This window comes from Acinetobacter sp. WCHAc010034 (assembly GCF_001696615.3).
Classification (GTDB): domain Bacteria; phylum Pseudomonadota; class Gammaproteobacteria; order Pseudomonadales; family Moraxellaceae; genus Acinetobacter.
Genome location: NZ_CP032279.1, coordinates 3,264,324 through 3,321,326 on the forward strand (window position 1 = coordinate 3,264,324; position 57,003 = coordinate 3,321,326).

The window sequence follows — 57,003 nt, forward strand, 5'->3', positions numbered from 1 at the left end:
TAAAAATTCACGTTCAGCTAAATTGCCTGTAGAGAAGTCATTTATGCCAAGCTCACTGATGAAGTCCTTATACTGCACTTCACCTTCGATATTGGCATTAATCACCGCAAGGCTGATTTCAGCATAATTACCGGGTTCTAAAAAAGCGGCGATGCTCTGATCTGTGCGCTCAAGGCCTGCTGCATACAGCGTGTGCAATGGGCAAATGATACAAGCTGCCGTATAGATGAATTTCGTTCTCATGTTGCCCTGGCTGGTGTACGGAAAGCTGTAATTGATTCGGTTTTTATTGTTATGCAGGAGCTAGTGTAGAGAATAAGTGCGGATAAATGAAATATTAAAACAATAAAAAATTTCAAATAAAAAACGGGCGCATTCAAGCACCCGTTTTTAATGGATTATTTTATTAATCTTCCGGGTAGGCGACCCGCTTCAGCGCCTTAATATCTGCATTTGGCGAGCACAGTGAAATAAACTCATAGCCGTAGCCGCGCAGCAGATGGCCTTTGCGCACCGCAATCCAGGTGGTGTTGACGCCAAAAATATCGGTCTTGATCTGCTTTAAGCGGTAATCGCGCTCCGGATCATAGGCCACATCGTTGACAATGCCCACACCCATGTTGAGTTCCACATAGGTTTTAATTACGTCGGCATCCAGAGCGGACATCACAATATCCACATCAAAGCCCGCATCTTCAAAGGCTTTGTCAATTTTGGAACGGCCGGTGAAGCCGCCGTGATAGGTGATGATCGGGTAGTGCGCCAGATCTTCAATGCTGATGTCATTCTTGGCCGCCAGCGGGTGATTCTGCGGGGTGATAATGCTGTGCTGCCAGTTGTAGAATGGCACGCTGGCGAGGTTGTCTTCCGCAGTCAATGATTCGGTGGCGATGCCGATATCCGCTTCGCCCTGCAGCAGCATTTCAGTGATTTCCACCGGGCTGGCCTGCTGCAGAATCAGGTGTACTTTGGGAAATTCTTTCTTGAACTGATTGACAATCGGCGGCAGCACATAGCGCGCCTGAGTATGCGTTGTGGCAATGGTCAGCGTGCCTTCATCGACTTTGTTGAAGTCATCCGCCAGGCGCTTGATGTTGTCGGCATCGACCAGCATGCGCTCCACAATGCCCAGCAAAGCCTGACCCGGCTCAGTCAGGCCGAGCAGGCGCTTGCCTTTGCGGATAAACAGCTGCACGCCTAATTCATCCTCTAAATCCTTAATATGCTTGCTCACGCCCGATTGCGAGGTGTAAAGCGCAGCGGAAGCTTCAGTTAAATTAAAGTTCTGTCTAACGGTTTCTCTAATAATTCTTAGCTGCTGGAAATTCATGGTTCTGCGTACCTCAAAATTGATGGGGCTTTCTGGCCCCATCATAAAGCCTTAAGCGACTTGGTTTTCAAATAAATGCAAAGCGGAAGCGCTGAGCCATACGGTCTGGTTTGGACGGAACTGATGCAGCTTGGCTTCGTCCGGCGTCAATGAGATTTCAATCAGGTTGCCTTGGCGGTCATTCAGCTCCGCCAGGACTTTGCCGGCAATCCAGACTTCGCGCAGGAAGGTGGCCTGAATGGCGTTTTCCTGCGGCTGCGCATGAATGCGCAGTTCATCCGGGCGGGCAAAGGCGATTACAGCGCCTTGCGGCGCATTCGGCGCTTGCGGCAGCTGGATGCGGTCTTCGCCGATCTGAATCACGCCGTTGCTGTTCTGGCCTTCAAAACGGTTGGCCTGGCCCAGGAAGTCAAAGACAAAGGGCGTAGCCGGCTTTTCATAGACTTCGCGCGGCGAGCCGATTTGCTCGACATTGCCTTTATTCATCACAATGATCTGATCCGCAACTTCCAGCGCTTCTTCCTGATCGTGGGTGACAAAAATAGAGGTAATGTGCAGTTCATCATGCAGCGTGCGCAGCCAGCGGCGCAGTTCTTTGCGCACTTTGGCATCCAAAGCGCCGAAGGGTTCATCCAGCAGCAGCACGCGCGGCTCAACCGCCAGCGCGCGCGCCAAGGCAATGCGCTGGCGCTGCCCGCCGGAAAGCTGCGCCGGATAGCGGTCAGCTAAAAAGCCCAGCTGCACCAAGTCCAGCAGGCGGGTTACGCGCTTTTTGATTTCCGCTTCATTCGGGCGCGTAGCGCGCGGGCGCACGCGCAGGCCAAAGGCAATATTTTCAAATACGGTCATGTGGCGGAACAGCGCATAATGCTGGAATACAAAGCCGACTTCACGTTCGCGCACGTGCACTTTGGTCGCATCTTCGCCTTCAAGAATCACTTGGCCGCCGTCTGCAGATTCTAAGCCGGCAATAATCCGCAGCAGCGTGGTTTTGCCGCAGCCGGAAGGGCCAAGCAGGGCCACCAGCTGGCCCTCCGGAAAATCTAAAGAGATATTTTTCAGCGCATGGAATGCACCAAAGTGTTTTTCAATATTTTTAACTTGAATACTCATGAGGTCATTCCTTAGGAAACTGTTGAATCATCATTGCGCTTGTCTTGCCGTTCTTGGCGGACTTCCACCCAGGTTTTCAGTATCAGGGTCACAATGGCAAGCAAGGCCAAAAGTGATGACACGGCAAAGGCTGCGCTGAAGGTATATTCGTTATAAAGGATTTCGACGTGCAGCGGCAGGGTATTGGTTTCGCCGCGGATATGGCCGGAAACCACCGATACTGCGCCGAACTCGCCCATTGCGCGGGCGTTGCACAGAATTACGCCGTAAATTAGGCCCCATTTGATGTTCGGAAGGGTCACTTTCCAGAAAGTTTGCCAGCCATTGGCGCCCAGCACAATCGCGGCTTCCTCTTCTTCTGTGCCTTGCGCTTCCATCAATGGAATCAGTTCGCGGGCAACGAAAGGCACGGTAATGAAGATGGTTGCCAGCACAATGGCGGGAACGGCATACAGGACTTTAATGTCATGATCCATCAGCCAGCCGCCGAACCAGCCCTGCGTGCCGAAAATCAGCACCAGCATTAAGCCGGCAATGACTGGAGAAACCGAAAACGGCATGTCAATAATGGTGGTCAGAATGGACTTGCCGCGGAAGTTGAATTTAGCCACCGACCATGCCGCCGCCACGCCAAACACCACGTTCAGCGGCACGGCAATAACCGCCGTCAGCAAAGTCAGCTTTACCGCAGATAAGGTATCCGGATGCACCAGCGCCTGGAAATACACGCCAACGCCCTGCTTGAAGGCTTCGACAAAAACCAGAATCAGCGGCAGCATCAGGCAGCTTAAGAAGAAGATCAGCGCAATGGTCAAGAGCAGATAGCGCACCCAAAGCGGCTCGCGGGTTGCATCGCGCGACTGCAGCTTTTTGGCTAAAGCGTTGCTGTTGGTATGTGAACTCATTGTGCAGTTCTCCCGGTGCGGCGGCTGGCCCATGCCTGAATCAAGTTAATTACAAACAGAATGGCAAATGAAATCACCAGCATTACCACCGCAATAGTGGTTGCGCCTGCATAATCATATTCTTCCAGGCGCGAAATAATCATCAGCGGGGCAATTTCAGTTTCAAAAGGCTGGTTGCCGGCAATGAAAATCACCGAGCCGTATTCGCCGACACCGCGGGCAAAAGCCAAGGCAAAGCCGGTAATGAGGGCTGGGAATAAAATCGGCAGGATGACTTTGCTGACAATCTGCAGGCGGTTGGCGCCCAGCGCCGAGGCGGCTTCTTCCAGTTCAGTTTCCAGATCGCTCAGCACCGGCTGCACCGTGCGCACCACAAAGGGAATGCCAATGAAAATCAGCGCCAAGGTAATGCCGATGGGCGTATAGGCGACTTTAATGCCGATCGGCTCCAGGTACTGGCCAATCCAGCCCGTCGGCGCATACAGCGAAGTCAAGGCGATGCCGGCAACTGCGGTGGGCAGGGCAAAAGGCAAATCCACCAGCGCATCAATAATGCGCTTGCCCGGAAAGCTGTAGCGCACGAGGCACCATGCCAGCAGCAGGCCAAAGACCACATTCACTAAGGCGGCGATAATGGCAGCGCTGAAGCTCAGCTGCAGAGAAGCCAGAATGCGTTCGGAACTTAAAATTTCCCATAAGCCGTCCCAGCCGATGCCCAGCGATTTAATAAAGACCGCAGATAAGGGGATCAGCACGATTAATGACAAATACGCTAGGGTGAAGCCTAGGGAAAGGCCGAATCCTGGCAGCACTCGGGATCGCTGCGACATGATTGCTCCTCAAAGAGAGAAAGCTGGCTGAAAGCAGCCAGCGGAAGGTGAAAATAAAATTCCGGCTCCAGCATAGTTTGCAGAAGCTAAATTGCAAATTTAAATAAGTACTTGCGCTCATCAGCAGCGCTGATATGCTGCGGTTTTTTTTCCGGCATCAGATAGTCAAAAATTTCAGGAAAAGGGCCGTAGCCGGAAGCGGTATTGATATGGCCGGCCAAGCCTAAATTGACCGGCTGCAGCTGCCACGACTGCGCCAGGCGCTGCGCGTCATCAAAAGCCAGCCAAGGGTCATTTTCACTGATGATCATGGCGGCGGGCGCATTGATTTTTAACTGGTGAAAATAAGCCGCGTAGTCATTCCGGCTACTGCGGGCAAAGCCGGCATTGCCGAAACGGGCCGGGTTGGCCGGCGCCACCAACAGCAGATTCCTGACTCTGCTGCTGAGCTGCGGATGCCGCGCCAGCGCCGCCGCTGCGGTAAGGCAGCCGAAGCTGTGCGCCACAATCTGAAGGTCATCCTGAATCGGCGCGGCTGTTTTGACAAACTGCGCAATCCAGTCTTCCAGAACCGGCTGGTTCCAGTCTGCCTGCTGCACGCGGGAGCACGACATCAGCTGGCGCTGCAGCCAAGACTGCCAGTGAGCGCTCTCACTGCCGCCGACACCCGGAACGATTAAGGTATGGGTCATGTCTGTACTCCTTTAAGGCAGGTTAAGCGGGGACTTACTTCCCGCTGTTGGCTTTCACGATTTGGTCAAATATGCCGTCATTTTCAAAGTGGGTTTTCTGCACTTTGTCCCAGCCGCCGAATTCCTTATCAATAGTGACCAGTTTCAGCGGCTTGAATGCGCTTTTATACTGCGCCAGCACTTTTTCATTGCGCGGGCGGTAAAAGTTTTCCGCGGCAATCTGCTGGCCGCGCGGCGAGTAAAGGAAGTTCAGATAGCCTTGGGTGAGGTATCTGCTGCCGTTTTTCTCGGCATTTTTTTCGACAATGGCGACAGGAGGCTCAGCCAGAATTGACAGCGACGGCGTCACAATTTCAAATTTCCCCGGCTGCTCGCGGATGGCCAAATGCGCTTCATTTTCCCAAGCCAGCAGCACGTCGCCTATGCCGCGCTCGGCAAAGGTCGTGGTTGCGCCGCGCGCTCCAGAGTCCAGCACCTTGGTGTTTTTATAGATTTTGCGGACAAATTCCTGCGCTTTCGCGTCATTGCCGCCGGCCTGATGCTTGGCCCAGGCCCAAGCCGCCAAATAGTTCCAGCGCGCGCCGCCGGAGGTTTTCGGGTTCGGGGTAATGATGCCCACGCCCGGCTTGACTAAGTCGCCCCAGTCTTTAATGCCTTTGGGATTGCCTTTGCGCACTAAAAATACGATGGTGGAGGTGTAGGGCGTAGAGTTATGAGGCAGCTTCTTTTGCCAGTCCGCAGGCAGCAGCCGGGTTTTTTGCGCAATGACGTCAATATCGGCAGCCAATGCCAAAGTCACGACATCCGCATCCAGCCCGTCAATGACGGCGCGCGCCTGCTTGCCTGAACCGCCATGCGACTGCTTGAAGTTGATTTGCTGGCCGGTGCGGCTCTGCCAGTACTTGCCGAACTCTTTATTGACATCTTCATACAGCTCACGGGTTGGGTCGTATGAAACATTTAAAAAGTCTTTGGCGGCGGCGCTGAAGGACACAGCGGAAACTACTGCAGCCAAAACCCCAAGTTTTAATTTCGCTGAAATGCTCATGCGGGCCTCAATTTTTTCAATAATTTATTGCATGGGGCAAGAATAGCTTGAGTGTTTATGCATAAAAAATAATAAAAAATGAATTTTATATGAATAAAAAAGCAATAAAGCTGATCTTGCGCCCTGAGCGCCGGAGCAGTGAACAATGCCGGCGCTTTTATAGCTAAATTCTGTATTACATATAATTTCTTATAAAATATGATTTCATTAGGTTTTTGGCGTATTAACCATTTAGGAAATTAACGGATGGCGCTTGCACTGCCTCATTTTTCTTTTAGAAGTTTAAATGCCTTTGCGCAGGCAAGATCCTCCTTTGGAAAGACCCAAAGATACCGTCTCAGAGGTCAAGAGGATTATTGAGAATTGGCGCAATAATTCTCCTGATACGGCCGCTGGTGCTTGAGTACGCCATAACACAGATGAATCAGCTTCCTCATCGCAGCGCCAACCGCCATCATCTTGGTTTTGCCATTGGCCAGCAGCCTGTCATTCATCCCTTTTATGTGGGGATTATGCCGGGTTGCGACAATCGCCGCCATATATAAGCCGGCCCGTATTTTCGACGGGCCGGCTTTGGATAGGCGGCTCCTGCCGTGAATGGAGCTGCCCGACTGCCTTTGAATGGGCACCAGGCCGGCAAAGGCCGCCGCCTGGCTCGCCCTTTCAAAAGCATGGCTGCGCAAGAAGCTGAGCATTAATAAACTGGTCCGGTCTGCAATGGCCGGAATGCTGCTGAGCAGCGCCTTGTCATTTTTTAAATCAGGATGCTGATCAATGTGGTCATCAATCTGCCGGTCGAGATCCTGAATATGCCTGCTTAACTGCTTAATATTCTTATGGATCGACTGAAGTACCGGTTCTATCGTGAAGGTAGACTCCGCTTTTTCCAAACGGTTTTCTTCACGCTGCAGATCTTCACCAAGCACAGCCCTTCGATCCAGCAAAGCGTTCAGCAGTTGAATATGTCCGGGCAGAGGCTGCCAAAAATGCAGATCCGCAGTCATCGCAAACCGGGCCAGAACTTCACTGTCAGCCTTGTCTGTCTTATTCAGCCTGGACATGCTCTGAGCAAAATACCGGGCTCTGGCGGGATTCGCCACACAGACTTGAAAGCCTGCATCAAATAAATGTCTAGCTAGGCGTTCATGATAGACAGAAGTGGCTTCCATTAAGGCAATGGCCTGCGCAGGGCCTGCAGCATGATGATTCAGCCAGGCCTGAAGCTGCTCAAAGCCTTTGGGCGTATTCGGAAAGGTTTTGGTTTTCTTTTTGCCTGCAGAATCTTCTAAAATCAAACAGCAGTCAATTTTAGCTTTGGCGACATCAATACCGAGATAAAACATAATCTTACCTGCCTTATTTATTCAATTATTTTTTTTCAGCATAACCGCCGTCTTTTCTTGCGAATCCAGCATCGAGGTGCTTAGTTACTGTCCAGAGTTGTGCAGGCGGTCAGGGCAAGCAGCAGGTTTTATCTTTGGGCCAAACTCTAAGTTTTAGGAGCAACCAAACTCTGCTGTTTGCGTATAGTGAGAGCTAATCACTATGTGAGTTAAGATACAAGGAAGCAAAAGTCTTTCGTTGCCCATACACGGCATCCCTGCCGTGATGGGCAACGTGCGGCATCCATGCCGCACTCGCGTATCCGAAATTGACTTTACTCAGAGTTAGAATGCCAAAGATGATTTTCACGGGCAGTTTAAGCAAACTTAGCTATAAATGATCGTGCTGATGTTTAATCAATACTCGATTTCTTGAATATATATGGCTAAATTCTGAAACTATCTAGGTAATTGGTCATATAGGATTGAGTTTGGCTATTTGACGCTGTTGGCTTTCACGATTTGGTCAAATACGCCGCCGTTCTCAAAATGCCGCTTTTGAACTTTAGCCCATCCGCCGAATTCTTTATCAATAGTGACCAGCTTCAGCGGCTTAAAGACGGATTTATGCTTGGCCAGCACCGCTGTATTGCGCGGACGGTAGAAGTTATTGGCGGCAATGTTTTGGCCAGTCGGTGAATACAGGTAGTTCAGGTAGGCTTTCGCCAGATTTTCATTGCCGTCTTTTTTGGCGTTCTTTTCTATAATCGCGACAGGAGGCTCGGCCAAAATTGACAGCGATGGCGTCACAATTTCAAATTTTCCCGGCTGCTCGCGGATGGCCAGATGCGCTTCATTTTCCCAAGCCAGCAGCACATCGCCTATGCCGCGTTCGGCAAAGGTGGTGGTTGCGCCGCGCGCTCCGGAATCCAGCACTTTAGTCTGTTTGTAAATTTGACGGACAAAGGCCTGCGCTTTCGCGTCATTGCCGCCGGCCTGATGCTTGGCCCATGCCCAGGCTGCTAAATAGTTCCAGCGCGCGCCGCCGGAGGTTTTCGGGTTCGGGGTAATGATTTCTACGCCCGGCTTGACTAGGTCGCCCCAGTCTTTAATGCTTTTCGGGTTGCCTTTGCGCACTAAAAATACGATGGTGGAAGTATAGGGCGTAGAATTGTTCGGAAACTTTTTCTGCCAGTCTTTCGGCAGCAGATTTGAATTTTCCGCTATGGCGTCAATATCGGCGGCCAGCGCCAGAGTCACGACATCCGCATCCAAGCCGTCAATAACGGAGCGCGCCTGCTTGCCTGAGCCGCCATGCGACTGCTTGAAGTTAATGTCTTGGCCGGTGGTTTTCTTCCAGTAGGCGCCAAATTCCTTATTGAAGTTTTCGTACAGTTCGCGGGTAGGGTCGTAGGAAACGTTGAGAAAGTCTTTTGCAAGCGCACTGAACGATGCTGCTGAAACAAGTGCTGCTAAAACCCCGATTTTTAATGAGCGCATTTGGCTCTCCTTTAAATTTGAATTATTGATTTCTGCTGACATGGCGAAGAATAGCGCTGTCTTTAATGTTGAAAAAATAATAAGAAACGAATTTTATATCAGTAAAAAAGCTATCAAACCGGCGGCGCTGTTCTTAAACTAGCTGATTATTTGCAGGATGTTTTGATATGCCATGTTTTAAGAATGCACAGGCAGTCAATGAAGTTTCAGTGTGGGACCGCGCTTTTCATTATGGCGATGGATGCTTTACGACAGCGCGCTTGCGCGGTGGCGCCATTGAACTGCATGACCGGCATTTGGCGCGCCTGCATAACGCCAATGAGCGTCTTTACCTGCATGCAGACTTAAGCCTGATTCAGCAGACGCTTGAGTTGATTCAGCAGCATCCGGACGCATCAGGAACGCTGAAAATCATCATCAGCCGCGGCGAAGGCCAGCGCGGCTACAGCCTGCCGGAGCATCCGGCTGATGTATGGGCATTTTATTACCCTAAACCGGCGGAAGATTTCAGTTATGAGCTGATTCAGTGTGGGGTGCTGCAGCAGGCGATTGGCCTCAGCATGCCGGATTTAACCGGCTTGAAATCGCTGAACCGCCTGGAGCAGGTCATGCTGAAGCGTGAAGCCGATCTGAACGGCTGGCCGGAAGCCTTGGCTGCTGATGTGCAGGGCGCGGTTGCGGAAGGCGTAAGCAGCAACTGCTTTATTCGCATAAACAATGCATGGATTACGCCGGAACTTCGCTATAATGGCGTGCATGGCGTAATGCGCGCTGAGATTTTATCCCGCATGCAGGCGCAGGGCATTGCCTGTACGCAGCGCCGTGTAGATCTGAATGAAATTGCAGATTTCCAGAGCCTGTTTTTCTGCAATGCGCTCAGCCCGATGAAAATTGCGTCCAGTTTAAATGGCGCGCCTTTAGCTGTTCAGCCTTGTACTGAACTTTTCCATCTTCTTCAATTGAATCAGATCCGCTAATATGTCTTCTGCCCCGCAAAAATCGAAAAAGAACAAGCCCAAAGCCATTCTGCTGGCCGCTGCCGGCCTGGCTGTCCTGCTGTGCACTGTTTTATGGTCAAGCTTATTCAAGCCCTATCCTGTAGAAGGCAAGAAGCAGATGCTGGCGATTGGCGCAGGAGACACCTATTCCGGCTTTATTGACCGCTTGGCCAAGGAAGATAAAGTCAGCTTTCCGGTTATTTTAAAGCTGTATCAGAAGCTGATGATTCACGACACCTTAAAGGCCGGCGTGTATGAAGTGCGCCAAGGCATGAGCGTGCGGGAAGTGATGCAGATGATTTCCAATGCCGACAACGCGCAGATGAACCGTATTTTAGTGATTGAAGGCACAACCTTTAAGCAGCTGATAGACGCCCTGAAAAAAGATGATCTGGTCACGCATGAGGTCAGCAATCTGCCTTATGCGCAGATTTTGGCTGCGCTGGAAATTCCTTATGAGCATCCTGAAGGCTTGTTTGCGCCGGACACTTACTTTTTCGCCAAGGGCGAATCAGACAAAAAAATTCTGAAAGATCTGTATCTGCGCCAAATGAAAGCGCTGGATCAGGCCTGGGCAAACCGCGCGCCGGATTTGCCGTATAAGGATAAATATGAAGCGCTGATTATGGCGTCGATTGTGGAAAAAGAAACCAGCCTGGACAGCGAGCTGGAGCAGGTGTCCGGGGTATTTGCGCGCCGTCTGAAGCTGGGCATGCGCCTGCAGACCGACCCGACCGTCATTTACGGCATGGGCGATAAATATGCAGGCAATATTACCCGGCAGGATTTGCGGACGCCAACGCCTTATAATACCTATACCATCAGCGGCCTGCCGCCGACGCCTATTGCATTGCCAAGCAAAAAAGCCATTGAGGCGGCCATGCATCCGGATCAGTCCAGCAATATCTACTTTGTTGCCACGGGCAACGGCGGCCACAAATTCACTGCGACTTTGCAGGATCATAACCGCGCCGTGCAGGAATATCTTGCTGTCATGCGTTCAAAAAATTAAGGAGTGAGCATGTTTATCAGTTTTGAAGGCACCGAAGGGGTTGGCAAAACCACGCTCATCCGCAAAATTTATGACCGCTTGATCAGTCAGGGCCAGGACGTGGTGCTGACCCGCGAGCCGGGCGGCACGCCGATGGCGGAGCAGATCCGCGCGCTGCTGCTGTCGGTGAATCACGATGAGAAAATGTGCAGCGATACCGAGCTGCTGCTGATGTACGCGGCCCGCGCGCAGCATGTTGATCAGGTGATCCTGCCGGCATTGAATGCAGGCAAGACCGTGCTGTGCGACCGCTTTACGGACGCCAGCTTCGCCTATCAATGCGCGGGACGCGGCCTCAGCGAAGCCAAGCTGCAGCTGCTGAATGACAGCTTTGTCAGCCGCATGCCGGATTTGACTTTTTGGCTGGATGCGCCGATTGAGCTGGGCATGAACCGCGCCCGCGCGCGCGGCGCGCTGGACCGTTTTGAGCAGGAAAAAGCCGCGTTCTTTGAGAAAGTCAGGGCCGGCTATCAGACCTTGTCTGAGCGCCATCCGGAACGGGTCAAGCGCTTGGATGCCGCACAGACGCCTGAACAGGTTTTTGCGCAGGCGCTGCAGTATTTTTAATCGGTCTAAAATGCCATAGCTTTCCTGCGCAGACTGATTTAAAAGATCATGCATAAATGAAAATTATGGATGATCTTTTTTATGAAAAGTACAAAACAGGAAATTATTCAGTTTTTAGCGCAGGCTTTTCCCCCGAGCTTGGCCAATTGTGAAATTGAAGCCGTGAGCGAAAAGGGCGCTTCACTTTTATGGCGGGTCAGTGAAAATGATTTGCGGCCGGGCAACACTATTTCCGGCCCAACCATGATGACCTTGGCTGATTTCGCCATGTATGTGGCGATTTTAGGGGAAATCGGCATTGTCGGGCTGGCGGTAACCACCAGCATGAATATCAACTTTTTGCGCAAGCCGTCCGGCGGTCAAAACCTGCGCGGCGTATGCAAGCTGATGAAAGTCGGCAAAGCGCTGATAGTCGCCGAAGTCTGGATTTATTCGGTTGATTCAGATGGCCCGGTGGCGCATGTGACAGGCACCTATTCCATTCCGCCGCAAAAGAATGCGGCGTAATTCCGGATTTATCAGCCAATCATTAAAAACTTTAAGGCGGCCGTCAGAATTTACTGTGCTTTATTTGGAATATTCAGCAGGAATTGATAAGCTTGCTGCATATTTTCCTGAAGCTGCTGAATGTGTCAAATCGCCAAAATGTTAAAAAAAACTATAATGAAAACAGGTGTTCAAGCAGGAAAAAGCATGGATGCAGAGCATGAAGTAGTTCAGCTGTTCCGCGGCCAGGCTCAGCCCTTATCAGGCAAATTGACCGAAATGCTGAACGAGCATTATTCACATCAAACTGAGCGCCGCGGCTGCGGCTATACGCAAGCCACGCGGGTTCTAGCGGAATACATCAACGCTGAACGCAAGGCGGATGATTTTCAGGATTTAAAGCTCTTTGACGCTGCAGACGGCAAGCGCCTGCTTCAGATTTTAGCGCAGCAGAAGCTGTATGGCCTGCAGATTGCGGACTGGCGCAATCTGGATATGAACAGCCAAATTCAGGATTTTCTAAGGCATGCGCCGGCCAGCGGGTATCAGCAGCTGCTGAACAGTGAAGTGCGCCGGCAGCAGCAGCTGAGAGGCCTTGGCCAGCAGGCGGCGCTGGAGGAAAGCCGGCTGCTGTGCGGCTTAATTGAAGATATCCTGCTGCCTAAAAATCAGCAGCAGACCGGCCTGACCGAACTGCACAGCCTGCAGGAGCGTCCGAAAGTCGGCTCATGCCCAATGGCGGAAAATTTCTTTCTGAAAATTGCGCACCGGCGCGTGCTGCGCAGCGGTGAAATCAATATTTTTGTCGATGAGCACAGCCAGCCGCTGCTGCTGGAAAAGCTGAATATGGGCGATAACCATTCCTGCATCAGCTTAAAGCCGGTATTGATGAATGGCGTGCGCCTGCCTGCAGGCTCGCTGTTTTCCGCCGACTATGCGCCTGAAGCGGTTGCGGAAAAGCAGGCCAATAAAGAATTCAAAGGCTTCATTATGCCGTATACGGCCGTCAGCGGCTTTTGGTTCCTGCGCCTGACCACTTTGGCGGTTTCGCCGGAAAACCGCAGGCGCGCATTCAGTACGCATTTTGAGCAGCAGGTTGCGAATGGCTTGTACAGCCCGGAAAGCACCCAAATTCAGCAGCTGCTGGATGTCGCGCTGGCGCAGTTTAGGTAATTGTTTATGCTGGATGTCTGCTATTCGCCTCACTACGTTTCCGCAACGCATACCAACAGCATGGAAAAGCTCAAGGCTGTGGCGGATGCGCTCAGCGCGTCGGGCGCTGTGCAATTTCATGCGCCTGAAATTCTGGATATTCAGGTTTTAAAGCAGCTGCATGATCCGGCGTATGTGGATGCCTTCAATACAGGAACGCCGCAAAAGCTGGCGGTGTTTTCCGGATTTAAGCCGTGGACGGAGCAGCTGCGCGATGCTGTGCTGCATATTAACGCTGGGCAGCTGCTGGCCGCCGAACTGGCGATGCAGAAAGGCATTGCAGCCAATATGGCGCAAGGCTTTCATCATGCCGTATATGAATACGGCGGTTCGTTCTGCACTTTTAATGGCCTGGCGCTGGTGGCGCAGCAGTTCCCGCAGAAGAAAATTTTTGTGCTGGATTGCGATCAGCATGGCGGCAACGGCACGGCGGAGTTTACCCGCCGGCTGGATAACCTGTTTAATTTCAGCATTTATGGCCTGCCGTTTGGCTGCCCGACTTATGCGCGCGCGCAAACGCGGCATATCCATAAAGACCGGGGAAATTTTGCGCAGTATACGCTGGCTGTGCATGAAGGCCTGCAGCAGGCGCGGGACTGGGGCGCGGATTTAGTAATCTATCAGGCGGGTATGGACTGCCATCAGGCTGACCCATTCGGTTCCAGCTGGTTTACCGCCGAGCTGCTTCAAAAGCGTGAAGAAATGGTGTTCAGCTTAGCCAAGCGCCATCAGCTGCCGCTCATGTTTGTGCTGGCGGGCGGCTATCAGCCGCTGGATGATCTGGTCAAGCTGCACCTGCTGACTTTTCAGGCTGCGCTCAAAACTTATTTCTAGCGCCTGCAGGCGCAGGCGGGGAGGACAAAAAAGCCGAATCTCAGCAGATTCGGCTTTTCGCTTCAAGCAGCGTGCAGCTAGGCATTGACTAAGGGCTGCTCGACCTGAAAATCCGGCGGCGTCAGCACGGTTTTGCGCAGTTCCGGCCCCAGCTCCGGATAGTCCAGAGTGAAATGCAGGCCGCGGGATTCCTTGCGCTGCATGGCGCAGCGCACAATCATTTCCGAAACTAAAACCAGATTGCGCAGTTCAATCAGGTTTTTGCTGACTTGATAATCCTGATAATACTCAGTGATTTCACGCTTCAGCATTTCAATGCGGTGCAGCGCGCGCTGCAGGCGCTTGGTGGTGCGCACAATGCCGACATAGTTCCACATGGTTTGGCGCAGCTCATCCCAGTTCTGCAGAATCACCACGTCTTCATCCGGGTTCATCACTTGCGAATCATCCCATGCCGGCACCTGCGGCGGCTGGTAGTCCGGCTGCAGCCCGGCTTCAATATGCTTGGCGGCCGCCATGCCGTAAACAAAGCATTCCAGCAGTGAATTGCTGGCCATCCGGTTGGCGCCATGCAGGCCGGTATAAGAAGTTTCGCCAATGGCGTACAGGCCGGCAATATCGGTTTCGCTGTTTTCATCCACCACTACGCCGCCGCAGGTGTAATGCGCGGCCGGAACTACCGGAATCATCTCTTTGGTGATGTCGATGCCCAGCTCAAGCAAGCGCGCATGCAGGGTCGGGAAGTGCTCTTTGACAAACTCCGCCGGCTTGTGCGTAATGTCCAGCCAGACATGGCGGATACCCAGGCGCTTAATTTCATAGTCAATCGCGCGCGCGACAATATCCCGCGGCGCAAGTTCAGCGCGCTCATCAAAGCGCAGCATAAAGCGCTCGCCGTCCGGCAGGCGCAGATAGGCGCCTTCGCCGCGCATGGCTTCGGTAATCAGAAACGAGCGCGCCTGCGGGTGATACAGGCAGGTTGGATGGAACTGGTTGAATTCCATATTGGCGACGCGGCAGCCGGCGCGGTAGGCCATGGCAATGCCGTCACCGGTGGCAATATCCGGGTTGGAGGTATACAGATAAGCTTTCATCGCGCCGCCGCAGGCCAGCGCGGTAAACGGCGCAAGGAAGGTATGCACTTTTTCAGTTTTTTCATCCAACGCATACAGGCCCAAGGCGCGGTTTGCGCCGTCCAGGCCGAGCTTCTGAGAAGTAATTAAGTCAATCGCAATATAGTTTTCAAAAATTTCAATATTAGATTTTTCCTGCGCGCGCTGCACCAGCGTGGTTGAAATCGCCCGGCCGGTTGCGTCGGCTGCATGGATAATCCGGCGCTGCGAATGGCCGCCCTCGCGGGTCAGGTGCAGCTGCTCCTGCTCATCCAGAGTAAACTGCACGCCGTGCTCTAAGAGGAAATCGACCGATGGCTTGCCGCCTTCAACGGTCTGCTTGACGGCATCCAGCTCGCATAAATGCGCGCCTGCAATCATGGTGTCATCAATATGCTGTTCAATGGAGTCGGTTTCGTCCAAAACCGCAGCCACGCCGCCTTGAGCATAGTAGGTGCTTGCATCCGTCAGGCCCGACTTGGCTAAAACCGCAATGCTGAAATGATCCGGCAGCGATAAAGCTAAACTCAAGCCCGCGCCGCCGCTTCCCACAATGATCACATCAAAATGATGCGTTGTTTCTAAATTAGGCATATCCATCAGCTAATTTGAAAAAAAGTCCGGTAATAACACCGCTTTTTTCAGCAAAAGGCAAGAGCATAAATGCTTCAGCATGATGAATAATATTAATAATGATGCAAATTTTAAGGAATGATTAAGCTGCTGTTTATAAAAATATAATCCAACATATTATTACGAAGCAGTTACATGCTTTATGATAAAACCAGTCATATTCCAAAACATCAATAATTTGAGTGAATGCCTGATATGAAAAATCAATACATGCAAAAGGGTTTATACGCAGCTGTTTTTACCGCGGCGGCTGTGCAGGCGCAGGCTGCGGCGCCGGTCGATTTTTCCAATTTGGTTGAGCAGGTCAGCCCGGCAGTCGTGAGCGTGAATGTGGTGAAGAAGCTCAGTCAGGAAGAGCTTCTGCAGCAGCAGGTGCCGGAAATTCTGAAGCGCTTCTTCGGCAATCAGGTGATTATTCCGCAGCAGCAGATCCCGCAAGAAAAGACCGGCTACGGCAGCGCGTTTTTCATCAGCAAGGACGGCTACCTGCTGACCAACCACCATGTGGTGGAAGACGCCTCTAAAGTCACCATTGTATTGAATGACCGCCGGGAAATTGACGCGAAGGTCGTCGGCAGCGATGAACGCACCGACGTTGCCTTGCTGAAAGTGGCCGGTTCGGGCTTTCCGGAGCTGCGCACCGGCAATGTCGGTCAGCTGAAAGTCGGCGAGCCGGTTTTGGCCATCGGTTCTCCCTTCGGCTTTGACTATTCCGCATCCGCCGGCATTGTCAGCGCCAAAATGCGCAATATGATGGGCGAAACTTCAGTGCCGTTCATTCAAACCGATGTGGCTTTGAACCCCGGCAACTCCGGCGGGCCGCTGTTCAATCAGCGCGGTGAAGTGGTTGGGGTGAACTCGCGGATCTTCAGCGGCACCGGCGGCTATATGGGCCTGTCATTCTCCATTCCAATTGATGTGGCGATGGATGTGGCCGATCAGCTGAAAAAGCACGGCAAAGTCACCCGTGCGTATTTGGGCGTCAGCCTGCAGGACATCGATCGCAATCTGGCGGAAGCCTATAAGCTGTCTAAGCCGGAAGGCTCCTTGATTACGCAGGTTGCGCCGAATTCCCCGGCGGCCAAAGCCGGCTTTAAAGCCGGTGATGTGATTCTGAAATTCAACGGTACGCCGATTTCCAGAACATCTGAGCTGCTGAACTATTTGAACCGGGCTGCGCCGAATCAAAGCATCCAGCTGGAAGTGCTGCGCGATGACAGCCGGCGCAATATTTCAGCAATGCTGTCCACGGCGCCGGATGATACGCCGGCCAAAGCCGATGCCGCGCAGCAGCCAAGCAAAGGCCCGGTTTTGGGCATCAGCATCCGGGACTTGAACGCCAGCGAGCTGAATCAGCTGGGCACCAAAGGCGGGATTTTAATTCAGGATGTGCGCCGCGGCGGCGTTGCAGCTCAGGCGCGCTTAATGCCGGGCGATGTGGTGACGCAGATCAACAACAAAGCCATCAGCAATACCCGGGATTTTGTAGCGGCGGTTGCAGATTTGAAAAAGAACAGCGTAGCGCGGGTCGCGATTATCCGCGAAAGCCAGCGGGTAATTGTCGGCATGCGCATTGAATAACCAGCGCTGAATGCAGGCCGCTCATTTTGAGCGGTTTGCTTTTTTTGCAGTTTACCGGATGGAGATTTCGCGTAGACTGCTGGGCGTGGATAGAACTAAAGGCAAAAGGGCGGGAATTCATGAGCACTGTATTTGATTTGAAAATCACCGTGCAGCCGGAGCATATTGATGTGCTGGGCCATGTCAATAACGTGGTTTATCTGAGCTGGATGCAGGATGCGGCCACTGCGCATATTGAAGCGCTGGGCCTGGGCCTTAAGGAATATCTGGAGCTGAAGCACGCCATGGTGGCGGTAGAGCATCATGTGCAGTACCGCAAAGCTGCGCTGCAGGGCGAGGAGATTATTCTGCGCACATGGCTGAACGACATTAATGCGCTGTATTCTTTCCGCCAGTATGCCTTTTACCGGCCGAGCGACAGAGCCGTGCTGTTTATGGGCAATACCCAGTGGGCTTGCATTGAAATTGCGACCGGGCGGCCAAAGCGCATGTCGCCGACATTCATGCAGGCTTACCAGCCGCTTTCCGAGGCGGAGAACCCGATGGACTTCAGCATCTACAATGCCTGAATTGCAGCTTCTGTTTTGCATTTTAGTAAGCAAAGGCTTGAACACCGGCGTTTAAAGCGCAAAAGGAGTTCATTAATATGGATACATTGAAAAATCCATCTGCTATAATCCTCCGCAATTTCCATTCGGTTTTTGCTGTGCATTTTCAATTGCGTGCATAGCGCGTTTTCTTTCAAGGTAACCCATGGCGCAAGCTAAAAAATCTGTTGATATTAAAAACATTCGTAACTTTTCGATTATTGCGCATATCGATCATGGCAAATCGACGCTTGCGGACCGCTTCATTCAGATGTGCGGCGGCTTGCAGGCCCGTGAAATGCAGGCGCAAGTGCTTGACTCTATGGAGCTTGAGCGTGAGCGCGGCATCACCATTAAAGCCGCCTCTGTTACCTTGTACTATACGCATCCCAATGGTCAGGAATACCAGCTGAACTTCATTGACACCCCGGGGCACGTGGACTTTTCCTATGAAGTTTCGCGCTCGCTGGCTGCCTGTGAAGGCGCTTTGCTGGTTGTAGACGCGGCGCAGGGCGTAGAGGCGCAGTCGGTTGCCAACTGCTATACCGCCATTGAGCAGGGTCTGGAAGTGCTGCCGATCTTGAACAAGATTGACTTGCCGCAGGCTGAGCCTGAGCGCGTTATTCACGAAATTGAAGAAATTATCGGCATTGAAGCCACGCATGCGCCAACCTGTTCCGCAAAAACCGGCCTGGGCGTAGAATCTGTTTTAGAGGCGCTGGTGGATATTATTCCGGCGCCTGAAGGCGACCGCGAAGCGCCTTTGCAGGCATTGATCATCGACTCCTGGTTCGACAACTACTTGGGCGTTGTATCGCTGGTGCGGATCAAGCAGGGCCGCGTGCGCAAAGGCGACAAGATGCTGATGAAATCGACCGGCCAGTCGCACATCATTACCTCTGTCGGCATTTTCAACCCGAAGCATACCGAAACCGGCATGCTGGAAGCGGGTGAAGTCGGCTTTGTGATTGCCGGCATTAAAGATATTTTCGGTGCGCCAGTGGGCGATACCATTACGCTGGCGGCGACGCCTGATGTTGCGACTTTGCCGGGCTTTAAAAAGGTGAAGCCACAGGTTTATGCCGGCCTGTTCCCAATTGACGCCAGCGATTTTGAACCGTTCCGCGAAGCTTTGCACAAGCTGCAAATCAATGACTCAGCTTTGTTCTTTGAGCCAGAAAGCTCTGATGCGCTGGGCTTCGGCTTCCGCTGCGGCTTTCTGGGCATGCTGCATATGGAAATTGTGCAGGAGCGCCTGGAGCGCGAGTATGATTTAGACCTGATCAGCTCTGCGCCGACAGTGATCTATGAAGCGGTGATGAAAAACGGCGAAACGGTGTATATTGACAGCCCGTCTAAAATGCCGGACGGCTCAACGGTTGAAGACCTGCGCGAGCCGATTGCGGAGTGCCATATCCTGGTGCCGCAGGAATATCTGGGCAATGTAATGACATTGTGCATTGAGCGCCGCGGCGTGCAGAAAGACATGAAATTCTTGGGCAATCAAGTTTCGATTACCTTTGAAATTCCAATGGCCGAAGTGGTGATGGATTTCTTTGACAAGCTGAAGTCCTGCTCACGCGGTTTTGCATCGCTGGACTACAACTTTATCCGTTTCGAATCTTCATCTCTGGTTAAGGTTGACGTGCTAATTAATGGCGATAAGGTTGATGCTCTGGCGATGATCTGCCACCGCAACGATGCGCGCCACCGCGGTATCGCGCTGGTTGAGAAAATGAAAGACCTGATTCCGCGCCAGATGTTTGATGTGGCCATTCAGGCGGCCATTGGCGCGCAAATCATTGCCCGCTCAACTGTGAAAGCTATGCGCAAAAACGTATTGGCTAAGTGTTACGGCGGCGACGTGTCGCGCAAGAAAAAGCTTCTGTCTAAGCAGAAGGAAGGCAAGAAGCGCATGAAGCAGGTCGGAAGTGTGGAAATTCCGCAGGAAGCGTTCCTTGCTGTGCTGAAAGTAGAAAGATAATAACGAGAGGTCATTACGCTCATGGATTTTGATTTTAATTTAATCCTTGTACCCGTCACGCTGATTTTCTTTATCGTGTGGCTGCTGGATAAGCTGGTCTGGAAACAAAGGCAGTCCAAAGGCAAGGGCAATGAAAATGTCATTATTACATGGGCATATGATTTCTGGCCGGTGCTGGCGGTGGTGCTGGTGCTGCGCTCTTTCCTGTATGAGCCATTCAACATTCCGTCAGATTCGATGGTGCCGACTTTAGAGACCGGCGACTTCATTCTGGTGAATAAGTTTGAATACGGCGTCCGCCTGCCTATCGTCAATAAGAAAATTATTGATGTCAGCGAGCCGGAGCGCGGCGATGTGATTGTGTTCCGCTATCCGCCGCAGCCAAGCATCAGCTACATTAAGCGCGTTGTCGGCCTGCCGGGCGACCATATTGTCTATGACCATGGCCAGCTGAGCATTAACGGCAAGAAAGTGCCGAAAGTTCCGGTGGAATTCAGCCGCGAGAAAGACAAGCTGGATACGCCAGCATCCATTTACCATAAGGAAACTTTGGGCGAGCACACCTTTACCATGCGCGAGCTTGAAGGGGTGAATATTGCCCGCCAGGCGCCGTTCCTTAATTATGTAGATAATGGTAAATATTCAAGCGGAAATGGTTTATATTGGGAAGTGAAAGTTCCGGCAGGGCATTACTTTGCGATGGGGGATAACCGCGATCAAAGTGCTGACAGCCGTTTCTGGGGATTTGTACCTGAAGAAAATCTGACAGGCCGCGCATTCTATAAATGGATGCATAAAGAGCCTGGCTTTAAGCTGCCGTCATTTAGCCGTAACGGCAAGATTGATTAACGCATCATTAGGAAAATAACAATGCGACATCAGCGCGGGGCATCGTATATTGCAATCTTGGTTGCAATTATTGGTTTGGCCTTTATGGTTAAAGTGTTGGTTGCAGTCTGGGCGCCGTATTTGGATGACCGCCTGCTCGACAAGCAGATTGCAGAGCAGCTGCAGAATGGGCCTAAGGATTTAAGCCCATCCAAGTTTGCGGACGAAATAGATAAGCGCCTGCAAATGAATAATGTCCGCGAGCTTAAGTTTGCGGACGTGGCCCAAGTCACCAATGTGGACGGCCTGCAAGTGAAAAAAGATTATGAAATAAGAAAGCCTTTCTTATTGAATATAGATATTGTGTTGAAGTTCGAGAAAAGTTTTGATCAAAGCTCAGTCCAAGCTAAATGAAACCCGTTTAGCCAGTCGAATCGGTTATCAGTTTAAACAGCCTGAATTGCTGCAGCTGGCCTTGACCCACCGATCGGTGAGCCATAAGCACAACTACGAGCGCCTGGAATTTCTGGGCGACTCTTTGCTGGGGATGATTATCGCTAATTATCTCTATCATGCCTACCCGCATGAAAATGAAGGCCGGCTGACGCGCATGCGCGCCACGCTGGTGCGTCAGGAAGCTTTAGGCAAAATCGCCAATGACTTGAAATTAAGCCAAAGCATGATTTTAAGCACGGGCGAATTGAAATCAGGCGGTCATCATCGCGAGTCTATACTTGCGGATACCGTAGAGTCGATTATCGGCGCAATATATGTGGACAGCCATGACTTAAAAGTTCTGGAAGCCATTGTGCTGAAGTGGTACTTGCCATATTTAGACCATATTGAGCCGACCGATCAGCTCAAAGATCCGAAATCGCGATTGCAGGAATATTTGCAGGCGCGTAAAAAGCCTCTCCCGGTTTACGAAGTTGTGGATATTCAAGGTGATGCGCCCAATCAGCATTTCAAAGTGGAATGCATTGTGGACAGCATGCCGGTGAAATACGGTGAAGGATCAAGCCGCCGCTTTGCTGAACAGGCAGTAGCGGCAGATATTTTAAAAATTTTGGAGCAAAAGTCTTAATGACTACTCATTCCGATCACAACGATGCTGATCACGAGCCGCAAAGCGGCAGCGACGACTTAATCAGTCAATTTTTCAGTTCACAGGGAACTGAAATTCCATCGGATTACCGCAGCGGCTTTGTCGCCATTGTCGGCCGTCCGAATGTGGGTAAATCCACGCTGATGAACCATCTGCTGGGGCAGAAGCTGTCCATCACTTCGCGCAAGCCGCAAACTACCCGCCATAAAATTGTCGGGATTGATTCGCGCGAAAAATCCCAGGCGGTATTTGTGGATACCCCGGGAATGCATAAAAAAGAAGTGCGCGCCATCAACAAAATGATGAACCGGGCGGCATCTTCTGCATTGCGTGATGTAAACTTGGTGTTGTTTGTGCTTGATGCCGATAAGTGGACTCAAAATGATGAGCTTGTTTTGGAAAAACTTAAAAATGCAGATATGCCGGTTATTTTGGTGATCAATAAAATTGATACGCTTGAAAATAAGAACCATGCATTGCCTTTGATTCAGGAACGCGCAAAATTAATGAATTTTGCCGAGGTTGTTCCTGTCTCTGCATTGCGCGGCGCAAACCTGGATCATTTGCGCAATATTATTGAAAACTATCTGCCTTTCCAGCCGCCGCTGTATTCGCTGGAGCAGCTGACCGACCGTTCAGAGCGCTTCCTGGCCTCTGAAGTGATCCGTGAAAAGATCATGCGCCAGCTGGGCGAAGAGCTTCCATATGATTTAACCGTGCAGATTGAGTCCTTCAAGACTGAAGAAGCCACGATTAATGAAAAAACTGGCCGTCCAAAAGCTGCCTGCACTTATATTGACGCCACAATCTTTGTTGACCGTCCGGGCCAAAAAGCCATTGTGATTGGTGAAAAGGGCGCCAAGCTGAAGAAAATCGGCATGGATGCCCGTGTTGACATGGAAAAAATGTTTGAACAGAAGATCATGCTGACCCTTTGGGTGAAAGTGAAAGGCGGCTGGTCTGATGATGAGCGCGCATTGAAGAGCTTGGGCTACAGCGACATCTGATTGCGCTGTTCAGGCTTGAAACTTTAAGGGGGCGGTAATGATAAAAGTATTGGCTGTCATAGTCTGTATGCTGTTGCTGCAGGGCTGCATTACGAAAATCGTTACCGTTCCGGTTAAAGTCGCGTATAAAACCACCAAAGGCGTGGTGAAAGGCACGGCTGCTGTCGTCGGCGCAGTTATTCCTGACGGGGATGACGAAGACGGGGAGCCGGATGCTAAAAAGAATAAAGATTAGAGCTAAGCGCCTGCATCATGCGTAATGAAGTTCTGCATGGTTACCTCATCCATCACCGGAAATACCGCGAGCGCAGCCATATTGTGCATCTGTTTACGCAGGAGCATGGCCGTGTCGACGGCATCTTAAGGCAAACCCCGCCGCCGCAGTATCAGCCGATTTGCCTGCAGGCTTCCGGCAAGTCTGAACTGAAAAATTTCACCAAGCTGGAAATTGTCAATCAGCCGGTCTTCTTTTTTGGCGATGCGTTTTTCTCCGGCTTTTACTTGAATGAAATTCTGCTGCGCCTTTGCCCCTTGGAAGTTGAAATGCCGCAGGCCTATGCGCAGTATGCGCAAACTTTGGCGCAGCTGCAGCATTTGTCTGAGCAGGATCAGCCTCATCAGTTTCTCAAGCAGATTCTGCGCAGATTTGAGCATGAGCTGCTGGAAGATCTTGGCTATGCGCTGGATTTTTTCACCGATGCCAATCAGCAGGAAATCACGCCGGAGCAGCAGTATCTGTTCCAGCTGAATGAAGGCTTTATGCCTTCTGCGCAGGCCTCCCGCGCGGCATTGGCCGGGCAGCAGATCCTGTCCATGCGCGCATATGAAAAGGGTGGGGATTTTAACCCGGAACAGTTACAATTGCTGTCCAGGCTTTACCGGCAGATGATCACTTCGCTGCTGGGTGAACGCCCATTGAAAAGCCGTCAGCTGTGGATACAGAATTCTCAAACATAACCGTAATTTAGGAAAATATTATGGCTGCACTACTTGGTGTAAATATTGACCATGTGGCAACATTGCGGCAGGCCCGCGGCACTGCTTATCCTGACCCTGTGCAGGCTGCGCTGATTTGCGAGCAGGCGGGCGCGGAAGGCATTACCCTGCATTTGCGGGAAGACCGCCGCCATATTCAGGATGACGACGTGCGCCGCATGCGCTCCGTGCTGAAAACCCGGATGAATCTGGAAATGGCGGTTACGCCGGAAATGGTTGAATTCGCTAAAGAGATTCAGCCACAGCATGTCTGCCTAGTGCCTGAGAAGCGTCAGGAAGTGACCACTGAAGGCGGTTTGGATGTGGTCGGCCATTTTGAAGATGTCAAGCGGGCCACGCAGGAACTGGCTGCCATCGGCTGCGATGTTTCTCTGTTTATTGATGCGGATATCGCTCAGATTGACGCAGCAGTGGCTTGCGGCGCGCCGACCATTGAGCTGCATACCGGCGCCTATGCTGATGCGGCCACCGCGGAAGCGCAGCAGCATGAGCTGGAGCGCATTATTCAGGGCGCGGCATACGCAGCTTCTAAAGGCCTAGTGGTGAATGCGGGCCACGGCCTGAATTTGGCAAACGTCGCGCCGATTGCCAGAATTCCGCAAATTCATGAACTGAATATTGGCCATGCCATTATTGCGGATGCTGTGTTTTCCGGCCTGGCGCACGTTGTGCAGCAGATGAAAGCTGCCATTCAGGCTGCGCGTTAATTTTATTGATGCAGAAATATGTCAAATATTGATTATGATGAGCTGATGAAGCCGGTGATCGGCTTCCTCGGCTGTGAAACCCCGAAAGCCTGGCTGGATAAAGCCGTGCAGAATCTTGATATTCTGATGCTGGATCATGCCAACTGTGAAAAGAAAGCCGCCAGTACGGCAATGAACCTGATGTTCCGCTACAGCTTTTTGACAGATCTTCAGGTGAGGCTGGCGCAGCTGGTGCGTGAAGAAATGCTGCATTACGAACAGGTGCTGGAGCTTATGGCAAAGCGCGGCGTGGAGCTGAAAGGGTTGAGCGCCGGACGCTATGCCGGCGGCCTGCGCAAGGAAATCCGCACCTATGAGCCGGAAGCTTTGATTGATGTCCTGATTATCGGGGCCTTTGTTGAGGCGCGCTCTTGCGAGCGCTTCTATGCGCTGGCGCCGCGGGTGGATGACGAGCTGGGCCGTTACTACCGTTACCTGTTGAAGTCTGAATCGCGCCACTATGAAGACTATCTGAAGCTGGCGCGGGATGTTGCGGAATCGGCGAAACTGAAAAATCCGCAGGAAGACATTCAGGATCGGATTCAGCATATCCGTGAAGTGGAAAAAGCGCTGATTTTAAGCCCGGATGAGCTGTTCCGCTTCCACAGCGGCGCGCCTGCTTGATGGGCTGAAGTTTTTGATGTTCTGAAAAAGCAGGAATAATATTCCTGCTTTTTTATTGCATGCGCTAAATGCTTTTGAGCAGCGCCTTCAGGGCGGGACACTGGAATAAAAAAAGCCCATGTCATAATGCATGGGCTTTTTCAGAATTTTGGCTCTCCCACCTGGGCTCGAACCAGGGACCTGCGGATTAACAGTCCGTCGCTCTACCGACTGAGCTATGGGAGAATCTGGAAGGGATTGTAGGCATTGAAAGCCCAATGGTCAAGCTTAAAGTCTTTAAAACAGGGTGGAATACGGCTGAATGAACTAAAACTAAACAATGAATTCATCAGGTTAAACATGTCGCGCGCATTTTGTGCGTATGAGTGATGCATCTTAAATCTGAGGCATAAAAAAAGCCCATGTTGCAATACATGGGCTTTTTAGAATCTTGGCTCTTCCACCTGGGCTCGAACCAGGGACCTGCGGATTAACAGTCCGTCGCTCTACCGACTGAGCTATGGAAGAATAGATGGCTCTCCAACCTGGGCTCGAACCAGGGACCTGCGGATTAACAGTCCGTCGCTCTACCGACTGAGCTATTGGAGAATCTGATGCGCATTTTAGGGATGAAAGCTGCGGCCGTCAACTAAATACTGTAGGGAAATGAATTGTTTGCTTTATAAATATTCATTTTTTGGCGGGAAATAAAAAAATCACCCGTAATGGGTGATTTTTTATGCATAAAAATAAGAAATAGCCTATTTCTTATTTTTCAACGCCAGCAGCCTGACCGGCATATTTAGCATTTGCATAGTCCCAGTTCACCAGGCTTTCCAGGAAAGTTTTGATGTATGCAGGGCGCGCATTGCGGAAGTCGATGTAGTAAGCGTGTTCCCAAACGTCAATTGTCAGCACAGCCACTTTGCCGTGCGCAAGCGGAGTGTCAGCATTTGAAGTTTTAAGGATAGACAGGTTGCCGTTTACTTCGTCAGCAACTAGCCAAGCCCAGCCTGAACCGAATTGAGTTGTTGCAGCAGCAGCAAACTCTTCAGCGAATTTTTCATAAGAACCGAAAGTTTCGTCAATTTTAGCTGCCAAAGCGCCAGTCGCTTTGCCGCCGCCATTTTTCGCCATGCAGTTCCAGTAGAATGTGTGGTTCCAAACTTGCGCTGCATTGTTGAAAACACCCGCTTTAGCTGCATCGCCGGCAACCGCCTTGATGATTTCTTCTAGGGTTTTGCCTTCAAGCTCAGTGCCCGCAATCAGGTTGTTTAAGTTAACAACATAAGTATTGTGGTGCTTGTCGTGGTGATATTCTAAAGTTTCTTTGCTGATGTGCGGAGCAAGATCTTCGTAACCGTACGGTAGGGCCGGTAAAGTAATCGTTGTCATGTGTTTCAATTCCTTGCATTTTGCTGGGTTTTGACATTAAGCGGCTTTATTGTAATAGATTCTTGGGCGAAATTGCGCATTGCTTATAAATAAGAATACAGAATAAGGCCCGAATTTATCCCGATAAAGAAAAATGCCAAAAGCAGGCTTCAACTAAATTAAATCGGATTGTTTAATTCGAAATAACTATACTCAATATTGAACTGTTCTGAAATAGCTTTTGCCAAGCGCTGAACGCCATGGCGCTCGGTCGCATGGTGGCCGCAGGCATAGTAATGCACATTCAGCTCTTTCGCTTCATAGAAGGTGCGCTCACTGACTTCGCCTGAAATATAGGCGTCGCACTGCTGTTCGGCAGCCTTTGAAATGTAGTCCTGCGCGCCGCCTGTGCAGAAGCCTACCTTCTGAATGAAGGCTGGAGCTGCCGGCAGGTGAACCGCATTGAAGCCCAGGCGCTCTGACGCAAAGGCTCGAAATGCTTCCGGCGCCATCGGCTGCTTTAAATAGCCGATATTGCCAACCGGATTGCGTTCGCTTGGGTCCAAAGCTTCAATGTTTTCCAGTTCCAGCAGATCGGCAATGGCGGCATTGTTGCCCAGCACCGGGTGGCTGTCTAAGGGCAGGTGATAGGCTGCCAAAGAAATATCGTGCTGAATTAAGGTTTTAATGCGTTTGCCGCGCATGCCGGTAATGGGATAGGCCTCGCCTTTCCAGAAATAGCCGTGATGCACCAGCAGCAGGTCAGCGCCTTGCGCCACCGTGGCCTCAATAGCATCCTGCGATGCAGTGACGGCGCATAAAATTTTACGGACTTCGGATTTACCTTCAATCTGCAGGCCATTGGGCGCATAGTCTTTAAATTCGTGCGCTTTTAAAGCCTGATTGCACCACTGAATAATGTCGTTTAATTGAGCCATCTGCATTCCGCCAATTCAAAATCAAATTTTACTATTTAAACATGCATTTAATTGTAACTAAAGCAGCACAAAACTCTGCGTTTTTTTTTAAGGAAGGCTGGAAATTTGCATTACAATACGGCTTAAATGATTGAACCATCAACAAATAAAAAATTTTAGAGGATACAGCCGTGCGCCGGACGTTTACTTGGTTACCTTGGGTGTTGCTGATAGTTGTTATTATTGGCTTTTTGGGCTGGCAGCAGCTGCAGAAGCCCAAAGCGCCTGTTTCTCCAGACGGGGTGAAACTGCCTGCAGAAAAAGTCGAACCGCTGATTGACACTTCGCGCACAGGCGGCGTTGTGTCTTACAGCGCAGCGGTTAAAGTGGCAGCGCCGGCGGTTGTGAATATCTTTACCACGCAGAAAGTCAAGCAGCTGGATCATCCTTTGCTGAATGACCCGGCATTCCGCGAGTTTTTCGGCAATCAGCTGCCGGATCAGCTGAAGCAGGACCCGAATGAAAACAGCTTGGGTTCAGGAGTGATTGTGCGCCCAGACGGCTATATTCTGACGAATAATCATGTGATTGCTCAGGCTGATCAGATTATTGTGGCATTGAATGACGGGCGCCGGGCCGAAGCCAAAGTGGTCGGCACAGACCCGGATACCGACCTTGCGGTGATTAAAATTGAAATGGATCAGCTTCCTGTGCTGCCGTTCAAGCTCAGCGGCAATGAAGTCGGCGATGTTGTGCTGGCGATTGGCAATCCGTTTGGCGTGGGCCAAACTGTAACGCAGGGCATCATCTCTGCAACTGAGCGCTCAGACTTGGGCATCAATACCTATGAAGACTTTATTCAGACCGATGCAGCCATTAACCCGGGCAACTCTGGTGGCGCGCTGATTGATGTTGCGGGCAACCTGATTGGCGTGAATACGGCAATTTTCTCGCAATCCGGCGGCTCATTGGGCATCGGTTTTGCCATTCCTGCAAAAATCTGCCAGCAAGTGCTGAATGCGATTTTAAAAGATGGCCGTGTTGTGCGCGGCTACTTAGGCATCAGCCTGCTGCCAATTGAGCAGGAAAATGTCTTTGCGCCGAAAGAGCAGGGAGTCATTGTGGCGCATGTGCAGCCGAATGGCCCGGCTGCCAAAGCCGGCCTGAAGCGCGGCGATAAAATTTTGAAAGTGAATAATGAAGTGATTACTTCAGCATCGCACTTAATCAATTATGTCGCTTTGCAGGCGCCGAACAGCACGGTTCAAGTGTCGATTGAGCGCGACAAACAGCCGATGACGCTGCCGGTGACCATTACCGAAAGGAAAGCGCAGGAGCAAAATGCTGAGTCGCAATATATTCCATTGCCGCGCTGATTGCTGCTAAGTAAAGAATCCCTCCAATGCGGTAATGCCAGTCAGTTAAGCATTTTTAATCCTCCCCAACCCTCCTTTTTCAAAGGAGGGAGCGTTTCGAAATTCAACACCGTATTGAATTAAAGGGAGTTCCCCTCTTTTTCAAAGAGGGGTTAGGGGAGATTTATCAATCAGTAATCATGAAATTACGCTTAACTGATCAGCATTACTCCAATGCGGGGGATTTTTTATGCGCAGCTGTCCCGTCCGGCCAAAGCATCTGCCTCTGGAGGATATCCGCTATCTGTCCGCGGAGCTGACTGAGCTTGGCTATCAGATGCGTTTTGCAGTGAAATGAGTTCTTTTACAGTTTTAATGTCTATTGGATGCAGCCTGAGCGCTGCAGCAGCTGCACTGCAAAAGCAGCCAAAGCTATTAAAAGTAATGGAAAAACAGGGCGGTTCTTTACTATGATGAAAACTGATGGATGATCTGGCGTTGAATATGCTGAAATTGATTGCGGAAGACTTTATACAGGAAGATAAAATTGACCTTGTGCTTCCTTTATACCAAGAGCTGGTGGAAAAGACCCGGGCTGAACCAGGGTGCATTTCCTATGAGCTGCACCATGACCTTAAGCTGAAAGGCCATTTCATTTTTGTTGAAGAATGGACGGGCCGCGCAGCATTAGATGCGCATGTTGAGTCTGAGCATTTCCAGAGATTGGTGCCCCAGATTGACCAGTATCAGACCCGGCAAGGGCGCTTTACTCATATGAGCAGCTTAGGGTTTTAAGCTGTAAAGATTGATTGGCTGGCGGGTAAATCCTGAGCCTGAGTTGGCAAGGCCGATGCGGAATCAGCCTTGCATGGGCGCTTAATGCGCGCAAAAAGCTTGATTGAAGTATTCAAACAGCTGCGGTGTTTGCAGCCATAAAGCGATTGCCAGCGCGAATAATGCAATTAAAGCGCCAGCAATTGCCAGCTTTAATCCAAGCATTGAATCAGTCATGAACCACATGCTCCTCAGTTACAAACAGATGCACCAGCACGCCAAATACGCTCAGTACAATAGAGCCGGCCCAAATCATATTGTAGTTGCCGGCTATGTCATGGTTCAGGCCGCCCAGCCAGCCGCCGAAGAACGAGCCGATCTGATGGGTGAAAAATACAATGCCGCTGAGCGTGGTCAGGTATTTAACGCCAAACATATTGGCGACGATGCCATTGGTCAAAGGCACAGTTGACAGCCATAATAAACCCATGATGACGCCGAATGCGTAAATTGTCCATAGGCTTAAAGGCAGCGTTAAAAAGCCTATGATTGTGATGCCGCGCAGCCCATACAGCCACATCAGCAAATGCGGCTTGGAGAATTTTCCGCCCAGCCAGCCGGCGCTGTAAGTGCCGACAATATTAAACAGGCCGACTAAGGCCAGGAAAACAGTGCCGGTGGCTGCGCTATAGCCATGATCAATTAAATAGCCGGGCAGGTGAATGCCGATGAAAACCACCTGAAAGCCGCAGACAAAAAAGCCCAGCGCCAGAAACCAGAACGGCTTATGGTTTTTGGCGATAATTAAAATGTCTTTAAAGCTTAGGCTGGGCTTATTCTGCGCCGGATTTGCGCTGGGCGCTGCATACATCGGCGCTTTCAGCATCCAGGCCAAGGGTACAATTAAGGCAGCTAAAACCGCGCTGACTGCAAGGGCTGCCGACCAGCCAATGTTTTGCAGCAGAAGCAGGGTAGAGGGCAGCATAATGAACTGGCCGAAAGATCCGGCTGCGCTGGCAATCCCCATCGCCATGCTGCGCTTGTCCGGATGCGCAGCGCGCCCCACGGCGGAAAGCAGCACCGGAAAGGATGTTGCGGAAAGCGCCAGCCCCAGAATCAAGCCTGCGCTGAAGTTCAGCAGCGCGCCGGTGGAGCTGACCGCCATCAGCAGCAGGCCAATGCTGTATAAAGCCCCGCCAACCGCAACCACCACTTTACTGCCGTATTTGTCGGCAAATGCGCCGGTAATCGGCTGCACGGCGCCCCAAATTAAATTCTGCATGGCAATAGCCAAGCTGAAGACATTATGCCCCCAGCCGAATTCATGGCTCATGGGCACAAGATACAGGCCAAATGCATGGCGGATGCCCAGTGACAAAGCCAAAATAATGGCGCTGCCAATCAGCATGTAAATAAGGGGTCGGGAAAAACGGCTGTCGGTCATAAGCTTCCATGCGTTGCGCGGTAAGCCTATGTTATTCGATTAATTCTGCAGAAGCGATTAAATAAATTTCACCATGTGATAAAATTTTGTTATGCGTGCATGCGGCGGGCATGGCGGAAAAAGGCGGCTTTGAAGCAGGCTCAATGCGCTGGTTTGAGCGGGTTATCCGGGCGCTGAATGGCTGCGCTTCGCCTTGCCGGATTGCTGGAGGCGCGCCAGCAGAGGCAGAAAAGAGCTGAAAGCATTTCACATCCGCACCGATTTTTTTGTACAATAGGCGCAGTATTGATTGAGTGAATCAGATGAGCACCCAAAATCCTCCCAAGAAAAAAGCTGCCGTGAAACTGCCGTTTCCTATAGCTGGCGCTGATCAGGCACAGCAAGATTCTGCGCATAATCAGGTGCGTCCGAAACCTGAAAACTACGCTGACCGCACATGGATGCCGCCGCGCGGCACGCGCCGCTCCATGGGTAAGCGCTGATTAAAAAAAACCTGCAGAATATGCAGGTTTTTTTATGCCCAGCTGCGCCCGCTATTGCGGATTCAGCCGTGCATAATACTGTTTCTTCTGCATATACATATGCTTGTCTGCGCGCCTTAAAGTATCTTCAATGCGCTCATTCGGCCTGGAGCTGGCATGGCCAACCGACAGGCTGATGGGATGGATGGAGTGATACTGGTTATCGATGATCATGAGCTCACGCAGGCTCTGCAGGCTGCTGTGCAGTGAAGCCTCATCCGCATTCGGCAGCAGCACCACAAATTCATCGCCGCCGATTCTAGACGCAGTGTACTGAGTATTCTGAATCAGCTGTGTCAGCACGTTCCCCATGCGCCTGAGCTGCTCATCTCCCGCATCGTGGCCAAAATGGTCGTTAATTTCCTTCAGGCCGTTCAGGTCAATAAAAATGCAGGAAACCGGGCGCTGCAGATTGCGTTCCAGCCGGTTCACCTCTTCGGTATAGAATGTGCGGTTGAATAGCTTGGTCAAAACATCGTGCTTGCCTAAATATTCCAGATAATTTTCGGCTTTTTTCCGCGCGGTAATATCCACCAGCGCAACCTGCACCGTACTCCATGTGTCTTCATAGCCGGGGAAAACCGTGAACTGCAGCAGCACATGGCGGATACTGCCGTCCAGCGCGTAATTTACCGCTTCATGCTGATGATGAATTTTACCTTTCCACAGGTCAATCAGCTGATTCCTGAAGGTCTGGGTCATTTCATTGCTGAAAATCCGGTGGGTATTTTTCAGCAGGGTGTCTTTGTCTGGCGCGCCGAATAAATTCAAAGTCGCCTGATTGACATCGGTAATCACAATGTCCTTGATGCACTGCTGGATAAAGTCCGGATGCACATCCAGAAAAGTGCTGAAGTCATCAATGCCGATGGCGCGCAGCTGATCCAGCCTGGCCTTGATGCTGCTGAAATCTTCAACCCAAAGCGAAGTCGGGGAGAAATTGAAGCGCGCTTCCGCCAGCTGGCGGTTTTTTTCCGCTAAGCGCCGGGCATTCTGATAAGGGGTGATATTTTCAGTGCTGATCAGGACTTGCGACCAGTCATGCTCATATTCCGGCAAAATGGTGCAGCGCAGCTGAATATCCAGGCGCTTGCCGGCAATGGTGTAATTCACTGCGGTATTGATGAAGTGCGTTTTGCCTTCCCACAGCTGCGCCAGCTCGTCAATATGCGTCAGCAGCATGTCCTGCTGAAAAATCCGGCCTAAATTTTCACACAAATGTTCGAAGTGATTGGCCTCATACAGCTCAAGCGTCCGGCGGTTGACCTGAATGATTTTAATTTTTCTGGCGCATTCCAGCACTTCAGCGCTGTTGTCCCGCAGGTGCTGGCGCAAGTCCTGCACGCCTTGCCCGCGCCAGCAGTCCAGCTGCTTTTTAACCTCGCTGAAGTCTTCCAGCCATAAGGGAATGGGCGACATATGAAAAATTGGATTATCATTCGGGATCATTTTCGGCCTCTATTTCAATATGCCTTTAGCAAAGCAAAAAAAGATAATTTTTATATTGTATGCTGACCCTGCCGAAGCAGCTGAAGAAATAGAAAAGCCAATCAAGATTGGCTGGCTTTTCAGGAGGCTATTTGCGCGCGCGGCTGGCGGACTTGGGCGGAGCAATCTCGCGCTTGCCGAGCCAGACATCGGCAAAATCCATCTCGTTAATGCCGTACAGCTCAAGCAGGGCCAGAATCACGCTGCCGAACAGCTTTGCGCCTTCAGCATCGTTTTGCCATGCAAAGCCTTTATCTTTCAGGGCATATAAAATATCTTCAATTTCAAAGATGCGGTCGCGGCCATTGCTGTCGGTCGGGTAAATCTGCGTGTTTAAAATAATTTTAGCCGCGCTTTTTTCATTGTCAGATAAATCCAGCGCTTCAATCACTTCATCGGCTTGGGCAGCAAAAATCACCTGATCGGTAAATACCGCCTGCAGGAAGCGCTGCGTCAGCTTCGGCAGGGCTTTTTCTACAAAAGGGCGAAATGAGGCAGGGAAAATCACATTATGTGAAATGCCTTTAAACATCGGGGCGATTTCTTCAACTGTATAGCCCGCCACGCCGCAGCCGACAGAGGTCAGGAAATATTTGGTTTTCGGATGGTGCTTGGTATAAATTTTAAAGTCGTCAACATAATGCTGGATTTGCGACAGCGGCATTTGCTGCAGATGCTCATTCATGGTGGGAATGGCGAAGCTTTGCCCGGCCCAGCCGCGGCCTACGCCTTTGACCGCGCCAAAGTGCAGATGCGCTGTCTTTGCGGCGCCGCCGGCATGCGTGCCCGCCATGTTGCTGCCAAAAACAAAGACTGTATCTTCAGGCAAGCTTTTAACGATGCTTTCGTCATGATAATGGTAAGTCATTATAATTCACTTCAGCTGAGGTTTTATATCATGGTGCAATTGCTTAGGCGCTTGGTCAAGTCATGAACACAGTTATTTTTATTATTTAAAAGAATTTATTGCAAGCAGTTGAGGGTGAACGCTGGATTTGAAATCAGTCAGCGCCTTTGATGCGCTAAAAGCTGGAGCTGCGCCGCTGTGCCGGGGCAGCCCGCAGCCGGCCAGTTTGGCGGAATTGAAAAACAATTCAGTTTCAGCATTGCATCAGTCACATTTGCCCTCATAAAGTTGATATGAATCAGCAGCGGATTAGCCGAATATTATGAGTGATAGCCAGCCATTTGAATTAGTCACCAATTTTGCGCCAGCCGGCGACCAGCCGCAGGCCATCGAAAAATTAGTCAAAGGTGTTGAAAAGGGCTTGCGTGACCAGCTGCTGCTGGGGGTGACCGGCTCAGGCAAAACCTATACCATGGCCAATGTGATTGCGCAGACGCAGCGCCCGACCATTGTCATGGCGCATAATAAAACGCTGGCGGCGCAGCTGTACGGTGAATTCAAGGCGTTTTTCCCCAACAATGCGGTGGAATACTTCGTCAGCTATTATGATTATTACCAGCCCGAAGCCTATGTGCCGTCTTCGGACACTTTTATTGAAAAAGATTCTTCCATTAATGACCACATTGACCAGATGCGCCTTTCCGCCACCCGCGCGCTGCTGGAGCGCCGCGATGCGATTATTGTCGCGTCCGTGTCAGCCATTTACGGCCTGGGCGATCCCAACGCCTATATGAGCATGCTGCTGCATGTTGTGCAGGGTGACCGGCTGAACCGTGACGACATTATCCGCCGCTTGGTGGAAATGCAGTACAGCCGCAATGAGCTGGAGTTCCTGCGCGGCACCTACCGCATCCGCGGTGAAATTCTTGATATTTTCCCGGCGGAATCGGATCAGCATGCCATCCGCATTGAGCTGTTTGATGACGAGGTGGATTCGATCCGCTGGTTTGACCCGCTGACCGGAAAAATGATCCGCAAAGTGCCGCGCGTCACCATTTATCCGAAAAGCCATTATGTTACGCCCAAAGACAACCTGACCCGCGCCATTGGCACCATCCGCGAAGAGCTGACAGAGCGGCTGGGCTTTTTCCGCGCCAATGACAAGCTGCTGGAAGCGCAGCGCATTGAGCAGCGCACGCGCTATGATCTGGAAATGATGCAGCAGCTGGGCTATACCAACGGTATTGAAAACTATTCGCGGCATTTGTCTGGCCGGCCGGGCGGCGAGGCGCCGCCGACGCTGTTTGACTATGTGCCGGATGATGCGCTGCTGATTATTGATGAGTCGCATGTGACTGTGCCGCAAATTGGCGCCATGTATAAAGGCGACCGCTCGCGCAAGGAAAATCTGGTGAATTACGGCTTCCGCCTGCCCAGCGCGCTGGACAACCGCCCGATGAAATTTGAGGAATGGGAGCGCATTGTTCCCGCCACAATTTACGTCAGCGCGACGCCGGCAAGGTATGAGCTGGAAAAATCAGAACAGATTGTAGAGCAGGTGGTGCGCCCGACCGGCCTGATTGATCCGGAAATTGAAATCCGTCCGGTGCTGACTCAGGTGGATGACGTGCTGTCAGAAATCAATAACCGCAAGGCGCTGAATGAGCGCGTGCTGGTGACCACCTTGACCAAGCGCATGGCGGAAGATTTAACCGCGTATTTAAAGGAATACGGGGTAAAAGTCGCCTACCTGCATTCGGACATCGATACCGTAGAGCGCACTAAAATCATTCATGAACTGCGTTCCGGCATTCATGATGCCTTGATCGGCATCAACCTGCTGCGTGAAGGGCTGGATATGCCGGAAGTTTCCTTAGTCGCCATTCTGGATGCAGACAAGGAAGGCTTCCTGCGTTCAGAGCGCTCGCTGATTCAAACCATCGGCCGCGCCGCGCGCAACCTGAACGGCAAAGCGATTCTGTATGCGGACCGCATGACCGATTCCATGCAGAAAGCTATTGATGAAACTGACCGGCGCCGCGCCAAGCAGATTGCTTTCAATGAGGAGCACGGCATTGTGCCGCGCAGCGCTGTGCGCCAAGTGGTGAAAGACCTGGATGACGGTGAAGCGCTGTATGAAGATCCAATTGACGCGGAAATTGCTGGCCAGGCGCAAGCCCTCAGCGCGGATGAGCGCCATTTAATGTCTGATCCGAAACTGTTCGCCAAGCATTTGTCCAAGCTTGAAAAGGAAATGCTGAAAGCCTCAAAAGAGCTGCAGTTTGAACAGGCGGCCCGCCTGCGCGATGAAATTCTGCGCTTGAAATTGCATATGCTGCAGTAGGATTTCTTGCGGAAGCGGTTTTTAAAACTTATTGAAAATCATTACATAACCTAGACAGTCAGGATGTTTTTTACGCGCTATCTTAAATCATCGCTTGTGATTAAAACGTGAAAACATGACGCTGAGGGTATTAGAATTATGGCAGCGAAAAACCTCCCGAATGCGGGGATGAAATTGGCGAAAATTGCCGTGGGTGGCGCGATTTTGGTTGGCTTGGGCATGGCGGCGATGGCTTATGCGCAGGCTAAGCCGCTGCCGGTGGCCGAAAAAATTGAATTGGACAAATATTTAGGGGTCTGGTACGAAGTCGCGCGCAAGCCGATGCCTTTCCAGAATAAATGCGAGCGTGATGTCACGGCAACCTATACCTTGAATGAAAACGGCAATCTGCAGGTGGATAACCGCTGCGCGATGGCCGGCGGCAAGCAGGTGCATTCGGTGGGGGAAGCTTTTGTGCAGAATGCGCCGTTTAACAGCAAGCTGAAAGTCAGTTTTCTGCCGGAAGCCGTGCGCTGGCTGCCTGCCGGGCGCGGCGATTACTGGATTTTAAAGATTGATGACGACTATCAGACCGTTCTGGTCGGTGAGCCGCGCCGCAAATACTTATGGGTGCTGTCGCGCACGCCGCATCCCGATCAGCAGGTGGTTGATGAATATTTGGATTATGCAAAATCAGCCGGCTATGACCTGAAAGACCTTATCCGGACTAAGCAGAACGGAAAGTAAGTTCGATTTTCAGCTTATTATTCAAAACCATGCTTAGGCATGGTTTTTCCTTTGCGGAAACGCCTGCATGCAGCCTGCTTGAAAACTCAGGCGCTGCAGCATGGATGCTGACGCAGTAAATTTAGAGGTGAGAGATGTATAAGGGCGTTGCCTTGTCAGTATTGGCATCGGCCACTTTTGGGGTGCTGTATTTTTATACCCAGTTTTTAAAGCCTCTGGACAGTGAGCAGACTTTTGCCTGGCGCATGCTGGCAACACTGCCGTTTTTAACCCTGTTTATGTGGAAGTCCGGCGAATTAAAGCATATTGCGGACATTTTTAAGCGGATCTTCCGGCAGCCGTGGATGCTGCCGTGGCTGATTTTCAGCTCGGTGCTCTGCACCACTCAGCTGTGGCTGTTTTTATGGGGGCCGATTAACGGGCGCGGCCTGCAGGTGTCGCTGGGGTATTTCCTCTTGCCCTTGGTGATGGTGCTGGTCGGCTGTGTGCTGTATAAAGAAAAGCTGACCCGCTGGCAGCTGGCGGCCGTTGCATTGGCGGTGCTGGGTGTTGGCCATGAAATATGGCGCATCGGCGGCATTGCCTGGGAAACGCTGTATGTGGCGTTGGCCTATCCTTTGTACTTCTTCATGCGCCGCGCGCTGAAAACCGACCACTTGGGCGGCTTCTGGTGGGATTTATTCTTAATTCTGCCGGCAGCCTGCTATTTAGGCTTTGTTTACAGCGACAGCATGGCGCTGCTGCTGGATTACAGCCATTTGATCTGGGCGGTGATTGGCTTGGGCTTTTTAAGCGCGCTGGGCTTAGGCAGCTACATACTGGCCAGCCGCTATCTGCCTTTTGTGATTTTCGGCCTGCTGAGCTATCTGGAGCCGGTTTTGCTGGCTTTCGCTTCAATTATGATGGGGGAGCGCGTGGAGGCATCTGAATGGCTGACTTATATTCCCATTTGGCTGGCGGTGGTTCTGCTGGTGATAGAAGGCTGCCTGCATCTCATTCGGCAGAAGCGCAATGCAAACATGCTGAACCGCAACGTTGAAAATGTGCAGAAGCGCTTGGAGTCTGAATAGGGCTGTTTTCAGGCAAGCCGCCTTGCGGAGGATTAGGGCAAGGCGGCGAACCCGCGCATCTGCAGTTTATTTGCTTAAGCTGCGTCATTCTCCAGCCATTATTTTGGCCTGAAGCCTGCAGTGGCGCCCAAGGCGGAAAAGTGATGCGGTGAATTGAATTGCTTGATTTAACTTGGTGATGATTACTGTTATTTATTATCAATTTGTTTGATAAAGGAGCAAATAAACAAAAAAGCGGAAAAATAGTTCAAACTGCCTGTAAAAATCTTTTTAAAAGCAAAATCATAAAAATAATTACAACTATTTTATAAAATTATAGTGAATATCGGGGAAAATAGGCGCATCGAATCGGCTTTTGGATTCTATCTTGCAGATAATTCCATTACAATTGTCGGGTTTTGAAATTTATGCCTAGACATACTATCTAATTAGAGGACGTATCTGTGAGCAAAGAGACTATCATCGCCCTACATGCAGAGCACCAAGGTCGCTGGAAAAACCGTGAAGAAATCGCGGAACAAATGATCGCTTTGATCGGTCAGCTTTACCGTGAAAAAAATATCGTTGTTTCAGTTTTTGGACGTTCTTTAGTTAACCGTTCAGTGATCCAGATTTTAAAAGCGCACCGCTTTACCCGCATGCTGGACGTTGAACTTTCAGTTGTTCACACTTTCCCGATTCTTGAAGCTTTGGCTAAAATCGAAAACATTGGCACAGCTGAAATTGATCTAGGCAAATTGGCTGTTGCTTTTAAAGAGCAAGGCGGCGATGTAAATGCATTTGTCGCTGCTGCAGTGAAAAGTGTTGAAGGCCGCCCGACTTCAGTTGAAGGCCGTGATGTAGTGCTTTACGGTTTTGGCCGTATCGGCCGCATCCTTGCGCGCCTGATGATCGGCCAGTCAGGCCTGGGCCGCGGCTTGAACCTTAAAGCCATTGTTGTGCGCAAGTCTTCTGACGGCGACTTGGAAAAGCGTGCGTCTTTATTGCGCCGTGACTCTATCCATGGCCCGTTCTCCGGCACGATTTCTGTTGATGAAGAAAACGAAGCAATCATTGCAAACGGCCAGTTCATCAAAGTGATCTATGCATCTAGCCCTGCAGAAGTAGATTACACTGCTTACGGCATTGAAAATGCATTAGTAATTGATAACACAGGCAAATGGCGTGATGCTGAAGGCCTTTCACAGCACCTGAAATGCCCGGGCGCTGCACGTGTCATCTTGACTGCGCCTGGCAAAGGCGACATGAAGAACGTGGTGTTTGGTGTGAACCAGGCAGACATTCTTGATGAAGATACGATTATCTCTGCTGCCAGCTGCACGACCAATGCGATCACGCCAACACTGAAAGTATTGCATGACAAATACACTGTGCTGAATGGCCATGTTGAAACAGTTCACTCGTTCACAAACGACCAGAACTTAATTGACAACTACCATAAAGCTGACCGCCGCGGCCGCGCAGCGACACTGAACATGGTGATCACTGAAACTGGGGCTGCTAAAGCTGTTGCTAAGGCGCTTCCTGCACTGCAAGGCAAATTGACCGGCAACTCGGTTCGTGTTCCTACACCAAACGTTTCACTGGCTATTCTGAACCTGACTTTAGATAAAGAAGTTGACCGTGAAGAAGTGAACGAATACATCCGTCAAATTTCGATCAGCTCGAAACTGCAAGGCCAGATTGGCTATACCAACTCAACTGAAGTGGTATCTTCTGACTTTATCGGTTCACGCACTGCCGGCGTATTTGATGCGCAAGCGACAATCACTTCCGGCAACCGCTTAACTGCTTATGTTTGGTATGACAATGAAGTGGGCTACAGCTGCCAAGTGCTGCGCATTGCTGAACAAATGGGCGGCGTAAGCTATCCTAAAATTCCTGCTGAAACCAATGCATAATTTTTAATGCATGAGTTGATTCAGCAGTAAAAAAACCCGGCGTCCGCCGGGTTTTTTTACTCATGCTGTTTTTGATTTAAAGTTTTGCATGCGCTGTGGATCAAGCAGGCGAGATCATCAGCTTTTCTGCGCTTGAAAAAGCGCTTGCGCTTGCACTTGCGCATTGACCGGAACTGTCTTGCGGCCAATCAGCTTTTCCAAATCTTTGCTGCTGCTGAACATTGCGCCTTTGGCGGTTTGCGCGTCTGCATCCGCAATTACCTCTGCAAGGCCCGCAGGCAGGCCTGCCTGGATTAGGCCGTGCTTATAGTCTTCCTGACTGAGATTCTGATAAGTGACAGCTTTGCCTGAAGCCAGGCTGATGGCGTGCGCCAAGTCAGCTAAGGTGAAGCTTTCCGAACCGGCCAACTCATAGGTTTTATGCTCATGGCCTGATGAAGCCAGCACTTTGGCAGCTGCTTCGGCATAGTCCGCGCGCGGCGCGGCGCTGATTTTCCCGTCTTGCGCAGCCCCGTAGCGGATGCCTGTTTCAGCCGCATGGGTGGCATCCGCCAGATAGTTTTCACTGTACCAGTTATTGCGCAGGAAAGTGTAAGCAATGCCGCTGGCTTTAATCAGCGCCTCAGTTTCGCGGTGTTCCTGCGCCAAGCCTAAAGTCGAGGTGTCTGCGCGCAATAAGCTGGTATAGGCAATATAAGGCACGCCGGCTTGCTGCGCGGCCTCAATGACCGCGCGATGCTGCGCTGTGCGCCGTCCAATTTCATTGGCTGAAATCAGCAGCAGCTTGTCAATGCCGGCAAGGGCAGGCGCTAGGGTTTCCGGCGTATCATAATCAAAATGGCGCAGTTCAATGCCTTGCGCTTTCAGGTCAGCTGCTTTGGCCTCATTGCGCACTAAAGCCACAATTTGATCCGCTGCAGTGTTTTTCAGCAGTGCCTGAATAACCAATTGGCCAAGCTGGCCTGTTGCGCCTGTAATTACGATTTTCATAATTTTAACCTTAAGATGTGCTGATAAAATGTACTTGATGGTGCAATCATAATCTGCTAACTTACAAATTGTAAGTGCGTACCAAAAAGTAAGCTAATTACGCATTGGAGAGATTTAGTGAGCGCATATGCTTCGAGTAAATTATTAGGTCAAGTTTTATCCAGCGAGTGCCCGTCGCGTAAAATACTGGAACATTTAACCAGCAAATGGGCCGTGCTGGTTTTGCGCTGCTTAAGCGATGGCGTGCACCGCTTCAGTGAGCTGAAGCAGCGGATTGAAGGCATCAGTGAAAAAATGCTGGCGCAAACGCTGAAAACACTGGAGCAGGACGGCTTTATCCTGCGCACGGTTTATCCGGTTGTGCCGCCAAAAGTGGAATACCAGCTGACTATTTCAGGCTCGCAGGCGGCGGAAAAAGTCATGTATCTGGTGGGCTGGATTGAAATGAAGTTGCCTGAAATTCTAGAAGGGAAAAAATAAGCAGCCTTTAGAAGCCGGCCGGAAGCCGTTGCGGAATCATGCGCGGCGCAGCCGTCAGCAAGCAGGAAAAAATAGCGCTGATTTTTCAAAGGGCCAATTCGCTTATTTTGCAGGCAGGCTGCAGTCAAAATCATGTTTTTTAACAAATGATGCAGCTGCCGAAGCTGCGGAAAGCAAAAATACTCAGTATTTGCTGAATAAATCTATTCGAGAAATTCTTTAAAATATGGCAGAATAGGCGGTTTTTAAAGTTTTTAGAGGATTGGCAATATGCGCTTTGTTGATGAAGCAGTCATTACCGTAGAGGCTGGCGACGGTGGCAATGGCGTAGCCAGTTTTCGCCGCGAAAAATTCGTACCGTTTGGCGGTCCAGACGGCGGTGACGGCGGCCGCGGCGGCGGCGTTTACATTCAGGCGGATGATGACACCGGCACACTGGTTGATTACCGCTATACCCGCAGATTCCGCGCAGAACGCGGTAAAAATGGCCGCGGCGCAAACTGCTCAGGCCGCGGCGGTGAAGACATTATTTTGAAAGTTCCAGTCGGCACCACGATTGTGGACGTGGAATCCGGCGACATTATTGGCGACTTGATTGAAGACGGCCAAAGAGTGCTAGTTGCAAAAGGCGGCGATGGCGGTTTGGGCAACACCCACTTTAAATCATCGACCAACCGCAGCCCGCGCCAATGTACGCACGGCATTAAAGGCGAGTTCCGTGAAATCCGCCTTGAGCTTAAAGTTTTAGCCGATGTCGGCTTGCTGGGCATGCCGAATGCAGGCAAATCGACCTTTATCCGCGCAGTATCTGCCGCCAAGCCGAAAGTGGCGGATTATCCGTTCACCACCATGGTGCCAAACCTGGGCGTTGTCGATGCTGACCGCTACCGCTCATTTGTGATGGCGGATATTCCGGGGCTGATCGAAGGCGCTTCTGAAGGCGCAGGCTTGGGCATCCGCTTCCTGAAGCATTTGGCGCGTACCCGCATCTTGCTGCATATTGTGGATGTGCAGCCGATTGACGGTTCCGACCCGGCGTACAACGCCAAAGCGATTTTGGCAGAGCTGAAAAAATTCTCTCCAACTTTGTCTAAGCTGCCGGTTGTTCTGGTGCTGAACAAGCTCGATCAATTGGATGAAGACACGAAGGAAGAATGGTGCAATCACATTCTTGAAGAACTGGACTGGAAAGGCTCGGTATTCAAAACTTCAGGCCTGATGTCTGAAGGGACAAAAGAAGTTGTGTATTACCTGATGGATCAGATTGAACAGCAGCGTGAGCGCGAAGTTGAAGATCCAGAATATGCGGCGGAAATGAAAGCGTTCCGTGACCAGCTTGAAGCTGAAACACGTGAACAGACCCTTGCCGCCAAAGAAGCGTATCGCGAGATGCGCCGTCAGCAGCGCCTTGCCGGCTTACTGGGCGAGGACGATGATGATGACGAAGACGATGGCGAAATGGAAGTGTACTACGTACGTTAAGCTCTGATTTAAGAGCTATTGAGGACAAGATGATAGAAGTGGTGGATGGGCAGCGTCAGCTTAAGGGCTGCAAACGGGTCGTTGTTAAGATCGGATCATCTTTACTCACAGCAAACGGAAAAGGCTTAGATCTGGATGCAATTTCGCACTGGGCGAAACAGATTGCAGATCTGCATAATGCAGGGCATGAGATTATTCTCGTGTCTTCCGGCGCTGTGGCTGAAGGCATGGTTCGAATGAAGCTAGAGAACCGGCCCACCGATCTGCCCAGTCTTCAGGCGTGCGCGGCCATTGGCCAAATGGGCTTAATTCAGACCTGGTCCAGTGTGCTGGACAGTTTGAAAATTCAGACCGCGCAGGTGCTGCTGACCCATGATGATTTGGCCGACCGCCGCCGCTACCTCAATTCATGCGATGCCTTGCAGAATCTGATTGACTGGCGGGTGATTCCTGTCATTAATGAAAATGACACGGTATCGACAGACGAAATCCGTTTTGGCGATAATGACACTTTGGCGGCAATGGTGGCCGGTCAGGTGCATGCCGATCTGCTGATTATTTTAACCGATCAGCAGGGCATGTTTGACTCGGACCCGCGCTCCAACCCGGATGCTAAGCTGTTCCATACGGTGCGCGCACTGGATGAAAGCCTGTTTGATATGGCGGGCGGCGGCGGCAAGTTCGGCCGCGGCGGCATGCTGACCAAAGTGCGGGCTGCGCGCTTAGCAGCGAAATCCGGCTGTCCGACGCTGATTGCCAGCGGCGAAAGCGACAAGGTTCTGTCGCGCTTAATGGCCGGCGAGCTGCTGGGCACACTGTTCATTACAGACAATGACCGCATGACTGCGCATCAGCAATGGCTGGCGGCGCATTTGCAGACGGCTGGCCGCCTGGTGATTGATGACGGTGCGGTGAAAGCCATTAAGGAAAACCACCGCAGCCTGCTGCCGGTGGGCGTGCGCGGCGTTGAAGGTCATTTTGACCGCGGTGATGTGGTTGAATGCGTTGACGGCAGCGGCCACCGCGTGGCTGTGGGCCGGGTGAATTTCAGTTCCCGTTCTGCAGACATTGTGAAAGGCTTGGCTTCAGATAAAGTCTATCAGGTGCTGGGCGAAGCGCGTTCGCTGGAGATGATTCACCGCAATCACATGGCCATCTACTGATTCTGTTTAAAATAAAAAATCCCGCTTCCGAGCGGGATTTTTTTATTTGTATCTAGTCCTAAAATAGGCCGGCTTATTTAATTAAGCCCTTTTGAATCAGCGGATTGAATATTTTCTGGTAGACGGCCATGACCCAGCCCATCAGCAGGTCTTTGTATTTATTCCACAGCGCCAAGCCGGAAACATTGACGGCTAAGGCCAGGAAGAATGCTCCGATCATGTCGATAGGGAAATGCACGCCGACATAAATCCGCGCCCACGCCACCAGCCAGGCCAAAATCAGCAGGAATTTGCCGACTTGGCGCTGTTCAGAAAAATAATAAGCAAAGGCGATGCTACTGAAAATGGTCATGTGGTTGCTTGGAAATGAGCCTGTAGGCGAGTGCTCAATCAGGGTGCGGCCGACGTCCATTACGAATGGGCGCGGCGTATGCAGCAGGGCGGAGGCAATCTCACTGACTGAGAGCGCCGCGCAGGTAAAGATAAAGGCTTTCAGGATCTGCTTCTTAACTTGACCGCTGCCGCGCAGCCACAGCACGGCAAAGATGAGCATCAATATATAAATCAGGTCATGCGCTGCAAAAATGGCGTAATTGACCATAAAGGGGGAGGCTTGCTCAGGCGCATTCAGAATATTGAATAAATACAGGTTTAAGTGATCAAGTGACATGGCAAAACAATGAAAAATAACCAGAAAATAGGCAAGAACTGTATCAAAATAGCAAACCCGCTGTGTAATTTAATGCAGCATAACTGAAATATTTCCCTGCGCCTGCTCAGGCTGCATTCAATTTGCGCTTTTGTGCGGGACGGAAAAGCGGGATTCTGTATCAAGCTGAACTCAGGTTAATTATATTTCTTGAAGCAGGAGTTAACAGCTGATGATAAAAAACCGCGCAATTGCGCGGTTTCAGAAAAAGCTGACGGCTGATACCTTATTTGAATTGAATGGTGCCGCTGGCATTGACTGTGATTTTTGATTCGCCGCCGGCAACATCCTGAACAGGCATGGCTTCAGCAGAGGCGAATTTAGCCATGCTCATGCTCATCGGCTGCGGGAAGTAATTGTTGGTATTCAGGTTCAGGTTGACCAGGTTGTAGCCGGATTTATTCCACGCCTGCGTCAAGGTTTGGGCGCGCTGCTGGAAGTTTTTAGAGGCTTCCACCATCAGCTCATTTTCAACTTTTTTGCGCTGCGCATCTGAAATGCTGAAGTTGATGGATTCAGTCTGGAAGTTCTGCTGAAGTTCGCTGACCAGCTGGCTGGCGGCTTTAAAGTCGGTGCTTTCCAGTCGGACTTCGGCGCGGCCGCGCCATTCTTTCAGTTTGCGGTTGTCATTGTCATAAATCGGGTATGTGCTTTGTGAGCCGGTTTCAATTTTCACATTTGGATATTTGCGGGCAGTGCCTACCGCTTGAGTCATCAGCTGGTTAATCTGCGCCGCTAGTTCAGCCGGCTGCTTGTTGGATTTTTCAATATACAGAACGGCATGCATTTCATCATTCGATACCTGGCGGGCAGCGTCAGCCTGAATGTTGACCACATTGTAATTCAGTGAATCAGCAGCCTGCGCATTAACGCTGAGGGCCATGCCGGCCAAGCCTGCAAATAAAGTAGAGAGGGCTAAAGTGCGCATAATTGAACCTATTGTTGTAAAAGCAGCTTTATCAGCATTTGTGAAAATCTTAAGCGCTGAATGTGGAAACTTTCCGGAATAATTGTGGTGAGATTGTAAGTAATAATATCAGTAAATGCCGGAAAATTAATTCTATATATTTTTTAGAATTATAGATTTACAGAATTATTTGTTTGAAATTTACAATAAATGCCAAGAATGCTTAAAAAAGGCTAAAATAATCGGGTTTTCTTTGCGCTGTCACAATGTAAGATGATAATTTACCCTGTCGGCAAGTGAGATCTGTTTTTTTGACAGGAATTGGGAAAATTAGGCAGCAAAAGTTGTTTATTTTCCTGAAAAAAACTGTATTATCCGGCTTCCTAGTTGGCCGGGCAGAAACTGGCTGGCTGGATATCTATAAAGCACCGAGTCAAAAGACTGCAAGTCCCCCGACTTATTTCTTTCAACCCATATCAGAGATGGTAATTCGATATGAGCGTTACTTCTGTAAACCCTGCCACCACTTCCACAAACGAATACTACTTGACTCGCCAAAGTCAGATGGAATCGAATGTTCGTAGTTATCCGCGAAAATTACCGTTAGCGATAGCGGAAGCACATGGTTGCTGGGTTACCGATGTTGAAGGTACAAAGTACCTCGATTGTTTAGCTGGGGCAGGAACACTGGCATTAGGCCATAACCATCCTGCGGTGATTAAAAGTATTCAGGACACTTTAGCAAGTGGCCTTCCTCTGCATACTTTAGATTTAACAACTCCCTTAAAAGACGCTTTTACTGAAGCGCTTCTGTCACAGCTTCCGGGCGGACAGGAAGAATACTGCCTGCAGTTCTGCGGCCCATCTGGTGCAGATGGCACGGAAGCTGCGATTAAGCTTGCAAAAACCTATACTGGCCGCAGTTCAGTGATCAGCTTTTCAGGCGGCTATCACGGCATGACGCATGGTGCTTTGGCCATGACCGGCAACCTGTCGGCTAAAAATGCCGTGAACGGCTTGATGCCGGGCGTGCAGTTTATGCCGTATCCGCATGAATACCGCTGCCCGCTGGGCATTGGCGGCGAAGCGGGCGTTGATGCGTTGACTTACTTCTTCGAAAACTTCATTGAAGATGTAGAAAGCGGTGTAACCAAGCCGGCTGCTGTGATTCTTGAAGCGATTCAAGGCGAAGGCGGTGTCGTAACTGCGCCGGTGAAATGGCTGAAAAAGATCCGTGAAGTGACTGAAAAGCACAACATTGTGCTGATTCTTGACGAAGTTCAAGCAGGCTTTGCGCGTTCAGGCAAAATGTTCGCATTTGAGCACGCAGGCATTGAGCCTGACGTGGTTGTAATGTCTAAAGCGGTTGGCGGCAGCCTGCCGTTGGCGGTGCTGGGCATCAAGCGCAAGTTTGACGCATGGCAGCCGGCTGGCCACACGGGCACTTTCCGCGGCAATCAGCTGGCAATGGGCACAGGCCTTGCAACAATCCAAACCATCAAAGAGCAGAACCTTGCGCAAAATGCGCAGGAGCGCGGTGATTTCCTGCAGGCTGAAATTAAAAAGCTGGCTGCTGAATTCCCATGCATCGGCAACGTGCGCGGCCGCGGCTTGATGATTGGCGTTGAAATTGTTGATGAGCGCAAGCCTGCAGACCATATGGGCTCACTGCCTGCAGACGGCCAGCTGGCTGCTGCAATCCAGACAGCTTGCTTCAACAACAAGCTGCTGCTAGAAAAAGGCGGCCGCAACGGCACAGTAATCCGTTTACTTTGCCCGCTAATCATTAATCAGGCTGAGTGCGAAGAAGTGATCGTCCGCTTCAAAAAAGCGCTGGCGGAAGCTCTTGTTGCAGTTCGAGGCGCATAATATGGTAGATTTCGCGGAACACCGTAAAGCGCTGCTCTGCAACGATGCTGCATCTATTGCTGACTATGAGTCAGCAATGGAGCAGGCGACCAAAGCGGTCGCAGCATGGCTGCAGAATGACAAGATGTACACCGGCGGCAGCATTAAGGAATTGCGTGAAGCGATTTCTTTCAATCCTTCCAAAGAAGGCCTGGGCGTGCAGAAGTCGCTTGAGCGTATGGTTGAGCTTTTCCTGAATAAAAGCCTGAAAGTGCATCATCCGCATTCTCTGGCGCATTTGCACTGTCCAACCATGGTCACCAGCCAAATCGCTGAAGTGCTGATCAATGCAACCAACCAGTCCATGGACTCTTGGGATCAAAGCCCGGCTGGTTCATTGATGGAAGTGCAGCTGATTGACTGGCTCCGTCAGAAAGTCGGCTACGGCGCAGGCCAGGCGGGGGTATTCACCTCCGGCGGCACGCAGTCGAACCTGATGGGCGTGCTTTTGGCGCGTGATGCCTGTATTGCGAAAAACTGGAAAGACGAAAACGGCAAGCCGTGGTCTGTGCAGCGTGACGGCATTCCTGCCGACGCGATGCGCAATGTCAAAGTCATCTGTTCTGAAAATGCGCATTTCTCTGTGCAGAAGAACATGGCGATGATGGGCATGGGCTTCCAGTCTGTAGTTACGGTCCCTGTAAATGAAAATGCGCAGATGGACGTTGACGCTTTGGAAAAAACCATGGCGCATCTGCAGGCTGAAGGCAAGATTGTAGCGTGCGTGGTTGCGACTGCGGGCACAACCGATGCCGGCGCGATTGATCCGTTGAAAGCAATCCGTGAAATCACCAGCAAATATGGCGCGTGGATGCATATCGACGCGGCGTGGGGCGGTGCGCTGATTCTTTCAAATGACTACCGTTCTATGCTGGACGGCATTGAACTGTCGGATTCGGTGACGCTGGACTTCCACAAGCATTATTTCCAGACGATTTCATGCGGCGCGTTCCTGCTGAAAGACGAAGCGAATTACCGCTTCATGCATTATGAAGCTGAGTATTTGAACTCCGCCTATGATGAAGAGCATGGCGTTCCAAACCTGGTCTCGAAGTCGCTGCAAACGACGCGCCGTTTCGACGCGCTGAAACTGTGGATGACTGTTGAATCGCTGGGCGAAGAGCTTTACGGTTCAATGATTGACCATGGCGTGAAGCTGACCCGTGAAGTTGCTGACTACATCAATGCGACTGACGGCCTGGAAATGCTGGTTGATCCGCAATTCGCTTCTGTCCTGTTCCGCGTAGTGCCTGAGGGCTATCCTGCTGAATTGCTGGATACGCTGAACCAGAACGTTGCGGACGAGCTGTTTGCGCGCGGCGAAGCCAATATCGGCGTGACTAAAGTCGGCCAGGTTCAGTCTCTGAAAATGACCACTTTAAGCCCGGTTGCGACGCTTGAAAACGTGAAGAATCTGCTTGCGCTTGTGCTTGCGGAAGCTGAGCGCATTAAAGGCCCAATTGCTGACGGCACTTATACGCCAGCAATCGCGTGATTTAGATGAGTTAAAAGGTCACTTCGGTGGCCTTTTTTCCGTGCTGGCGCATAAGCGCAGCGGCGTTTATTGCCGCGATATGACAGCAGGATGAAAGATGCATGAAAATAGGGCGGAACAGCGCCAGTCAGTGCGCAGGAATTGCCGTTTTTAATGCGGCTCTGCAGGAAATGCTGCAGATCCAGCCGCATCTTCGGGCAAGCTCCTGCAGATAAATATTTGTGTTAGTTATTGAATTTAAAATGAATTTATAAAAACGAAAAGCCGGAATCCAAATATCACCAAATCGTCATAAAGCTGTAACTTATCTGTCATATTCTAAAATCAAAATGCAGTTATCGAAATAAGTACAAAACTTAATAAAAAGTGGCGTACTCCTAAACTGCATCAAATAAGAGAGATGAGAATGCGCTTTACAAACATCGCAATTGCATTGGCACTAACTACTGGGGCGGCTGCTGCGACAACCGCAAACGCGGCGCGTGACACAATCCAAATCGCCGGTTCTTCTACAGTTTTGCCTTATGCAAGTATTGTAGCGGAAGAATTCGGCAATACTTTCCCGCAATTCAAAACGCCTGTAGTCGGTTCTGGCGGTTCTTCAGGCGGCCTGAAGCAGTTCTGCAGCGGTGTGGGCGACAACACTATTGATATCGCAAACGCATCTCGCAAAATTAAAGACACTGAATTGGCTGCCTGCAAAAAAGCCGGCGTAAATCAGGTCTTGGAAATCAAAATCGGCTATGACGGCATTGTGTTTGCATCAAACGTCAAAAAAGCCACTTACAAGTTGCGCCCGCAGCACGTATTCGCCGCGCTGGCAGCTGAGCTTCCTTCAAACGGAAAAATGGTTGCAAACCCGTATACGCGCTGGAACCAAATTGACAAATCGCTTCCAAATGAGCCAATCACTTTAGTGATTCCGGCATCTAACCACGGCACGCGTGAAGTGTTCCAGGAAAAAATGGTCGATGCAGGCTGTGAAACTTACGAAGCATTTGCCAAGCTGGACAAAGACGCTCAGAAAAAAGCATGCTCAACTTTCCGTAAAGACGGCAAAGTGATTGAAATTGCGGGCGACTATACTGAAACACTGGCGCGCTTAAAAACTTCTCCAAGCGCAGTGGGCGTGTTCGGCTTAGGCTTCTATGACCAGAACCGCGACAAACTGCGTGTAGCGACTGTAAACAATGTAGCACCGTCTGAGAAAACCATTCTGAACGGTTCGTACCCGGTATCGCGTCCACTGTTCTTCTACGTGAAAGGCGAACACCTGAAATCAATCAAAGGCTTGCCGCAGTACACAGAATTCTTCCTGAGCAAAAAAGTTTCAGGCAAAGGTTCTAAACTGGAAAAATCCGGCCTGATTTCTATGTCAGACAAAGAGCGTGCGCAAGTTCTTGCAAGCTTTAAAGCAGGCAAAGCGGTTAAATAAGTAATGCTGAATGAGCTGATGGCAGGGTGATCCTGCCTTTGGCTTTTTGCGAATAGAAAGTTTTTTCAAAGAATGAAAATTGAAAAAACGGTGGAGAATACATGAATCTGCTGCTTATAGGTGTATTGCTGGCGATTATTGCCATAGCCTATCAAATTGGCTTAACCAAAAGCCGGAAACTGGCAGGCCAGGGAAATAACTCAGCAATGCTGCATTCGCGCCCAGGCTATTACGGCGCCTTGGTTGCGCTCTGGTGCGGCATCCCTGCTTTTTTAATTTTGATTGTTTGGAATATTGTTGAACCGAACATTCTGAAGCAAGTGGTTTTAAATAATGTGCCTGAACAGATTAAAGCGACGCTTGATCCGGCCAGCATCAGCGTGCTGGTTGACCGCGTTCAGGCCCTTGCTTCAGGTTTTGGCGTAAGCGATGCGCCGGCTGCCTATGAACTGGCGGCTGCGCAGCAATTGGCTAAGTTTGAAAATATTGCCTCTTTCGCCAAGCTGGCTGTGGTGATCTGCGCTGCATTGATTGGCCTGGTTTGGGCGAAGCGCCGCGTAGAAAAACAGTACCGCGCACGCAACCAGGTTGAAAAAATCATTAACGTAGCCTTGGCGCTGTGTTCCGGCGTGGCGATTTTGACCACCATCGGCATTGTGATGTCGATGTTCAGTGAAGCCATGCGCTTCTTCAGCTTTGTCAGCCCATTCGACTTCTTCTTCGGCACGGAATGGAACCCGGGCTTCAGCACATCAGGCAATGCCGAAGGCAGCTACGGCCTGCTTCCGCTGCTGTGGGGCACCTTGATGGTCAGCGGCATTGCGCTGCTGGTTGCTGTGCCGGTGGGCCTGATGATCGCCATCTATCTGGCTGAATACGCTTCACCGCGCTTCCGCTCTTGGGCCAAGCCGACGATTGAAGTTTTAGCCGGCATTCCAACGATTGTTTACGGCGTATTCGCCCTGATGGTCATCGGGCCGTTTGCCAAAGACCTGGGCGCTTTGATTGGCTTGGACATCAATGCAACCAGCGCTTTAACAGCCGGCTTTGTGATGGGCATCATGATCATTCCTTTCGTATCGTCACTGTCGGATGACATTATCACTCAGGTGCCGCGCGCGCTGCGTGACGGTTCACTGGGCCTGGGCGCGACCAAGTCGGAAACCATCCGCCAGGTGGTGATTCCGGCGGCGCTTCCGGGCATTATCGGCGCATTCCTTTTGGCGGCCTCGCGCGCAATCGGCGAAACCATGATTGTGGTTCTGGCGGCCGGCAACAGCCCGCTGCTGCATATCAACCCGCTTGAAGCCGTGTCTACCGTAACCATTACCATTGTAAACCAGCTCACTGGCGATACAGACTTTGCCAGCCCGCAAGCATTGGTGGCATTCGCACTCGGTTTAACCTTGTTTGTGATTACCTTAGGTTTGAACATTGTGGCACTTTACATCGTGCGCAAATACCGTGAGCAATACGAATAATGAGCACTTCAAACACATCCTCTATGGATCAGGCATTGGACCAACGGGCTGCGGCTGAATTACGCGAAAAACGTAAAAAAACCATCGAAAGCTCTTTGGCGAAGCGCCACCGTAAAGAAAAAACTTTCCGCATCTTCGGCTTCTCTGCGGTGATTGCCGGCCTGTTCTTTGTCGCGCTGCTGTTCGGCAGCATCCTGGCCAAAGGCTTGCCTTCTTTTTGGCAAAGCAGCATGACGGTGCCGGTGTATTTTGATCCGGCCATCATTAACGCCGGCCCTAAGCCGGTGCAGAAAGCGGGCGAGTCCCCGGCGCACTATCAGGAACGCTATATTGCATGGCAAACCGACATGGGCATGGCGGACTGGGATGCGCTGATTGTCAACGGCTTGATTGCGAAAGATAAAGCGCTGGAAGCCAAGCGTGACGATTTAAGCTCGCTGTATACTAGCTCAGAAGCCTACCGCCTGCGCGATATGGTCTTTGCTGACCCGTCGCTGATTGGCAAAAAGCAGGACATTAAAGTTCTGGCTGACGCCAATGTGGATGTCTGGCTGGCCGGCAATATTGACCGTTCTTTGCCGGATGAGCAGCAGCAGCTGAGCCCTGAAGTGCGCCAGCTGGCGGATCAGCTGAAAGCGCAAGGCATTATCAGCAACAGCTTCAATACCAATATTTTCACCAGCCCGGATTCGCGCAGTTCGCCTGCAACTTCAGGCTTGGCCGGCGCATTCATGGGCTCGCTGTTCATGATGATGATCGTGATCCTGATCTCGATTCCAATCGGCGTTGCATCGGCAGTCTATCTGGAAGAATTTGCGCCGAAAAATGTGATTACAGATGTGATTGAAGTCAACATCAACAACTTGGCAGCTGTACCGTCAATTGTCTTCGGCCTGCTGGGCGCCTCGATCTTCATTGGCTGGATGCACATGCCTTTGTCCGCGCCTCTGGTCGGCGGCCTGGTGCTGAGCCTGATGACGCTGCCGACGGTGATCATCACCACGCGCGCATCACTTAAGGCGGTGCCGCCATCCATCCGCCAAGCGGCTTTAGGCTTGGGCGCTTCACGCCTGCAGACGGTGTTCCATCATGTGCTGCCGCTGGCTCTGCCGGGCATTCTGACCGGCGCGATTATCGGCGTAGCGCAGGCGCTGGGCGAAACCGCGCCGCTGCTGCTGATCGGCATGAGCGCTTTTGTCGCCAGCGTGCCGGCAACGCCGCTGGATCAGTCTACGGCATTGCCTGTGCAGATTTTCCTGTGGCAAGGCAATGAATTGCGCAACTTCTTCGAAGGCCGCACCGCGGCTGCCATTATCGTACTTCTCGCGCTGATGATCGGCCTGAACAGTTTAGCCATCTGGCTGCGCAAAAAGTTTGAAGTGCGCTGGTAATTGAGAGCATTATTATGAATATGGCAACGGCAACATCTAAAACGAATTCCTTAGATCAGGATAAAGCAGTGAACCAAGAGCAAAAGCAATTTACGGCTTCTCCGGAAGCGCAAAAGCAGCCATCGACTTCGTTTGTATCGCAGTTTGATACCCAGTCCAGCGCGAAAAAAGACGCCAAGTCGAAAAATGTTAAGCTCAGCACTTCAGATGTGCATGTGTACTACGGCGAAGCGGAAGCAATCAAAGGCATTGACCTGCAGGTCTATGAGAATGAAGTGATTGCGTTCATCGGGCCGTCCGGCTGCGGCAAATCGACTTTCCTGCGCACCTTGAACCGCATGAATGACACCATTGATTCCTGCCGCGTGACAGGCAAGGTGATGCTGGACAATCAGGATATTTATGACCCGAATCTGGACGTGGTGCTGCTGCGCGCGCAGGTCGGCATGGTGTTCCAGAAGCCGAACCCGTTCCCGAAATCTATTTTTGACAATGTGGCGTATGGCCCTAAGCTGCACGGCTTGGCGCGCGACAAATACGACATGGAAGAAATTGTTGAAAACAGCCTGCGCAAAGCCGGCCTGTGGGATGAAGTGAAAGACCGCTTAAGCCAGCCGGGCACCGGCCTGTCAGGCGGCCAGCAGCAGCGTTTATGTATTGCGCGCACCATTGCGGTCAGCCCGGAAGTGATTCTGATGGATGAGCCGTGTTCTGCGCTGGATCCGATTGCGACTGCGAAAGTGGAAGAGCTGATTTCAGAGCTTTCTACCCAGTACACCATTGCGATTGTAACCCACTCCATGCAGCAGGCGGCGCGCGTGTCTGACCGCACAGCGTACTTCCATTTGGGTGACCTGATTGAAGTCAACTCGACTGAAAAAGTCTTTACCCAGCCGGATCATCAGCTGACAGAAGCCTACATTACTGGCCGTTTCGGTTAATTTTCGGCATCTCAGCCACGCATAGAAAAGAGCCGGAAGGCTCTTTTTTATTGCGCTGCCTGTGCAAACAGCTGCGCCTTTGCGTCATTCAGCTTCTGCATCAGCAGCGCTTTTTCAGCATCCAGCTGCTGCATGGTTCCGATGTCAGATGTTTTCAAAGCCGTTAAATAGCGCGCAAAGAAATCCATCAAAGTCAGCAGTTCGGCTTGAACGCGCAGCGCTTCGGGGCTGCGCAGCGCCAGCTTCTGCACAGCGGCGGCCATATCTTCAAGCTGCAGCTGCATGTTGGCAAATTGAGCTTCTGTAACGGCATGCTCAGCGTCAGCATCAATTTGTGAAAACAGGGCCGCAACCGCAGGCGAATGGGCAGCGGAGAAGTCTTTAAACTGCTGCAGATCTGACTGATAAGCTTCAGCGGCGTATGCTTGCGCTGCAGGCAGGCTTTGCGCAAAACCAGGGCTGGAAATGCTGGCGGAGAGCAGGGCCGCAAGAAAGGCGCTGCGCGCAGGCCTGCGCAGGAGAAGATTGAACATAATGCGCTAATTACCTGTAAAGAGGGTGGATTGCTGCCGGGCTGATAGCAAAAAGCAGCTTATCCGGATTCCGGTTTTAATTGAAGGCATTGTACAGTTTTTGATGCATAAGTTTCTGCAATGATAATTATTTTCAAAATATAAATTGAATTCCGGGGGCGCCGCCCGCATCTTATGCATTATAAAATATGAATTAAACGGGCCTGTATCTGTATGCTATTTCACACATCTAAATTGCCTGCTGAAATCCGCGTCAGCCATTTAAATGCGCGCATTAATGAACAGCGCAAAAAAATCGCGCAAACAACGGCCTCCAAATTAGAGCTGCTCCAGCTGGCGCAGCAGCTGTCCAAAGAAGCGCGCGCCCGCAAAAAAACCAATCAGAAAATTTATGTTTTGGACTTTAAAGGCGACACTGCAGCGTCGGCCGTTGAGCAGCTGCGTGAAGAAGTCACCTTGATTTTGGCCACGGCTAAAGCCGGCAAGGACCGTGTAGTGGTGCGCCTGGAAAGCCCGGGCGGCATGGTGCATGGCTACGGCTTGGCGGCTGCGCAGCTGGTGCGCTTGCGTGATGCGGGCTTTCACCTGACGGTTTGCGTAGACAAAGTGGCTGCCAGCGGCGGCTATATGATGGCCTGCATTGGCTCAGAGATTGTTTCTGCGCCTTTTGCTGTGGTGGGTTCCATAGGCGTTGTAGCGCAAGTGCCGAACTTCAACCGCCTGCTGAAGGAAAAGCATATTGATTTCGAATTGTATACCGCAGGCCAGTATAAGCGCACCGTGACCATGTTCGGCGAAAATACCGAAGAAGGCAAAGCCAAGTTTGAAGAAGAACTGCAGCAGACCCATGCGCTGTTTAAGCACTTTGTGGAAAAATACCGCCCGCAGCTGAATGTGGAAAAAGTGGCAACCGGCGAGCACTGGTATGGGCACGATGCGCTGGATCTGAATCTGGTTGACCGCCTGCAGACTTCAGACGAGTTCTTGCTGAATCTGCTGCCGCAGCATGATATCTATGTGATTGAAACGCGCCGCAAGCCGACCCTAGGCGAGAAGCTGGGCTTGCATGCTGCGCAGGTGGCCGATGCGCTGGTTCCGGCGCTGATGAATAAATTTGCTGAAACTTTGCTGAAAGCCAATTCAGGTTCAGTGCAGCTGCGCGACCCGAAACTTTAACCGCAGCCGGGCTGCACGCCAGTCCGCGCTGTTTAAGCCAGTCAATTTAATTATTGGCTGGCTTTTTTAATTGAGCGTTTTATCTATGATGCCGCTGGCCTGCGCTTATGCCGCGCAGCATCGGTGCATCGAAGGTTTTGAGGATGGTAGCAAGGCCTGCCGTTTTTAAACATTCCAGCCAGCTTGAGCGCTCAAATAAGCAAAATCACATGGCCATTCTGAAAAAATAATCAAAACAGCATTGCAGGCAAAGCGTTTTTGCAGCATTAACCATACAGGCTGCAGGGATGATGCGCGCCATTTAGGTGTAGACTGGCATTGCAAGATTCCAGCCGGCAAGAAAAAAGCGGCGGATGGCCCGCGGGAGCAATGGTTTCCTTAACAGCGGCAGCCATGCATGGAAGCGGCGGCGGACTTTAGCCTGCCGGCCATTTCGGCATGCCGCGGCGGGCGTACATTTTTATCCTATTTTATGTTCCGCCATGAAATACAGCGTTGATCGGCATTTATGCGTGCATAGTGCCGAGATGAAAGGAATGCGTGATGCAATTGAACCAGCTTAATTTATTCCATGAAAAAGCCTGCATAGGCGGCCAATGGCTCGATGCCCAAAGCCGGCAGACGGCAGAGGTCATCAATCCTGCAACTTTAGAAGTCATCGGTTCTGTGCCGAATATGGGCAAGGCTGAAGCCGAACAAGCGATTCAGGCTGCGAAAGATGCATGGCCTGCGTGGAAAGCCAAAACGGCAAAAGAGCGCTCAATTATTTTAAAAAAATGGAATGATCTGCTGCTGCAGCATGCGGACGAACTGGCATTCATTTTAACCAGCGAGCAGGGCAAGCCTTTGGCGGAAGCGAAAGGCGAAATTATTTATGCGGCCAGTTTTGTGGAATGGTTTGCCGAAGAAGCCAAGCGTACTTATGGTGATGTGATTCCAAGCCCATATGCAGATGCGCAGATTGTGGTGACTAAGCAGCCGGTCGGCATTGTGGCTGCGATTACCCCGTGGAATTTTCCAGCGGCCATGATTACCCGCAAAGTAGCTCCGGCATTGGCGGCCGGCTGTCCCTGCATTGTTA

55 protein-coding genes and 3 tRNA genes (2 of these 58 running past the window's edge) are annotated in these 57,003 nt (G+C 51.1%); 35 read left to right on the plus strand and 23 right to left on the minus strand.

The window, feature by feature from the left end:
• From BEN74_RS17285 to BEN74_RS17325, 9 genes are all read right to left on the minus strand, one after another.
• Positions 1–243, minus strand: partial view of an outer membrane protein transport protein gene (locus BEN74_RS17285; protein ID WP_068907659.1) — the 5' end (the start) only. The gene continues 981 nt to the left of window position 1, outside the view; 243 of the gene's 1,224 nt are visible here — the first part of the coding sequence; its start codon is at positions 241–243; its stop codon lies off the left edge, out of view.
• Positions 244–406: 163 nt separating this feature from the next.
• Positions 407–1,330: a CysB family HTH-type transcriptional regulator gene (locus BEN74_RS17290; RefSeq protein WP_068907661.1), complete on the minus strand. Its 924-nt coding sequence runs from the start codon at positions 1,328–1,330 to the stop codon at positions 407–409.
• Positions 1,331–1,381: 51 nt separating this feature from the next.
• The gene (locus tag BEN74_RS17295) at positions 1,382–2,443 is read right to left on the minus strand and encodes a sulfate/molybdate ABC transporter ATP-binding protein (RefSeq protein ID WP_068907663.1); all 1,062 of its coding nucleotides are present in this window, start codon (positions 2,441–2,443) and stop codon (positions 1,382–1,384) included.
• A gap of 11 nt (positions 2,444–2,454) precedes the next feature.
• A complete protein-coding gene (gene cysW / locus BEN74_RS17300) occupies positions 2,455–3,348 on the minus strand; it encodes a sulfate ABC transporter permease subunit CysW (RefSeq protein WP_068907665.1) in 894 nt (297 codons plus the stop codon).
• Positions 3,345–4,178: a sulfate ABC transporter permease subunit CysT gene (cysT, locus tag BEN74_RS17305; RefSeq protein ID WP_068907668.1), complete on the minus strand. Its 834-nt coding sequence runs from the start codon at positions 4,176–4,178 to the stop codon at positions 3,345–3,347. Before cysT ends, cysW begins: the two co-directional genes overlap by 4 nt.
• Before the next feature lie 86 nt (positions 4,179–4,264).
• Positions 4,265–4,870: an RBBP9/YdeN family alpha/beta hydrolase gene (locus tag BEN74_RS17310; RefSeq protein ID WP_068907670.1), complete on the minus strand. Its 606-nt coding sequence runs from the start codon at positions 4,868–4,870 to the stop codon at positions 4,265–4,267.
• Between the two features lie 34 nt (positions 4,871–4,904).
• Complete coding sequence (locus tag BEN74_RS17315; RefSeq protein WP_068907671.1) at positions 4,905–5,918, minus strand: sulfate ABC transporter substrate-binding protein; 1,014 nt, start codon at positions 5,916–5,918, stop codon at positions 4,905–4,907.
• Positions 5,919–6,271: 353 nt separating this feature from the next.
• Complete coding sequence (locus BEN74_RS17320; protein WP_119285064.1) at positions 6,272–7,261, minus strand: IS110 family transposase; 990 nt, start codon at positions 7,259–7,261, stop codon at positions 6,272–6,274.
• Between the two features lie 474 nt (positions 7,262–7,735).
• Complete coding sequence (locus tag BEN74_RS17325) at positions 7,736–8,740, minus strand: sulfate ABC transporter substrate-binding protein (protein WP_068910887.1); 1,005 nt, start codon at positions 8,738–8,740, stop codon at positions 7,736–7,738.
• 167 nt (positions 8,741–8,907) lie between these two features.
• Here BEN74_RS17325 and pabC point away from each other — a divergent pair, with 167 nt between their 5' ends.
• The 6 genes from pabC to BEN74_RS17355 all read left to right on the plus strand — a co-directional run bounded on the left by pabC (position 8,908) and on the right by BEN74_RS17355 (position 13,888).
• On the plus strand, positions 8,908–9,717 hold the full coding sequence (gene pabC / locus BEN74_RS17330; RefSeq protein WP_068910671.1) for an aminodeoxychorismate lyase: 810 nt from the start codon (positions 8,908–8,910) through the stop codon (positions 9,715–9,717).
• Position 9,718: 1 nt separating this feature from the next.
• Positions 9,719–10,750, plus strand: a complete 1,032-nt coding sequence (gene mltG / locus BEN74_RS17335; protein ID WP_068910672.1) for an endolytic transglycosylase MltG — start codon at positions 9,719–9,721, stop codon at positions 10,748–10,750.
• Positions 10,751–10,759: 9 nt separating this feature from the next.
• Positions 10,760–11,356 carry a dTMP kinase gene (gene tmk / locus BEN74_RS17340; RefSeq protein ID WP_068910673.1) on the plus strand — a complete coding sequence of 199 codons (597 nt, stop codon included), beginning with the start codon at positions 10,760–10,762 and terminating at the stop codon, positions 11,354–11,356.
• 81 nt (positions 11,357–11,437) lie between these two features.
• Complete coding sequence (locus BEN74_RS17345) at positions 11,438–11,863, plus strand: PaaI family thioesterase (protein WP_068910888.1); 426 nt, start codon at positions 11,438–11,440, stop codon at positions 11,861–11,863.
• A 186-nt stretch (positions 11,864–12,049) separates the two neighbouring features.
• Positions 12,050–13,015: a hypothetical protein gene (locus BEN74_RS17350; protein ID WP_068910674.1), complete on the plus strand. Its 966-nt coding sequence runs from the start codon at positions 12,050–12,052 to the stop codon at positions 13,013–13,015.
• 6 nt (positions 13,016–13,021) lie between these two features.
• Positions 13,022–13,888 carry a histone deacetylase gene (locus BEN74_RS17355; protein WP_068910889.1) on the plus strand — a complete coding sequence of 289 codons (867 nt, stop codon included), beginning with the start codon at positions 13,022–13,024 and terminating at the stop codon, positions 13,886–13,888.
• 77 nt (positions 13,889–13,965) lie between these two features.
• Here the strand turns inward: BEN74_RS17355 and nadB are convergent, their stop codons facing one another.
• Positions 13,966–15,600, minus strand: coding sequence for an L-aspartate oxidase (gene nadB, locus BEN74_RS17360; protein WP_068910675.1), 1,635 nt, complete (start codon positions 15,598–15,600; stop codon positions 13,966–13,968).
• Between the two features lie 228 nt (positions 15,601–15,828).
• On the opposite strand from nadB, the gene BEN74_RS17365 reads away from it, so the two are divergent.
• From BEN74_RS17365 to BEN74_RS17415, 11 genes are all read left to right on the plus strand, one after another.
• Positions 15,829–17,214, plus strand: a complete 1,386-nt coding sequence (locus BEN74_RS17365) for a Do family serine endopeptidase (RefSeq protein ID WP_068910676.1) — start codon at positions 15,829–15,831, stop codon at positions 17,212–17,214.
• A gap of 119 nt (positions 17,215–17,333) precedes the next feature.
• Positions 17,334–17,783, plus strand: a complete 450-nt coding sequence (locus BEN74_RS17370; RefSeq protein WP_068910677.1) for an acyl-CoA thioesterase — start codon at positions 17,334–17,336, stop codon at positions 17,781–17,783.
• Between the two features lie 184 nt (positions 17,784–17,967).
• Positions 17,968–19,785, plus strand: a complete 1,818-nt coding sequence (gene lepA, locus BEN74_RS17375) for a translation elongation factor 4 (RefSeq protein ID WP_068910678.1) — start codon at positions 17,968–17,970, stop codon at positions 19,783–19,785.
• 21 nt (positions 19,786–19,806) lie between these two features.
• A complete protein-coding gene (gene lepB, locus BEN74_RS17380) occupies positions 19,807–20,634 on the plus strand; it encodes a signal peptidase I (protein WP_068910679.1) in 828 nt (275 codons plus the stop codon).
• A gap of 21 nt (positions 20,635–20,655) precedes the next feature.
• The gene (locus BEN74_RS17385) at positions 20,656–21,027 is read left to right on the plus strand and encodes a DUF4845 domain-containing protein (RefSeq protein ID WP_068910680.1); all 372 of its coding nucleotides are present in this window, start codon (positions 20,656–20,658) and stop codon (positions 21,025–21,027) included.
• Complete coding sequence (gene rnc, locus BEN74_RS17390) at positions 20,999–21,697, plus strand: ribonuclease III (RefSeq protein WP_068910681.1); 699 nt, start codon at positions 20,999–21,001, stop codon at positions 21,695–21,697. Before BEN74_RS17385 ends, rnc begins: the two co-directional genes overlap by 29 nt.
• Positions 21,697–22,725, plus strand: coding sequence for a GTPase Era (era, locus tag BEN74_RS17395; protein WP_068910682.1), 1,029 nt, complete (start codon positions 21,697–21,699; stop codon positions 22,723–22,725). The genes rnc and era overlap by 1 nt, the downstream gene beginning before the upstream one ends.
• Before the next feature lie 37 nt (positions 22,726–22,762).
• Positions 22,763–22,960, plus strand: coding sequence for an NF038104 family lipoprotein (locus BEN74_RS17400; protein ID WP_068910683.1), 198 nt, complete (start codon positions 22,763–22,765; stop codon positions 22,958–22,960).
• A gap of 14 nt (positions 22,961–22,974) precedes the next feature.
• The gene (recO, locus tag BEN74_RS17405) at positions 22,975–23,682 is read left to right on the plus strand and encodes a DNA repair protein RecO (protein ID WP_228200435.1); all 708 of its coding nucleotides are present in this window, start codon (positions 22,975–22,977) and stop codon (positions 23,680–23,682) included.
• A 20-nt stretch (positions 23,683–23,702) separates the two neighbouring features.
• Positions 23,703–24,428 (plus strand): pyridoxine 5'-phosphate synthase, encoded by a 726-nt coding sequence (gene pdxJ / locus BEN74_RS17410; RefSeq protein WP_068910685.1) that lies wholly within the window; start codon positions 23,703–23,705, stop codon positions 24,426–24,428.
• A gap of 18 nt (positions 24,429–24,446) precedes the next feature.
• On the plus strand, positions 24,447–25,091 hold the full coding sequence (locus BEN74_RS17415) for a tRNA-(ms[2]io[6]A)-hydroxylase (RefSeq protein WP_068910686.1): 645 nt from the start codon (positions 24,447–24,449) through the stop codon (positions 25,089–25,091).
• A gap of 149 nt (positions 25,092–25,240) precedes the next feature.
• Here the strand turns inward: BEN74_RS17415 and BEN74_RS17420 are convergent.
• The 5 genes from BEN74_RS17420 to BEN74_RS17440 form a co-directional block, all read right to left on the minus strand.
• Positions 25,241–25,316: transfer RNA gene (locus BEN74_RS17420), tRNA-Asn, on the minus strand.
• A 206-nt stretch (positions 25,317–25,522) separates the two neighbouring features.
• Positions 25,523–25,598, minus strand: a tRNA-Asn gene (locus tag BEN74_RS17425).
• Positions 25,599–25,603: 5 nt separating this feature from the next.
• Positions 25,604–25,679 (minus strand) — tRNA-Asn (locus BEN74_RS17430).
• A 159-nt stretch (positions 25,680–25,838) separates the two neighbouring features.
• On the minus strand, positions 25,839–26,465 hold the full coding sequence (locus tag BEN74_RS17435; protein ID WP_068910687.1) for a superoxide dismutase: 627 nt from the start codon (positions 26,463–26,465) through the stop codon (positions 25,839–25,841).
• A gap of 158 nt (positions 26,466–26,623) precedes the next feature.
• A complete protein-coding gene (locus BEN74_RS17440; protein WP_068910688.1) occupies positions 26,624–27,382 on the minus strand; it encodes a Nif3-like dinuclear metal center hexameric protein in 759 nt (252 codons plus the stop codon).
• A gap of 170 nt (positions 27,383–27,552) precedes the next feature.
• On the opposite strand from BEN74_RS17440, the gene BEN74_RS17445 reads away from it, so the two are divergent.
• Together BEN74_RS17445 and BEN74_RS17450 are read left to right on the plus strand one after the other, a co-directional pair.
• Entirely contained in the window at positions 27,553–28,737 is a 1,185-nt protein-coding gene (locus BEN74_RS17445) for a S1C family serine protease (protein WP_068910689.1), read from the plus strand.
• A gap of 483 nt (positions 28,738–29,220) precedes the next feature.
• On the plus strand, positions 29,221–29,511 hold the full coding sequence (locus tag BEN74_RS17450) for a putative quinol monooxygenase (RefSeq protein WP_068910890.1): 291 nt from the start codon (positions 29,221–29,223) through the stop codon (positions 29,509–29,511).
• A gap of 81 nt (positions 29,512–29,592) precedes the next feature.
• Here the strand turns inward: BEN74_RS17450 and BEN74_RS19840 are convergent, their stop codons facing one another.
• Both BEN74_RS19840 and BEN74_RS17455 read right to left on the minus strand, forming a co-directional pair.
• Positions 29,593–29,727, minus strand: coding sequence for a hypothetical protein (locus BEN74_RS19840; protein ID WP_265936568.1), 135 nt, complete (start codon positions 29,725–29,727; stop codon positions 29,593–29,595).
• Positions 29,720–30,934: an MFS transporter gene (locus BEN74_RS17455; RefSeq protein ID WP_068910690.1), complete on the minus strand. Its 1,215-nt coding sequence runs from the start codon at positions 30,932–30,934 to the stop codon at positions 29,720–29,722. Before BEN74_RS17455 ends, BEN74_RS19840 begins: the two co-directional genes overlap by 8 nt.
• A 302-nt stretch (positions 30,935–31,236) precedes the next feature.
• Here BEN74_RS17455 and BEN74_RS17465 point away from each other — a divergent pair, with 302 nt between their 5' ends.
• A complete protein-coding gene (locus BEN74_RS17465; RefSeq protein WP_068910692.1) occupies positions 31,237–31,416 on the plus strand; it encodes a hypothetical protein in 180 nt (59 codons plus the stop codon).
• A 51-nt stretch (positions 31,417–31,467) separates the two neighbouring features.
• On the opposite strand, the gene BEN74_RS17470 is transcribed toward BEN74_RS17465, so the two are convergent.
• Entirely contained in the window at positions 31,468–32,904 is a 1,437-nt protein-coding gene (locus BEN74_RS17470; RefSeq protein WP_068910693.1) for a sensor domain-containing diguanylate cyclase, read from the minus strand.
• 127 nt (positions 32,905–33,031) lie between these two features.
• Positions 33,032–33,811: a hypothetical protein gene (locus BEN74_RS17475; protein WP_068910694.1), complete on the minus strand. Its 780-nt coding sequence runs from the start codon at positions 33,809–33,811 to the stop codon at positions 33,032–33,034.
• Positions 33,812–34,112: 301 nt separating this feature from the next.
• On the opposite strand from BEN74_RS17475, the gene uvrB reads away from it, so the two are divergent.
• From uvrB to BEN74_RS17495, 4 genes are all read left to right on the plus strand, one after another.
• Positions 34,113–36,134 carry an excinuclease ABC subunit UvrB gene (uvrB, locus tag BEN74_RS17480; RefSeq protein WP_068910695.1) on the plus strand — a complete coding sequence of 674 codons (2,022 nt, stop codon included), beginning with the start codon at positions 34,113–34,115 and terminating at the stop codon, positions 36,132–36,134.
• A gap of 138 nt (positions 36,135–36,272) precedes the next feature.
• Positions 36,273–36,860, plus strand: a complete 588-nt coding sequence (locus BEN74_RS17485; protein WP_068910696.1) for a lipocalin family protein — start codon at positions 36,273–36,275, stop codon at positions 36,858–36,860.
• Between the two features lie 134 nt (positions 36,861–36,994).
• Positions 36,995–37,930, plus strand: coding sequence for an EamA family transporter RarD (rarD, locus tag BEN74_RS17490; RefSeq protein WP_068910697.1), 936 nt, complete (start codon positions 36,995–36,997; stop codon positions 37,928–37,930).
• 443 nt (positions 37,931–38,373) lie between these two features.
• Positions 38,374–39,831, plus strand: a complete 1,458-nt coding sequence (locus tag BEN74_RS17495; protein ID WP_068910698.1) for a glyceraldehyde-3-phosphate dehydrogenase — start codon at positions 38,374–38,376, stop codon at positions 39,829–39,831.
• A 117-nt stretch (positions 39,832–39,948) separates the two neighbouring features.
• On the opposite strand, the gene BEN74_RS17500 is transcribed toward BEN74_RS17495, so the two are convergent.
• Entirely contained in the window at positions 39,949–40,821 is an 873-nt protein-coding gene (locus BEN74_RS17500) for an SDR family oxidoreductase (RefSeq protein WP_068910699.1), read from the minus strand.
• Between the two features lie 117 nt (positions 40,822–40,938).
• Between BEN74_RS17500 and BEN74_RS17505 the strand changes: the two genes are divergently transcribed.
• The 3 genes from BEN74_RS17505 to proB all read left to right on the plus strand — a co-directional run bounded on the left by BEN74_RS17505 (position 40,939) and on the right by proB (position 43,946).
• Positions 40,939–41,301 carry a winged helix-turn-helix transcriptional regulator gene (locus BEN74_RS17505; protein WP_068910700.1) on the plus strand — a complete coding sequence of 121 codons (363 nt, stop codon included), beginning with the start codon at positions 40,939–40,941 and terminating at the stop codon, positions 41,299–41,301.
• 270 nt (positions 41,302–41,571) lie between these two features.
• Complete coding sequence (gene cgtA / locus BEN74_RS17510; RefSeq protein ID WP_068910701.1) at positions 41,572–42,783, plus strand: Obg family GTPase CgtA; 1,212 nt, start codon at positions 41,572–41,574, stop codon at positions 42,781–42,783.
• Positions 42,784–42,812: 29 nt separating this feature from the next.
• On the plus strand, positions 42,813–43,946 hold the full coding sequence (gene proB / locus BEN74_RS17515; protein WP_068910702.1) for a glutamate 5-kinase: 1,134 nt from the start codon (positions 42,813–42,815) through the stop codon (positions 43,944–43,946).
• Positions 43,947–44,019: 73 nt separating this feature from the next.
• On the opposite strand, the gene BEN74_RS17520 is transcribed toward proB, so the two are convergent.
• Both BEN74_RS17520 and BEN74_RS17525 read right to left on the minus strand, forming a co-directional pair.
• Complete coding sequence (locus BEN74_RS17520; RefSeq protein WP_068910703.1) at positions 44,020–44,616, minus strand: phosphatase PAP2 family protein; 597 nt, start codon at positions 44,614–44,616, stop codon at positions 44,020–44,022.
• A gap of 265 nt (positions 44,617–44,881) precedes the next feature.
• Complete coding sequence (locus BEN74_RS17525) at positions 44,882–45,583, minus strand: SIMPL domain-containing protein (protein WP_068910704.1); 702 nt, start codon at positions 45,581–45,583, stop codon at positions 44,882–44,884.
• A 474-nt stretch (positions 45,584–46,057) separates the two neighbouring features.
• Between BEN74_RS17525 and BEN74_RS17530 the strand changes: the two genes are divergently transcribed.
• The 6 genes from BEN74_RS17530 (at position 46,058) to pstB (ending at position 54,213) form a co-directional block, all read left to right on the plus strand.
• Positions 46,058–47,431: a diaminobutyrate--2-oxoglutarate transaminase gene (locus BEN74_RS17530; protein ID WP_068910705.1), complete on the plus strand. Its 1,374-nt coding sequence runs from the start codon at positions 46,058–46,060 to the stop codon at positions 47,429–47,431.
• Between the two features lies 1 nt (position 47,432).
• Complete coding sequence (locus BEN74_RS17535) at positions 47,433–48,965, plus strand: pyridoxal phosphate-dependent decarboxylase family protein (protein ID WP_068910706.1); 1,533 nt, start codon at positions 47,433–47,435, stop codon at positions 48,963–48,965.
• A 406-nt stretch (positions 48,966–49,371) separates the two neighbouring features.
• A complete protein-coding gene (locus tag BEN74_RS17545) occupies positions 49,372–50,400 on the plus strand; it encodes a substrate-binding domain-containing protein (RefSeq protein WP_068910708.1) in 1,029 nt (342 codons plus the stop codon).
• Positions 50,401–50,501: 101 nt separating this feature from the next.
• A complete protein-coding gene (gene pstC, locus BEN74_RS17550) occupies positions 50,502–51,881 on the plus strand; it encodes a phosphate ABC transporter permease subunit PstC (protein WP_068910709.1) in 1,380 nt (459 codons plus the stop codon).
• Positions 51,881–53,272, plus strand: a complete 1,392-nt coding sequence (gene pstA, locus BEN74_RS17555) for a phosphate ABC transporter permease PstA (RefSeq protein WP_068910710.1) — start codon at positions 51,881–51,883, stop codon at positions 53,270–53,272. The genes pstC and pstA overlap by 1 nt, the downstream gene beginning before the upstream one ends.
• Before the next feature lie 14 nt (positions 53,273–53,286).
• Positions 53,287–54,213 (plus strand): phosphate ABC transporter ATP-binding protein PstB, encoded by a 927-nt coding sequence (gene pstB / locus BEN74_RS17560; RefSeq protein ID WP_068910711.1) that lies wholly within the window; start codon positions 53,287–53,289, stop codon positions 54,211–54,213.
• A 47-nt stretch (positions 54,214–54,260) separates the two neighbouring features.
• Here pstB and BEN74_RS17565 read toward each other — a convergent pair whose 3' ends face one another.
• Positions 54,261–54,746 (minus strand): hypothetical protein, encoded by a 486-nt coding sequence (locus BEN74_RS17565; protein WP_068910712.1) that lies wholly within the window; start codon positions 54,744–54,746, stop codon positions 54,261–54,263.
• A gap of 213 nt (positions 54,747–54,959) precedes the next feature.
• Here BEN74_RS17565 and sohB point away from each other — a divergent pair, with 213 nt between their 5' ends.
• Together sohB and BEN74_RS17575 are read left to right on the plus strand one after the other, a co-directional pair.
• The gene (gene sohB / locus BEN74_RS17570; protein ID WP_068910713.1) at positions 54,960–55,922 is read left to right on the plus strand and encodes a protease SohB; all 963 of its coding nucleotides are present in this window, start codon (positions 54,960–54,962) and stop codon (positions 55,920–55,922) included.
• A gap of 543 nt (positions 55,923–56,465) precedes the next feature.
• Positions 56,466–57,003 carry the 5' end (the start) of an NAD-dependent succinate-semialdehyde dehydrogenase gene (locus BEN74_RS17575; protein ID WP_068910714.1) on the plus strand. It continues 920 nt past the right edge of the window, so 538 of the gene's 1,458 nt are visible here — the first part of the coding sequence; its start codon is at positions 56,466–56,468; its stop codon lies off the right edge, out of view.

Excerpts from the sequence above, each read along its gene's own strand:
- BEN74_RS17290 (WP_068907661.1), bottom strand. The coding sequence starts at position 1,330 with ATGAATTTCCAGCAGCTAAGAATTATTAGAGAAACCGTTAGACAGAAC.
- BEN74_RS17295 (WP_068907663.1), bottom strand. The coding sequence starts at position 2,443 with ATGAGTATTCAAGTTAAAAATATTGAAAAACACTTTGGTGCATTCCAT.
- cysW (WP_068907665.1), bottom strand. The coding sequence starts at position 3,348 with ATGAGTTCACATACCAACAGCAACGCTTTAGCCAAAAAGCTGCAGTCG.
- cysT (WP_068907668.1), bottom strand. The coding sequence starts at position 4,178 with ATGTCGCAGCGATCCCGAGTGCTGCCAGGATTCGGCCTTTCCCTAGGC.
- BEN74_RS17310 (WP_068907670.1), bottom strand. The coding sequence starts at position 4,870 with ATGACCCATACCTTAATCGTTCCGGGTGTCGGCGGCAGTGAGAGCGCT.
- BEN74_RS17315 (WP_068907671.1), bottom strand. The coding sequence starts at position 5,918 with ATGAGCATTTCAGCGAAATTAAAACTTGGGGTTTTGGCTGCAGTAGTT.
- BEN74_RS17320 (WP_119285064.1), bottom strand. The coding sequence starts at position 7,261 with ATGTTTTATCTCGGTATTGATGTCGCCAAAGCTAAAATTGACTGCTGT.
- BEN74_RS17325 (WP_068910887.1), bottom strand. The coding sequence starts at position 8,740 with ATGCGCTCATTAAAAATCGGGGTTTTAGCAGCACTTGTTTCAGCAGCA.
- pabC (WP_068910671.1), top strand. The coding sequence starts at position 8,908 with ATGCCATGTTTTAAGAATGCACAGGCAGTCAATGAAGTTTCAGTGTGG.
- mltG (WP_068910672.1), top strand. The coding sequence starts at position 9,719 with ATGTCTTCTGCCCCGCAAAAATCGAAAAAGAACAAGCCCAAAGCCATT.
- tmk (WP_068910673.1), top strand. The coding sequence starts at position 10,760 with ATGTTTATCAGTTTTGAAGGCACCGAAGGGGTTGGCAAAACCACGCTC.
- BEN74_RS17345 (WP_068910888.1), top strand. The coding sequence starts at position 11,438 with ATGAAAAGTACAAAACAGGAAATTATTCAGTTTTTAGCGCAGGCTTTT.
- BEN74_RS17350 (WP_068910674.1), top strand. The coding sequence starts at position 12,050 with ATGGATGCAGAGCATGAAGTAGTTCAGCTGTTCCGCGGCCAGGCTCAG.
- BEN74_RS17355 (WP_068910889.1), top strand. The coding sequence starts at position 13,022 with ATGCTGGATGTCTGCTATTCGCCTCACTACGTTTCCGCAACGCATACC.
- nadB (WP_068910675.1), bottom strand. The coding sequence starts at position 15,600 with ATGGATATGCCTAATTTAGAAACAACGCATCATTTTGATGTGATCATT.
- BEN74_RS17365 (WP_068910676.1), top strand. The coding sequence starts at position 15,829 with ATGAAAAATCAATACATGCAAAAGGGTTTATACGCAGCTGTTTTTACC.
- BEN74_RS17370 (WP_068910677.1), top strand. The coding sequence starts at position 17,334 with ATGAGCACTGTATTTGATTTGAAAATCACCGTGCAGCCGGAGCATATT.
- lepA (WP_068910678.1), top strand. The coding sequence starts at position 17,968 with ATGGCGCAAGCTAAAAAATCTGTTGATATTAAAAACATTCGTAACTTT.
- lepB (WP_068910679.1), top strand. The coding sequence starts at position 19,807 with ATGGATTTTGATTTTAATTTAATCCTTGTACCCGTCACGCTGATTTTC.
- BEN74_RS17385 (WP_068910680.1), top strand. The coding sequence starts at position 20,656 with ATGCGACATCAGCGCGGGGCATCGTATATTGCAATCTTGGTTGCAATT.
- era (WP_068910682.1), top strand. The coding sequence starts at position 21,697 with ATGACTACTCATTCCGATCACAACGATGCTGATCACGAGCCGCAAAGC.
- BEN74_RS17400 (WP_068910683.1), top strand. The coding sequence starts at position 22,763 with ATGATAAAAGTATTGGCTGTCATAGTCTGTATGCTGTTGCTGCAGGGC.
- pdxJ (WP_068910685.1), top strand. The coding sequence starts at position 23,703 with ATGGCTGCACTACTTGGTGTAAATATTGACCATGTGGCAACATTGCGG.
- BEN74_RS17415 (WP_068910686.1), top strand. The coding sequence starts at position 24,447 with ATGTCAAATATTGATTATGATGAGCTGATGAAGCCGGTGATCGGCTTC.
- BEN74_RS17435 (WP_068910687.1), bottom strand. The coding sequence starts at position 26,465 with ATGACAACGATTACTTTACCGGCCCTACCGTACGGTTACGAAGATCTT.
- BEN74_RS17440 (WP_068910688.1), bottom strand. The coding sequence starts at position 27,382 with ATGGCTCAATTAAACGACATTATTCAGTGGTGCAATCAGGCTTTAAAA.
- BEN74_RS17450 (WP_068910890.1), top strand. The coding sequence starts at position 29,221 with ATGCTGAAATTGATTGCGGAAGACTTTATACAGGAAGATAAAATTGAC.
- BEN74_RS19840 (WP_265936568.1), bottom strand. The coding sequence starts at position 29,727 with ATGACTGATTCAATGCTTGGATTAAAGCTGGCAATTGCTGGCGCTTTA.
- BEN74_RS17455 (WP_068910690.1), bottom strand. The coding sequence starts at position 30,934 with ATGACCGACAGCCGTTTTTCCCGACCCCTTATTTACATGCTGATTGGC.
- BEN74_RS17465 (WP_068910692.1), top strand. The coding sequence starts at position 31,237 with ATGAGCACCCAAAATCCTCCCAAGAAAAAAGCTGCCGTGAAACTGCCG.
- BEN74_RS17470 (WP_068910693.1), bottom strand. The coding sequence starts at position 32,904 with ATGATCCCGAATGATAATCCAATTTTTCATATGTCGCCCATTCCCTTA.
- BEN74_RS17475 (WP_068910694.1), bottom strand. The coding sequence starts at position 33,811 with ATGACTTACCATTATCATGACGAAAGCATCGTTAAAAGCTTGCCTGAA.
- uvrB (WP_068910695.1), top strand. The coding sequence starts at position 34,113 with ATGAGTGATAGCCAGCCATTTGAATTAGTCACCAATTTTGCGCCAGCC.
- BEN74_RS17485 (WP_068910696.1), top strand. The coding sequence starts at position 36,273 with ATGGCAGCGAAAAACCTCCCGAATGCGGGGATGAAATTGGCGAAAATT.
- rarD (WP_068910697.1), top strand. The coding sequence starts at position 36,995 with ATGTATAAGGGCGTTGCCTTGTCAGTATTGGCATCGGCCACTTTTGGG.
- BEN74_RS17500 (WP_068910699.1), bottom strand. The coding sequence starts at position 40,821 with ATGAAAATCGTAATTACAGGCGCAACAGGCCAGCTTGGCCAATTGGTT.
- cgtA (WP_068910701.1), top strand. The coding sequence starts at position 41,572 with ATGCGCTTTGTTGATGAAGCAGTCATTACCGTAGAGGCTGGCGACGGT.
- proB (WP_068910702.1), top strand. The coding sequence starts at position 42,813 with ATGATAGAAGTGGTGGATGGGCAGCGTCAGCTTAAGGGCTGCAAACGG.
- BEN74_RS17520 (WP_068910703.1), bottom strand. The coding sequence starts at position 44,616 with ATGTCACTTGATCACTTAAACCTGTATTTATTCAATATTCTGAATGCG.
- BEN74_RS17525 (WP_068910704.1), bottom strand. The coding sequence starts at position 45,583 with ATGCGCACTTTAGCCCTCTCTACTTTATTTGCAGGCTTGGCCGGCATG.
- BEN74_RS17530 (WP_068910705.1), top strand. The coding sequence starts at position 46,058 with ATGAGCGTTACTTCTGTAAACCCTGCCACCACTTCCACAAACGAATAC.
- BEN74_RS17535 (WP_068910706.1), top strand. The coding sequence starts at position 47,433 with ATGGTAGATTTCGCGGAACACCGTAAAGCGCTGCTCTGCAACGATGCT.
- BEN74_RS17545 (WP_068910708.1), top strand. The coding sequence starts at position 49,372 with ATGCGCTTTACAAACATCGCAATTGCATTGGCACTAACTACTGGGGCG.
- pstC (WP_068910709.1), top strand. The coding sequence starts at position 50,502 with ATGAATCTGCTGCTTATAGGTGTATTGCTGGCGATTATTGCCATAGCC.
- pstA (WP_068910710.1), top strand. The coding sequence starts at position 51,881 with ATGAGCACTTCAAACACATCCTCTATGGATCAGGCATTGGACCAACGG.
- pstB (WP_068910711.1), top strand. The coding sequence starts at position 53,287 with ATGAATATGGCAACGGCAACATCTAAAACGAATTCCTTAGATCAGGAT.
- BEN74_RS17565 (WP_068910712.1), bottom strand. The coding sequence starts at position 54,746 with ATGTTCAATCTTCTCCTGCGCAGGCCTGCGCGCAGCGCCTTTCTTGCG.
- sohB (WP_068910713.1), top strand. The coding sequence starts at position 54,960 with ATGCTATTTCACACATCTAAATTGCCTGCTGAAATCCGCGTCAGCCAT.